This window comes from Kitasatospora sp. NPDC004289, assembly GCF_053602875.1.
On sequence record NZ_JBSGEL010000017.1, the window covers coordinates 57672 to 113338 of the forward strand.

Annotated in this window: 51 protein-coding genes and 2 pseudogenes (2 of these 53 cut by a window edge); 22 read left to right on the forward strand and 31 right to left on the reverse strand. The window is 73.8% G+C overall.

What is annotated here, in order from left to right; all coding sequences use genetic code 11:
• Together ACWEPF_RS13960 and ACWEPF_RS13965 are read right to left on the reverse strand one after the other, a co-directional pair.
• Nucleotides 1-421: the 5' portion of a hypothetical protein gene (locus ACWEPF_RS13960; RefSeq protein ID WP_452172708.1), read on the reverse strand. The gene continues 284 nt to the left of window position 1, outside the view; 421 of the gene's 705 nt are visible here — the first part of the coding sequence; its start codon is at nt 419-421; its stop codon lies beyond the left edge, outside the window.
• Nucleotides 406-1038, reverse strand: a complete 633-nt coding sequence (locus ACWEPF_RS13965) for a hypothetical protein (RefSeq protein ID WP_452172709.1) — start codon at nt 1036-1038, stop codon at nt 406-408. The genes ACWEPF_RS13960 and ACWEPF_RS13965 overlap by 16 nt, the downstream gene beginning before the upstream one ends.
• Before the next feature lie 224 nt (nt 1039-1262).
• Here ACWEPF_RS13965 and ACWEPF_RS13970 point away from each other — a divergent pair, with 224 nt between their 5' ends.
• Genes ACWEPF_RS13970 through ACWEPF_RS13985 form a run of 4 tightly spaced genes read left to right on the forward strand, consistent with a single transcriptional unit; the run spans nt 1263 to nt 5386 of the window.
• On the forward strand, nt 1263-2363 hold the full coding sequence (locus tag ACWEPF_RS13970; protein WP_380149717.1) for a type III polyketide synthase: 1101 nt from the start codon (nt 1263-1265) through the stop codon (nt 2361-2363).
• Nucleotides 2360-3583, forward strand: coding sequence for a cytochrome P450 (locus ACWEPF_RS13975; RefSeq protein ID WP_452172710.1), 1224 nt, complete (start codon nt 2360-2362; stop codon nt 3581-3583). The genes ACWEPF_RS13970 and ACWEPF_RS13975 overlap by 4 nt, the downstream gene beginning before the upstream one ends.
• A gap of 7 nt (nt 3584-3590) precedes the next feature.
• Nucleotides 3591-4178: a cupin domain-containing protein gene (locus ACWEPF_RS13980; protein WP_452172711.1), complete on the forward strand. Its 588-nt coding sequence runs from the start codon at nt 3591-3593 to the stop codon at nt 4176-4178.
• Nucleotides 4175-5386: a cytochrome P450 gene (locus tag ACWEPF_RS13985; protein ID WP_452172712.1), complete on the forward strand. Its 1212-nt coding sequence runs from the start codon at nt 4175-4177 to the stop codon at nt 5384-5386. Before ACWEPF_RS13980 ends, ACWEPF_RS13985 begins: the two co-directional genes overlap by 4 nt.
• Before the next feature lie 84 nt (nt 5387-5470).
• Here the strand turns inward: ACWEPF_RS13985 and ACWEPF_RS13990 are convergent, their stop codons facing one another.
• Together ACWEPF_RS13990 and ACWEPF_RS13995 are read right to left on the reverse strand one after the other, a co-directional pair.
• A complete protein-coding gene (locus ACWEPF_RS13990; protein WP_449797823.1) occupies nt 5471-6058 on the reverse strand; it encodes a lytic polysaccharide monooxygenase auxiliary activity family 9 protein in 588 nt (195 codons plus the stop codon).
• Nucleotides 6059-6295: 237 nt separating this feature from the next.
• The gene (locus ACWEPF_RS13995) at nt 6296-7333 is read right to left on the reverse strand and encodes an NlpC/P60 family protein (RefSeq protein WP_452172713.1); all 1038 of its coding nucleotides are present in this window, start codon (nt 7331-7333) and stop codon (nt 6296-6298) included.
• Nucleotides 7334-7481: 148 nt separating this feature from the next.
• Here ACWEPF_RS13995 and ACWEPF_RS14000 point away from each other — a divergent pair, with 148 nt between their 5' ends.
• Entirely contained in the window at nt 7482-8012 is a 531-nt protein-coding gene (locus ACWEPF_RS14000; protein WP_345282999.1) for a GNAT family N-acetyltransferase, read from the forward strand.
• Nucleotides 8013-8073: 61 nt separating this feature from the next.
• On the opposite strand, the gene ACWEPF_RS14005 is transcribed toward ACWEPF_RS14000, so the two are convergent.
• Nucleotides 8074-9015 (reverse strand): lipase family alpha/beta hydrolase, encoded by a 942-nt coding sequence (locus tag ACWEPF_RS14005; RefSeq protein ID WP_452172714.1) that lies wholly within the window; start codon nt 9013-9015, stop codon nt 8074-8076.
• A gap of 221 nt (nt 9016-9236) precedes the next feature.
• Here ACWEPF_RS14005 and ACWEPF_RS14010 point away from each other — a divergent pair, with 221 nt between their 5' ends.
• Entirely contained in the window at nt 9237-10415 is a 1179-nt protein-coding gene (locus ACWEPF_RS14010) for a PucR family transcriptional regulator (protein ID WP_452172715.1), read from the forward strand.
• Here the strand turns inward: ACWEPF_RS14010 and ACWEPF_RS14015 are convergent.
• The 3 genes from ACWEPF_RS14015 to ACWEPF_RS14025 form a co-directional block, all read right to left on the reverse strand.
• On the reverse strand, nt 10396-10773 hold the full coding sequence (locus ACWEPF_RS14015; protein WP_449797827.1) for a hypothetical protein: 378 nt from the start codon (nt 10771-10773) through the stop codon (nt 10396-10398). The two genes, ACWEPF_RS14010 and ACWEPF_RS14015, sit on opposite strands and share 20 nt — an antisense overlap.
• Before the next feature lie 157 nt (nt 10774-10930).
• Nucleotides 10931-12568: an amidohydrolase gene (locus ACWEPF_RS14020; protein WP_452172716.1), complete on the reverse strand. Its 1638-nt coding sequence runs from the start codon at nt 12566-12568 to the stop codon at nt 10931-10933.
• A 98-nt stretch (nt 12569-12666) separates the two neighbouring features.
• A complete protein-coding gene (locus ACWEPF_RS14025) occupies nt 12667-14121 on the reverse strand; it encodes an APC family permease (RefSeq protein WP_345283006.1) in 1455 nt (484 codons plus the stop codon).
• A 170-nt stretch (nt 14122-14291) separates the two neighbouring features.
• On the opposite strand from ACWEPF_RS14025, the gene ACWEPF_RS14030 reads away from it, so the two are divergent.
• Both ACWEPF_RS14030 and ACWEPF_RS14035 read left to right on the forward strand, forming a co-directional pair.
• Nucleotides 14292-14999, forward strand: coding sequence for a TetR/AcrR family transcriptional regulator (locus tag ACWEPF_RS14030; protein ID WP_345283008.1), 708 nt, complete (start codon nt 14292-14294; stop codon nt 14997-14999).
• 117 nt (nt 15000-15116) lie between these two features.
• Nucleotides 15117-15911: a VOC family protein gene (locus ACWEPF_RS14035; protein ID WP_345283010.1), complete on the forward strand. Its 795-nt coding sequence runs from the start codon at nt 15117-15119 to the stop codon at nt 15909-15911.
• A gap of 56 nt (nt 15912-15967) precedes the next feature.
• On the opposite strand, the gene ACWEPF_RS14040 is transcribed toward ACWEPF_RS14035, so the two are convergent.
• The 4 genes from ACWEPF_RS14040 to ACWEPF_RS14055 all read right to left on the reverse strand — a co-directional run bounded on the left by ACWEPF_RS14040 (nt 15968) and on the right by ACWEPF_RS14055 (nt 20150).
• The gene (locus ACWEPF_RS14040; RefSeq protein WP_452172717.1) at nt 15968-17536 is read right to left on the reverse strand and encodes an APC family permease; all 1569 of its coding nucleotides are present in this window, start codon (nt 17534-17536) and stop codon (nt 15968-15970) included.
• Between the two features lie 216 nt (nt 17537-17752).
• Nucleotides 17753-18247 (reverse strand): hypothetical protein, encoded by a 495-nt coding sequence (locus ACWEPF_RS14045; RefSeq protein ID WP_452172718.1) that lies wholly within the window; start codon nt 18245-18247, stop codon nt 17753-17755.
• Entirely contained in the window at nt 18244-19851 is a 1608-nt protein-coding gene (locus ACWEPF_RS14050) for an alpha/beta hydrolase (RefSeq protein WP_449797830.1), read from the reverse strand. Before ACWEPF_RS14050 ends, ACWEPF_RS14045 begins: the two co-directional genes overlap by 4 nt.
• Nucleotides 19851-20150 carry a WXG100 family type VII secretion target gene (locus ACWEPF_RS14055; protein ID WP_345283018.1) on the reverse strand — a complete coding sequence of 100 codons (300 nt, stop codon included), beginning with the start codon at nt 20148-20150 and terminating at the stop codon, nt 19851-19853. The genes ACWEPF_RS14050 and ACWEPF_RS14055 overlap by 1 nt, the downstream gene beginning before the upstream one ends.
• A 165-nt stretch (nt 20151-20315) precedes the next feature.
• Here ACWEPF_RS14055 and ACWEPF_RS14060 point away from each other — a divergent pair, with 165 nt between their 5' ends.
• Both ACWEPF_RS14060 and ACWEPF_RS14065 read left to right on the forward strand, forming a co-directional pair.
• Nucleotides 20316-21719 carry an SWIM zinc finger family protein gene (locus tag ACWEPF_RS14060; protein WP_452172719.1) on the forward strand — a complete coding sequence of 468 codons (1404 nt, stop codon included), beginning with the start codon at nt 20316-20318 and terminating at the stop codon, nt 21717-21719.
• A 236-nt stretch (nt 21720-21955) separates the two neighbouring features.
• A complete protein-coding gene (locus ACWEPF_RS14065) occupies nt 21956-24577 on the forward strand; it encodes a DUF6493 family protein (RefSeq protein ID WP_452172720.1) in 2622 nt (873 codons plus the stop codon).
• Between the two features lie 19 nt (nt 24578-24596).
• Here ACWEPF_RS14065 and ACWEPF_RS14070 read toward each other — a convergent pair whose 3' ends face one another.
• The 3 genes from ACWEPF_RS14070 to ACWEPF_RS14080 all read right to left on the reverse strand — a co-directional run bounded on the left by ACWEPF_RS14070 (nt 24597) and on the right by ACWEPF_RS14080 (nt 26611).
• Nucleotides 24597-25262, reverse strand: coding sequence for an alpha-ketoglutarate-dependent dioxygenase AlkB family protein (locus ACWEPF_RS14070; RefSeq protein ID WP_452172721.1), 666 nt, complete (start codon nt 25260-25262; stop codon nt 24597-24599).
• Between the two features lie 72 nt (nt 25263-25334).
• Nucleotides 25335-25670, reverse strand: coding sequence for a transglycosylase family protein (locus ACWEPF_RS14075; protein WP_345283025.1), 336 nt, complete (start codon nt 25668-25670; stop codon nt 25335-25337).
• A 191-nt stretch (nt 25671-25861) separates the two neighbouring features.
• Nucleotides 25862-26611: a transglycosylase family protein gene (locus ACWEPF_RS14080; RefSeq protein WP_345283027.1), complete on the reverse strand. Its 750-nt coding sequence runs from the start codon at nt 26609-26611 to the stop codon at nt 25862-25864.
• A 589-nt stretch (nt 26612-27200) separates the two neighbouring features.
• Between ACWEPF_RS14080 and ACWEPF_RS14085 the strand changes: the two genes are divergently transcribed.
• Together ACWEPF_RS14085 and ACWEPF_RS14090 are read left to right on the forward strand one after the other, a co-directional pair.
• Nucleotides 27201-28049 carry a hypothetical protein gene (locus ACWEPF_RS14085; RefSeq protein WP_345283029.1) on the forward strand — a complete coding sequence of 283 codons (849 nt, stop codon included), beginning with the start codon at nt 27201-27203 and terminating at the stop codon, nt 28047-28049.
• Between the two features lie 215 nt (nt 28050-28264).
• A complete protein-coding gene (locus ACWEPF_RS14090; protein ID WP_380149713.1) occupies nt 28265-28693 on the forward strand; it encodes a hypothetical protein in 429 nt (142 codons plus the stop codon).
• A gap of 43 nt (nt 28694-28736) precedes the next feature.
• On the opposite strand, the gene der is transcribed toward ACWEPF_RS14090, so the two are convergent.
• Both der and cmk read right to left on the reverse strand, forming a co-directional pair.
• Nucleotides 28737-30176 (reverse strand): ribosome biogenesis GTPase Der, encoded by a 1440-nt coding sequence (gene der, locus ACWEPF_RS14095; RefSeq protein ID WP_452172722.1) that lies wholly within the window; start codon nt 30174-30176, stop codon nt 28737-28739.
• Nucleotides 30177-30298: 122 nt separating this feature from the next.
• Nucleotides 30299-31009 (reverse strand): (d)CMP kinase, encoded by a 711-nt coding sequence (gene cmk / locus ACWEPF_RS14100; protein WP_380149712.1) that lies wholly within the window; start codon nt 31007-31009, stop codon nt 30299-30301.
• Between the two features lie 169 nt (nt 31010-31178).
• Here cmk and ACWEPF_RS14105 point away from each other — a divergent pair, with 169 nt between their 5' ends.
• Complete coding sequence (locus tag ACWEPF_RS14105) at nt 31179-31976, forward strand: alpha/beta fold hydrolase (RefSeq protein WP_452172723.1); 798 nt, start codon at nt 31179-31181, stop codon at nt 31974-31976.
• Between the two features lie 7 nt (nt 31977-31983).
• On the opposite strand, the gene ACWEPF_RS14110 is transcribed toward ACWEPF_RS14105, so the two are convergent.
• Nucleotides 31984-32424 carry a DUF3995 domain-containing protein gene (locus ACWEPF_RS14110; RefSeq protein WP_452172724.1) on the reverse strand — a complete coding sequence of 147 codons (441 nt, stop codon included), beginning with the start codon at nt 32422-32424 and terminating at the stop codon, nt 31984-31986.
• A gap of 66 nt (nt 32425-32490) precedes the next feature.
• Between ACWEPF_RS14110 and ACWEPF_RS14115 the strand changes: the two genes are divergently transcribed.
• Both ACWEPF_RS14115 and purN read left to right on the forward strand, forming a co-directional pair.
• Nucleotides 32491-33075: a TetR/AcrR family transcriptional regulator gene (locus ACWEPF_RS14115; RefSeq protein WP_452172725.1), complete on the forward strand. Its 585-nt coding sequence runs from the start codon at nt 32491-32493 to the stop codon at nt 33073-33075.
• Between the two features lie 42 nt (nt 33076-33117).
• The gene (gene purN, locus ACWEPF_RS14120; protein WP_452172726.1) at nt 33118-33711 is read left to right on the forward strand and encodes a phosphoribosylglycinamide formyltransferase; all 594 of its coding nucleotides are present in this window, start codon (nt 33118-33120) and stop codon (nt 33709-33711) included.
• Between the two features lie 134 nt (nt 33712-33845).
• On the opposite strand, the gene ACWEPF_RS14125 is transcribed toward purN, so the two are convergent.
• Together ACWEPF_RS14125 and ACWEPF_RS14130 are read right to left on the reverse strand one after the other, a co-directional pair.
• Nucleotides 33846-34349, reverse strand: a complete 504-nt coding sequence (locus ACWEPF_RS14125) for an HPP family protein (RefSeq protein WP_345285193.1) — start codon at nt 34347-34349, stop codon at nt 33846-33848.
• A 116-nt stretch (nt 34350-34465) separates the two neighbouring features.
• On the reverse strand, nt 34466-35335 hold the full coding sequence (locus ACWEPF_RS14130; protein WP_345285191.1) for an alpha/beta fold hydrolase: 870 nt from the start codon (nt 35333-35335) through the stop codon (nt 34466-34468).
• Between the two features lie 132 nt (nt 35336-35467).
• Between ACWEPF_RS14130 and ACWEPF_RS14135 the strand changes: the two genes are divergently transcribed.
• Nucleotides 35468-36031 carry a TetR/AcrR family transcriptional regulator gene (locus tag ACWEPF_RS14135; RefSeq protein WP_452172727.1) on the forward strand — a complete coding sequence of 188 codons (564 nt, stop codon included), beginning with the start codon at nt 35468-35470 and terminating at the stop codon, nt 36029-36031.
• Between the two features lie 94 nt (nt 36032-36125).
• Here ACWEPF_RS14135 and ACWEPF_RS14140 read toward each other — a convergent pair whose 3' ends face one another.
• Nucleotides 36126-36878 carry a histidine kinase dimerization/phosphoacceptor domain-containing protein gene (locus ACWEPF_RS14140; protein WP_452172728.1) on the reverse strand — a complete coding sequence of 251 codons (753 nt, stop codon included), beginning with the start codon at nt 36876-36878 and terminating at the stop codon, nt 36126-36128.
• 365 nt (nt 36879-37243) lie between these two features.
• Here ACWEPF_RS14140 and ACWEPF_RS14145 point away from each other — a divergent pair.
• The 3 genes and pseudogenes from ACWEPF_RS14145 to ACWEPF_RS14155 form a co-directional block, all read left to right on the forward strand.
• Nucleotides 37244-37483: pseudogene (locus tag ACWEPF_RS14145) on the forward strand (peptidoglycan-binding protein); the annotation flags it as partial.
• 111 nt (nt 37484-37594) lie between these two features.
• Nucleotides 37595-37885: pseudogene (locus tag ACWEPF_RS14150) on the forward strand (M23 family metallopeptidase); the annotation flags it as partial.
• Between the two features lie 9 nt (nt 37886-37894).
• Entirely contained in the window at nt 37895-39160 is a 1266-nt protein-coding gene (locus ACWEPF_RS14155; RefSeq protein WP_452172729.1) for a hypothetical protein, read from the forward strand.
• A gap of 198 nt (nt 39161-39358) precedes the next feature.
• On the opposite strand, the gene ACWEPF_RS14160 is transcribed toward ACWEPF_RS14155, so the two are convergent.
• Nucleotides 39359-40444: a prephenate dehydrogenase gene (locus ACWEPF_RS14160; RefSeq protein WP_345285183.1), complete on the reverse strand. Its 1086-nt coding sequence runs from the start codon at nt 40442-40444 to the stop codon at nt 39359-39361.
• A gap of 401 nt (nt 40445-40845) precedes the next feature.
• On the opposite strand from ACWEPF_RS14160, the gene ACWEPF_RS14165 reads away from it, so the two are divergent.
• From ACWEPF_RS14165 to ACWEPF_RS14175, 3 genes are all read left to right on the forward strand, one after another.
• Nucleotides 40846-42870: a DUF4139 domain-containing protein gene (locus ACWEPF_RS14165; protein ID WP_452172730.1), complete on the forward strand. Its 2025-nt coding sequence runs from the start codon at nt 40846-40848 to the stop codon at nt 42868-42870.
• Nucleotides 42871-42874: 4 nt separating this feature from the next.
• The gene (locus tag ACWEPF_RS14170; protein WP_452172731.1) at nt 42875-44419 is read left to right on the forward strand and encodes a DUF4139 domain-containing protein; all 1545 of its coding nucleotides are present in this window, start codon (nt 42875-42877) and stop codon (nt 44417-44419) included.
• Between the two features lie 83 nt (nt 44420-44502).
• On the forward strand, nt 44503-44865 hold the full coding sequence (locus ACWEPF_RS14175; protein ID WP_345285179.1) for a DUF952 domain-containing protein: 363 nt from the start codon (nt 44503-44505) through the stop codon (nt 44863-44865).
• Between the two features lie 164 nt (nt 44866-45029).
• Here the strand turns inward: ACWEPF_RS14175 and ACWEPF_RS14180 are convergent, their stop codons facing one another.
• The 9 genes from ACWEPF_RS14180 to ACWEPF_RS14220 form a co-directional block, all read right to left on the reverse strand.
• Nucleotides 45030-46010 carry a helix-turn-helix domain-containing protein gene (locus tag ACWEPF_RS14180; protein ID WP_345285178.1) on the reverse strand — a complete coding sequence of 327 codons (981 nt, stop codon included), beginning with the start codon at nt 46008-46010 and terminating at the stop codon, nt 45030-45032.
• Between the two features lie 220 nt (nt 46011-46230).
• Nucleotides 46231-47508, reverse strand: coding sequence for a pseudouridine synthase (locus tag ACWEPF_RS14185; protein ID WP_452172732.1), 1278 nt, complete (start codon nt 47506-47508; stop codon nt 46231-46233).
• A 54-nt stretch (nt 47509-47562) separates the two neighbouring features.
• Nucleotides 47563-48198, reverse strand: a complete 636-nt coding sequence (gene scpB / locus ACWEPF_RS14190) for an SMC-Scp complex subunit ScpB (RefSeq protein WP_452172746.1) — start codon at nt 48196-48198, stop codon at nt 47563-47565.
• A 221-nt stretch (nt 48199-48419) separates the two neighbouring features.
• Nucleotides 48420-49262, reverse strand: a complete 843-nt coding sequence (locus tag ACWEPF_RS14195) for a segregation and condensation protein A (RefSeq protein ID WP_452172733.1) — start codon at nt 49260-49262, stop codon at nt 48420-48422.
• A 54-nt stretch (nt 49263-49316) separates the two neighbouring features.
• Nucleotides 49317-49751 carry a hypothetical protein gene (locus tag ACWEPF_RS14200; RefSeq protein WP_345285172.1) on the reverse strand — a complete coding sequence of 145 codons (435 nt, stop codon included), beginning with the start codon at nt 49749-49751 and terminating at the stop codon, nt 49317-49319.
• Between the two features lie 41 nt (nt 49752-49792).
• A complete protein-coding gene (locus ACWEPF_RS14205) occupies nt 49793-50887 on the reverse strand; it encodes a ParA family protein (protein ID WP_345285170.1) in 1095 nt (364 codons plus the stop codon).
• Nucleotides 50888-51241: 354 nt separating this feature from the next.
• Entirely contained in the window at nt 51242-52357 is a 1116-nt protein-coding gene (ald, locus tag ACWEPF_RS14210) for an alanine dehydrogenase (protein ID WP_345285169.1), read from the reverse strand.
• Nucleotides 52358-52598: 241 nt separating this feature from the next.
• Nucleotides 52599-54635, reverse strand: coding sequence for an AAA family ATPase (locus tag ACWEPF_RS14215; RefSeq protein WP_452172734.1), 2037 nt, complete (start codon nt 54633-54635; stop codon nt 52599-52601).
• Nucleotides 54636-55034: 399 nt separating this feature from the next.
• Nucleotides 55035-55667: the 3' portion of an NUDIX domain-containing protein gene (locus tag ACWEPF_RS14220; RefSeq protein WP_452172735.1), read on the reverse strand. Its footprint extends 9 nt past the window's final position; 633 of the gene's 642 nt are visible here — the last part of the coding sequence; the start codon falls outside the window, past its right edge; the stop codon is at nt 55035-55037.

Sequence of the window (55667 nt, forward strand, 5' to 3'; positions counted from 1 at the left end):
CGGGCAGCCCGGCGCCGCCCAGCGCCGACAGGCGCCGCCGGACGTGGTCGGGCAGCGCGGCGGAGGGGTGGCAGAACGGATCGTCCGGCACCACCCAGCCGGAGTCCCACACCCACGGCTGCGGCCGCTCCGCCGTGCGCGGGCCCGCCCGCTTGCGCGCCTTGCGCCGTGCCGCGTACTCCCCCGCCGCCGCCAGCCAGAGCTCCCGCGCCTCGTGCAGCTCCCCGACCGCCCGCACCAGCCACCCCGGATCGGCCGCCAGGTCACGCGGACGCCGCTGACGGACGGTCAGGTGGTGGTAGGTCCCCTTGAACCCGTGCACCGGGAACTGCGCCACGCAGTACCGCAGCGCCAGGTGCCGCCGCTCCAGCGGCAGCGCCTCGTCCAGCACCCGCGCCCGCTGCGTCAGGAAGCTGCCCACGGCTCCGCCTCCTCCGGTATCCGCACCGAGCGGCCGAAGGCGCGCACCAGCTCCTCGGCCCGCTCCGGCACCGTGCGCCGCGCCCAGTCCCCCAGCAGCACCAGGAAGGCCACGAGGTCCCGCTCCACCCCGGCCAGCAGCGACGGCAGCTCCGCCAGCGGCACCTCGGTCACGGCACGGCCCACCGCGCGCTCCAGCGGCACGAACCGGACCGACGGCCCGTCGAGGCGGAGCACGGCGTCGGTGCCGTGCACGGTCCACGGGATCTCGACGCTCCGTCCGACGTCGTACCAGCTCCGCCAGTCGTCCAGGTCGGAGCAGCAGCTGGGCCCCATCACCAGTCCGGTCCGGGAGTCCTCCGTCAACAGTCCGCCGGAGGCCCGGAACGGCTCCTCGCCCAGCAGGGCGTCGAGCGGTCCGGCGTCCTCCTCCACCCGCAGGTGGTTGTACCCGGCGAGCAGGGCGACCACCGCCCCGACCTGAGCCGGTGTCAGCGTGCCGTCCAGGACCACCAGGTCCTCGTCGAGCGGCGACAGCGGGCCGGCCTCGACCGGCCAGGCGGTGAAGTCCTCCAAGAGGTGCGGACGGTGCTCGATCACGGGGCGAATGCGAAGCATCCGCCGAGTATCACGGACCTCGCCCGCCCCGGCACCCCGGTTTTCCCCACCCGGCCGGGGGTCGGCCGGCCGATGGTTCCTTCGTGTGCAATTGAAGGCGACACGCGCGGCGGGTCTCGACGGGGCGGGAAGGGCTCCGGACGGAGCCCGCCCGGTTCCCGGCCCCGGCGGCGGTGTCCCCCGACGTGCGCGGGCCGCCGTCCAGTGAGGGGAACGTCCCGCCCGTGGCCACCCTGTGCCGTCCCGCCGTCGCCGTGCCCGAGTACGTGATCACCCAGGAGGAGACCCTCGACCTCGCCCGGAAGCTGCATCCCGAGCACCCCCAACTCCCCCTGGCCCTACGCCTGATCGAGAACACGGGGGTGCGCACCCGCCGCCTGGTGCAGCCGATCGAGGAGACCCTGAAGCACCCGGGCTTCGAGGAGCGCAACCGCCGCTACGAGGCCGAGGCCAAGCGCCGCGTCCCGCCGGTGGTCCGGGAGGCGCTGGAGCACGCCCGGCTGACGCCCCGTGAGGTCGACCTGATCGTCTACGTCTCCTGCACCGGCTTCATGATGCCCTCGCTCACCGCCTGGCTGATCAACTCCATGGGCTTCCGCCCCGACACCCGCCAGCTCCCGATCGCCCAGCTCGGCTGCGCGGCGGGCGGGGCGGCGATCAACCGCGCGCACGACTTCTGCACCGCCTACCCGAACGCCAACGCCCTGATCGTGGCCTGCGAGTTCTGCTCGCTCTGCTACCAGCCCACCGACCTGGGCGTGGGGAACCTGCTCTCCAACGGCCTGTTCGGCGACGCCGTCGCCGCCACCGCCGTGCGCGGCAGCGGCAGCGGCGCCACCGGCATCCGGCTGGAGCGCAACGCCTCGCACCTGGTGCCCGGCACCGAGGACTGGATCGCCTACAGCGTCCGGGAGACCGGCTTCCACTTCCTGCTGGACAAGCGGGTCCCCGGGACCATGGAGCCGCTCGCCCCGGTGCTCGCCGCACTGGCCGAGCGGCACGGTTGGGACGTCGCGGACCTGGACTTCTACCTGGTGCACGCCGGCGGCCCGCGCATCCTGGACGATCTGTGCACCCATCTCGGCGTGGCACCCGAGGTGTTCCGGTTCAGCCGGGCCACCCTGACCGAGTACGGGAACATCGCCAGCGCCGTGGTGCTCGACGCGCTGGCCCGGCTGTTCGACGAAGGGAGCGCGACCGACCGGGCCAGGGGGCTGATCGCCGGGTTCGGCCCGGGGATCACCGCCGAGGTCGCGCTCGGCCGCTGGACCGTCCCGGTCGCGCCGCACTCCTTCGCCAACACGCTGATCAGGAGCGTCAATTGACCACCACCACCGCGGAGACCGCCGAGGTCCACTTCTGGAACCCGCCCGACCTGGCGGGCCTGGCCTTCGACCCGATGCTGCACCGGCTGCTGCACGAGGACCCGGTGGCGAGGGTCCGGCTGCCCAACGGCACCGGCCACGCCTGGCTGGTCACCCGGTACGAGGAGGTCAAGTTCGTCTCCGCCGATCCGCGGTTCAGCCGCCAGGCGGTCTGGGGCCGGGACGTCACCCGGGTCGCGCCGCACTTCATCCCGATGGAGGGGGCGCTCGGCTTCGCCGACCCGCCGGACCACACCCGGATGCGCCGGGTGGTGGCCAAGGCCTTCACCGCCCGTGCGATGCGCCGGCTGCGGGAGCGCGCCCAGGAGGTGATGGACGGCCTGCTCGACGCGATGGCCGCCGAACGGGCCCGCCACGGCGGCCCGGTGGACCTGATGGCCCGCCTCAACCGGCCGTTCCCGCTGGCCATGATGGGCGAGCTGATGGGCGTGCCGCCCGCCGACCACCAGCTGATCGCCGACTGGACCGACACCGTGATCTCCGCCGGTTCCGGCCGGGAGGCCGGCGAGCGGGCCAAGGAGGAGTTCGCCGAGTACTTCACCGAACTGCTCGGCTGCCGCCGTCTGGAGCCGAGGGACGACCTGGCCGGGGTGCTGGCCGAGGCGGTGGAGGAGTCCGTCCTGACCCTGCGCGAGGCGGTCGGCCTGGCGGTGCTGATCCAGCTCGGCGGCGGCCACGCCGTCCGCAACAACAGCGCCAACATGGTCTTCGCCCTGCTCACCCACCCCGAGCAGCTGGCCCGGCTGCGGGCCGAACCCGACCTGCTGCCACGGGCGGTGGAGGAACTGCTGCGCTACATCCCGCACCGCAACGCGGTCGGCCTGTCCCGGATCGCGCTGGAGGACGTCGAGGTGGGCGGCGTCCCGATCCCGGCCGGGGATCCGGTGTACGTCTCCTACCTGACCGCCAACCGCGACCCCTCGGTCTTCGCCGACCCGGACGTCCTCGACCTCGGCCGCACCGAGAACCCGCACGTCTCCTTCGGCCACGGCGCGCACTACTGCCCCGGCGCCTCGATGGCCCGGCTGGAGTCCGAGCTGATCCTCACCTCCCTCTGGGACCGCTTCCCGACGCTGCGGCTGGCCGTGCCGGTCGATCAACTGGAGTGGCAGCGCGGCGCGTTGATCCGCGGCCCGGAGACCCTCCCGGTGGAGTGGTGAGCCGGCCATGACCTACCTCAACCCCCGGGACGGCCTGATCGTCCCGCCCGGCGGCGGCCGCACCGTGCACGCCGCCGCCCAGCAGGTCACCTTCAAGGTGACCGGCGCGCACTCGCTGGCCGCCTCCAGCTTCGAGGTGGTGGTGCCGCCCGGCTTCGACGTCGGCGCCCACGCGCACGGCCGCAGCGAGGAGCTCTTCCTGCTGCTGGACGGCGAGTTGGACGTGCTCGCCTTCGAACCCGAGGACCGCACCCCGCAGGACTGGCACGACTGGCGCTCCCCCGAGGGCGCCCGCTACCAGCGGGCGAAGGCCGGCACCGTGATCCTGGTCCCGCCCGGCTGCCCGCACGCCTTCGCCAACCCGACCGGCCGCCCGGCCCGGATGTTCTTCCAGGCCTCCCCGCCCCCGCACCACGAGCGCTACTTCGAGGAGCTGCTCGACCTGCTGAACGCGGACGGCGGCATCGACCACCAGGCGGTCGAGGAACTGCGCCTGCGCTACGACATCCAGCAGCTCACCCCGCTGCGCCACACCCTTCCCGCCGCCCTTCCCACCGCCCTTCCCGCCGCTCTCCCCGCCGAGGCCCCCGCATGACCGAACTCCGCTGCCCCGTCGGCCAGGTGCACCCCTGGCCGGTCGACCACCTGCCCGAGCTGGCCTTCGACCCGCTGCTGCACCGCCTGCTGCGCGAGGAGCCGTTCGCCCGGGTCAAGCTGGCCTTCGGCGAGGGCGACGCCTGGCTCGCCACCCGCTACGAGGACGTCAAGGCGGTCTCCTCCGACCCGAGGTTCAGCCGGGCGCTCACCGTGGACCGGCCGATCACCAGCATGACCCCGCACACCGTGGCCCCGCCCGGCGGCGTCGGCCGGGCCGACCCGCCGGACCACACCCGGCTGCGCCGCCTCACCGCGCAGACCTTCCACCGCAAGCGGGTGGAGCACCTGCGGGTCGGCACCCAGCGGACCGCCGACGAGCTGCTGGCCGCCATGCTCGACCAGGGCCCGCCGGCCGACCTCACCGAGGCGCTCACCGGCCCGCTCCCGGCCGCCGTCACGGCCGAGCTCATGGGCGTGCCGCCGGCCGACCTGCCACTGCTGCAGGCCTGGCGGGCCGTCATCCTGTCCAGCGACCACACCGCCGCCGAGGCCGGTGCGGTCAAGGCCGAGATCGCGGGCTACTTCAAGGCGCTGGCCGCCCACCGCGCCGAGCACCCGGGTGAGGACCTGTTCAGCGAGCTGGTCGCCGCCCACGGCGCGGGGCAGCTCAGCCGCCCGGAGCTGATCTCGCTCTCGGTGATGATCGTCCTCAACGCGCTCGACCAGATCCGCAACCAGACCTCCACCATGGTCTACACCCTGCTCACCCACCCGGACCAGCTCGCCGCACTGCGCGCCGACCTCACCCGGCTCCCGTGCGCCGTCGAGGAGTTGCTGCGCTTCATCCCGCAGCGCAACGGCGTCGGCATGCCCCGGGTCGCCACCGAGGACGTGGAGGTCGGCGGGGTCCTGGTCCGGGCCGGGGAGGCGGTCTACGTCTCCTACCTGGCCGCCAACCGCGACCCCGGGGTCTACACCGACCCCGACGCGCTCGACCTGGCCCGCGAGGAGTCGCCCAACCTGGCCTTCGGCCACGGCCCGCACTACTGCGTCGGCGCCGCACTGACCCGGATGCACGCCGAGGTGGTCCTCTCCACCCTGCTCACCCGCCTCCCGGGCCTGCGCCTCGCCGTCCCGGCCACCGAGGTCCGGTGGCTGCGCGGCACCGTCAACCGCGGCCCGGCCGCCCTGCCGGTCGCCTGGTAGGCCCGCCGCGGCCCCCGCGCACGGACGCGGACGTGCCCGCCCGCCCCCACCGGGGCGAGCGGGCACGTGCCGTCTGCCGTCGCGTCAGAACTGCACGTCGGTGCAGGAGTAGAACGCGTTGTTGGTGTCGTACACGTCCCAGACCGCCACCACCACGTGGTGGCCGGTCCGGCCGGTCGGCAGGGTGCCGGTGTGGGTGGTGACGGCGGCGGGCTGCTTGCCGTTGTAGGGGACGGTGAGGAAGGGGTTCAGGTCGAGGCTGGCCCGGGTGATCTTCTGGGTCGGGTCGTAGCCCTGCTTGGTGAGGTAGTACCGGAAGTTGGTGGTGGCGTGCCGGGCCTCGATGTTCCAGGTGAAGGTCTGCTGGGCGCCGCCCGTCACCTTGGTGGTCGGCCAGGCCCCGTTGCGGGGGTTGTCCAGCGGGGCCCAACGGGCGTCCGCCCCGGCGCAGATGGTGCCGTCGGCCGGCCCGCGCGACGGGAAGCCCTTCGGGCCCTCGACGCTCTGCGGCTCCCACTGGATGTCGCCGCAGTTCTTGACCACGCCCGAGCCGCAGAGTGCGGCGCGGCTCGGCGGGAGGTTGACGAAGCCGTGCGACTGGGCCGGGACGGCCATCCCGATCGGGACGGCGAGCGCGGCGACGGCCGCGCCGACGATGGTACGCGTGCGCATGGTGCTCCTCCGTGGGGGTGGATGGAGAGGTGCGCCGAACGCAGGCGGCGGCACGGTGCACGTGGGGGTGCACCGCCGCGGGCCACAGCGGCCACAGCCGCTCGTTGGCATGCCTGCGCCAGGTGTGAGCACACCGTAGGCACCGGGCCGCCCGGGCGTCAATGGTCCAGACCAGTATCCCAGAGCAGTGCAACTGACCTGTGGAAAAGTCCAGTTGTCACACCGTCAGATCCGGGCTCACGGCCGCCGGATGGTGTTGATCTCGATGGCGTCCACCTTTATGACCTTCACCACGTCCCCCGCCCGCGGCGCGTGCACCACCTTGCCGTCGCCGATGTACATCCCCACGTGCGAGCGGTTCGCCTTGTAGATCACCAGGTCGCCCGGCTGCGCGTTGTGCCAGTCCCGGCCCACCGCGGTCCCCACCGTGGCCTGCTCCTGCGAGGTCCGCGGCAGCGCCACCCCGGCCTTGGCGTAGGCGTAGACCATCAGCCCCGAGCAGTCGAAGGTGGCCGTACCGGACGCGCCCCAGGAGTAGGGCTTCCCCTGCTGGTCCAGGGCCGTGCGCACGGCGGCGGCCGCGTTCCCGCTCGCCTGCGGCAGGGTGGACGGGTCGATCCGGCTCGCGCTCCGGGACGCCGCGGCGCCGTCCTCCCCGCGCACGATGGCGGCCCGGTCGGCGGCGCTCAGGGTGGAGAGCAGCCGCTGCGCCTCCTGGAGCTTCTGCTGCACCTCGCCCTTGGCGCCGTTCAACAGCTGGGTGGAGCGGTCCAGTTCACCGAGCACCACCGCGGCCTCCTGCTTCTGCTGGTCCAGCCGGAGCTGCTCCGCGCGCAGGGCCCGCAGCACGCCCGCCTGGGTGCTCGCCACCTGGTCCGCCGAGGAGGCCCGCGACAGGTAGGCGTCCGGGTCGGAGGAGAACATCAACTGCACCGTCGGATCCACCCCGCCGTGCCGGTACTCCTCCCCCGCCACCGCCGCCAGCCCCGAGGCCAGCTCCGCCGCCCGCTCCTGGCCCCGGGCGATCTGGTCCTGCAACTGGCCGCCCTGCTTACGCAGTTGGTAGGCCCGCTCCTTCGCACCGTTGTACTTCTCGGCCGCCTCCTCCTGCTCCGACAGCAGCCGGTCGACCTGCGCCTTCACCTGGTCCTTGCCCGCCGGCGCCGCATGGGCCGCCCCGGCCTGGGCCGACAGCGCCACCGCGGTGGCGGCAGCGGCGGTCAGCACCGAGGTGTGCGCACGGCTGGGGCGCCGGGGGCGTCGGTGGGAGGCCATGGTGAAGCTCCTTCGTCGGGGCGAAGATCGAACAAAGATCGAACGTACCCATCCCGACAGCACCGTGTCCACGCCGTGACCTGTGAACTGCCCTTTAGGGCACACCTGCTGAGCACTCCGCGACCTCGTCCGTGCTTGGCTGTCCCGCGTGACCCCCGACCTCCGCCACCACACCGCCCTCACGCCCGCGGCCCGCCAGGCCCTGCTGGAGGCGTACGCCGACGTCCGCGCCCCGCTGCTGCACCTGCCGAACTACGCGCTCCCCGCCTTCACCGAGCGCCTGGAGCGCCATGCCGCCTCCCCGGGCTTCGAGCTCGTCCTCGCCCACGCCGCCGGAGTGACGGCCGGCTACGCCTACGGCACCTCCGTCGACGCCGCCGACCCGTACTGGCGGCGGATGGCCGACCCGCTCCCGCCGGGCTTCACCGACACCCCCGTGCTGGCCCTGCGCGAGATCGGCGTCCGCACGCCCTGGCGCGGCACCGGCACCGCCCGCCGCCTTCACGACTCCCTGCTGGCCGCCCGCCCCGAGGCCCGCGTCACCCTGATGGTGAACCCGCTGGCCGGCGAGGGCCGGGTCCTGCGCCTCTACGAGTCTTGGGGCTACCGCGAGTTCAACGCACAGCCGGCCACCGCGGACTCGCCGCGGCTGGCCGTCATGGTGCGCCCGACCCGCTGAGCGGGCCGGTGGACCGGGCGGGGGCGGCCCGGGGTCTGAGCCGCCCCCGCCCGACGGCCCGTCAGACGATCGGGCCGGTCAGGGGGAGGACCACCTTGCACGGGACGGGGCGCGGGTGGGCCGGATCGAGGGCGTTGAGGACGTGGGTGAGGGTGATGGGGTCGTAGGCGATCTCGGTGTGGTCGGCGGCGTCCAGCGGGCAGGCGTCCTGGAGGGTGATGTTGGTGACGCCGGGGCCGTCGAGGAAGCCCGAGGTGTAGGGGGTGACCACCTCGTCGAACTTGGTGGCGATCACGGTGTAGCGGACCCCGGGGACGGTGTCGCCGCCGGAGTTGAGGTCCGTGATGAACGGGGAGCCCACCTCCTGGTCCACGCAGGCGGGGCAGGCCGGGCCGAGCAGGAAGGCGTTGGCGGGCTCCAGCAGGCCGAGGGTGGAGGCCAGCGTGGCGATGCCGTCCAGGGTGGTGCCGTGGTTGCTCGGGGCGATGCCGACCAGGGCGTTGACCTTGGCCGCGCCGCCCAGGTACTTGAGGTAGTAGCGCGGCATCATGCCGCCCTGCGAGTGGCCGACCAGGTCGACCTTGGCCGCGCCCGTCGCGGCCCGCACCCGGTCCACGAAGGCGGCCAGCTGGCCGGCGCTCTGTGCGACCGGGCCGGTCCCCTGGATCGGACTGCCCTCTGCGGCACCGTAGTTGAAGGAGAAGACGCAGTAGCCGTTGTTCGCCAGCAGCGGCGCCGCGCCTCCCCAGTTGTCGTTCTGGTTCTCGAAGGTGCCGTGCACCAGCACCACCGGCGCCGGGTGCGCCGCACCCGGGCGGCAGCCCCAGTCGTTCGCGCCGTCCGCCGCCTTGCCGGGCTGGAGGAAACCCTTCAGGAAGCCGACCGTGAAGTTGGTCTCCACCGGCCGCTGTCCGGCCGCCGTGGCGGTGCCGCCGCCCGCAGCCAGGGCGAACGCGGCGGCCAACGCGGCCGCGAGCACACGGGGCCTCAGAACTCTGATCACAGGACGTCCCTCTCCGGGGGTGGGGGAATACCGGAACACGCCGCTCCCGACGGAGCGTCAGAGGTGGTAACTCCACGGGGAGCTGGACGGTGACGCTACGAGCGGGTAACAAGCGGGTCAACGGAAGCGACACGGCACCGGGGAAGTTCGCGCGCGGATGCCAGGAAACACGGCGGCGCCCCCGCGGAAACTGTCACCGGAACACAGGAGGAGCGGCCCGCATGAGCGAGAGCGACAGCACCGCCAGACCCGTCTTCCCCGCCGCCCTGGTGGCCGAGGTGCGGCGCGAGATCGGGTCGGTCACCACCGAGGCGATCCGCGAGATCCGCCGCCAGGTGACGGAGTACGACCGGCCGCTGGCGGGCAACTTCGGCACCGGCATCCACCAGGGCGTGGCCACCGCACTCGCCGACTTCGCCGACCTGCTGGCCGGCGGCAGCCCCTCGCCGCAGGAACGGGCCGACCGGGCCCGGGTCTACCGGGCGCTCGGGCGCGGCGAGTTGGCCGAGGGCCGGTCACTGGACGCGCTCCAGGCGGCGTACCGGATCGGCGCCCGGGTGGTCTGGCAGCGGGTGGCCCGGATCGCCCAACGGACCGGCGCGGGCCCCGCCCAGATGGCGGTGCTGGCGGAGACCGCCTTCACCCACATCGAAAGGATCGCGGCCACCTCGGTGGAGGGGTACGCCGAGGCCCGGCACGACGAGACCGGCTCCCTCGGGCACCGACGCCACCGCCTGCTGTCCGCCCTGACCGGTGGGGCACCCTGGCCGGAGGTGGAGCGGGCCGCGACGGTGGCCGAGTGGCCGCTGCCCGCCGAGGTGGCCGCCGTCGCACTGGCCCCGGGCCGGGGCACCGACCGCCGCTGGCTGCCGGACGAGGTCCTGGCGGACCTCAACTCCCCCGCCCCGTACCTTATCTGGCCCGACCCGGCCTCCGGCGCCCCGCCCGAACGGCTGATGGACGGGCGGGACGCGGTGGTCGGGCCGTCGGTGCCGACGGAGCTGGCCGCCGAATCGCTGCGCTGGGCCCGGCTGGTGCGGCAGCGCCGCGGCGCCGGACGGCCCGTCAGCTGCGAGCGGATGCTGCCCGAGCTGCTCCTGCTGGCCGACGAACCGCTGGTGCGGTTGATGGCCCACCGCCGACTGGCCCCACTGGCCGGGCTGACGCCCCGCCAGGCGGAGCGGCTCGGCTCCACCCTGCTGGCCTGGCTCCAGGGCGGCCACGGCAGCGCCGCCGACCTGGCCGCCAGGCTCGGCGTCCACCCGCAGACGGCACGTCAACGCCTGCACCGGCTGCAGGAGTTGTTCGGCCCGCAGCTGGACGACCCGGACGCCCGGTTCGAGCTGGAGGCGGCGCTGCGGCTGCGCGCCCTGCGGGCGGTCAGCGGTACAGGAACTTGACCGAGCGCAGCTTCAGCCGGTCCGCGGTGGCGATCCCGTGCGGGCGCAGGCTGCGGGAGTCCCCCGCGCAGACCGCGTCCTCGAAGACCAGGGTCCACCAGTCGGTGTCGTTGCGCGGCCCGAAGGCGGGCTGGGAGCTGGCCGGGTCGGCGGCCTCCTCGATGGTGATGCAGACGTCGGCGGTGGGGTTCTGCATGCTGCGGGTCATCACCTGGCCGTCCGGGCCGCCGTACCGGTAGGTGAAACTGCCGGTGGCGACCTGGACGGCCCGGGCCTCGGTGGCGAAGGGAGCGGTGGTGAGCACGGCGGTGACGGCGAGGGCGCCGCACGCGGCGCCGAGGGTGTGCCAAGGGCGCACGGGGATCTCGTCTCCTCGGGAAGGAACGGTTCACCGCACTTCTACCGCCGCGCGCCCCGGACGGCGTACGCCCCGCGCCCGAGCGGCGTACGCGTCACCCGTCGGGACCACGGCCACCCGGCGCAACGCCGCGCCCGAGGTCACGCCGCCCCCGGCGTCACTCCGCCGCGAAGACCAGCTTCCCGCCGACGTAGGTCCGCTCCACCCGGGCCTCGGCGATCTCGGCCGCCGGGCGGGCGAACAGGTCGCGGTCCAGCACCACCAGGTCGGCCAGCAGGCCCTCCTGGAGCGAGCCGGCCTCGTCGCAGCCGTTCACGTGCGCCGAGCCCGCCGTGTACGCGGCCAGCGCGGTGTTCAGGTCCAGGCGCTGCTCGGGCAGGAAGACCCGCTCGTCCTCGGTGCCCGGCTCCATCCGGTTGACCGCCACGTGGATGCCCGCCAGCGGGTCAGGGCTGGAGACCGGCCAGTCGCTGCCGGCCACCAGGGTGGCCCCGGCCCGCAGCAGGTCGCCGAACGGGTACTGCCAGGCGGCGCGCTCCGGGCCGAGGAACGGGATGGTGAGCTCGTCCATCTGCGGCTCGTGCGCGGCCCAGAGCGGCTGCAGGTTGGCGAGCGCGCCGAGCGGGGCGAAGCGGCCGAGGTCCTGCGGGTGCACCACCTGGAGGTGGGCCAGGTGGTGGCGGTTGCCGCGCTGGCCGTTGGCGGCCAGCGCGGCCTCCACCGCGTCCAGCGCCTCGCGGACGGCACGGTCGCCGAGAGCGTGGAAGTGCACCTGGAAGTCGAGCGCGTCGAGCGCGGTGACGTACTCGCGCAGCGCCTCCGGGTCGACGAAGCTGAGGCCGGAGTTGGCGGTGGCGCAGCCGCAGCCGTCCAGGTAGGGGGTGGTCATCGCGGCGGTGAAGTTCTCCGCGATGCCGTCCTGCATGATCTTGACCGACCAGGGCCGGAACCGGCCGTGGGTCAACTCCTCCCGCCGCTGCACCAGTTCGGCGATCTGCTCGGCGCCGCGCTCGCGGTCCCACCAGAGCGCGCCGCGCACCCGGGCGGTCAGCGCGCCGGAGCGGGCGGCGGCCAGGTAGGCGTCGGAGGGGTCGGGCTGGCCGTTGAAGACGCCGAGCAGGGCGTCCTGCCAACCCGTGATGCCGAGCGAGTGCAGCAGCTCCTGGGCGCGGAGCAGCCCGGCCAGCCGGTCGGCGGCGGTGGTCGGCGGGACGAGCTTGGCGACCAGGGCGGTGGCGCCCTCCTGGAGCACCCCGTTCGGGGTGCCGTCGGCGTCCCGCTCGATCCGGCCGTCCGCCGGGTCGGGGGTGTCCGCCGTGACCCCGGCCAGCTCCAGCGCGCGGGTGTTGGCCCAGGCGCCGTGGTGGTCGCGGTTGACCAGGTAGACCGGGCGGTCCGGGACCACCGAGTCGAGCAGCTGACGGCTCGGCAGCCCGCCCTCGAAGCTCTCCATCGACCAGCCGCTGCCGGTGATCCACTCCCGCTCGGGGTGGGCCTCGGCGAAGGCGCGGATCCGCTCCAGGTAGTCCGCCACGCCGACCGTGCCGCTCAGGTCGCACTCGCCGAGCTCGGTGCCGCCGAACACCGCGTGGATGTGCGAGTCCTGGAAGCCGGGGATCAGCAACTTGCCCTTCAGGTCCACCACTTCGGTGCGCGGGCCGATCAGCTCGCGGATCTCGTGGTGGCCGACGGCGGTGATCCGCTCGCCGGTGACGGCGAGGCTGGTGGCCCGGGTGCGGGCGGCGTCGGCGGTGAACACCGGGCCGCCGGTGAAGACCAGGTCGGCATGGGTCATGAGGAGTGCTCCTGACACGTCGTTCGATGTGTTTCGTGCGAGATGCGGTTGGTACGGTACGGGCCGGCCGGGCCGCGACGGCCCCGGCCGGTCCGTGGTCAGCCCTGGGGCAGCAGGTCGGCGCTGTCCGCGTCGGTGCCCCGGCCGGTGGTGAAGTAGGGGGACTTGCGCACCCACTTGGCCCAGGCCGCGGCCACCAGCCCGCTGAGGATCATCAGCGTCGGGGTGAGCAGCTGGAACCAGCCGTTGGCCGCGTTGACCTCGAAGTGGTCCGCCGAGTCCCAGAAGCTCCAGGCCAGGTACCCGCCGACGGCGAGCAGCGCGGCCGCGCCGAGCAGCGGCGCGACCACCACCCGCAGACCGGTCAGCGGCTCGGTGCGCAGCAGCCCGCGGAAGCGGACGGCGGCGGCCAGGGCGGTGAGCGCGTAGTAGAGCACCACCACGATGCCGATCGCGTTCACGGCCGCGCCGATCAGGTCGGTGACGGTCGGGATCACCAGCGAGAGCAGCGCGATCGCCGAGGCGATCACCACCAGGAGCACGGTGCCCAGAGCCGGGGTGCCGTACTTGGGGTGGATGCGGGTCCAGACCGGGCCCAGGGTGCGGTCGCGGCCCATCGCGAAGGTGCCGCGGGCGGTCGGGATGACGGAGGCCTGCAGGGAGGCCACCGCCGACAGGGTGAGCGCGATCAGCGGCAGCGCGGCCAGCGGCTGGCTCGCCAGCTTCTCGCCGAAGTAGGTCAGGCCCTGGGCGCCGTTGTCGGCCAGCTCGTCCAGCGGGAGCACCCGCTGGAAGGCGGTGCCGGCCAGCAGGAAGAGCAGCAGCATCATCACCAGCGCGATGATCCCGCCGCGCGAGGCGTCCTTGGGGTCGTGGGTCTCCTCGGCCACGGTGAAGACCGACTCGAAGCCCCAGTAGCAGAAGACCGCCAGCACCATGCCCTGGGCCAGCGCGCCCATGGTCGGGATGGCGAAGGGGTTGAACCACTCCAGCGAGAACGGCTGGTCACCGGCGAACAGCCCGTACCCGCAGAAGCCCAGCAGCACCAGGTACTCGAAGGCCAGCAGGTACTTCTGCAGCCGGGCCGCCAGGCCCAGGCCGCGGACCGCGATCACGGTGGCGCCGGCCAGCACGACCAGGCCGATCAGGGTGGTCTGCAGGGTGGAGTCCGGGTCCAGGTGCAGCCCGCCCACGCTCTCCACCCCGGCCTTGCCGGCCAGCTGGATCAGCGCGGAGCCGGTGACGGCCACCGTGTACGACATGAAGACGACCGTGCCGACGGTGTTCACCCAGCCGGTCAGGAAGCCCAGCCACGGGTTGAGGGTGCGGCCGACCCAGGTGTAGGCGTTGCCCGCGTTGGGCTCGACCCGGTTCAGCCGGCCGTACGCCACCGCGATGCCGAGCACCGGCAGGAAGGCGAGCAGCATGATCGCCGGTAGGTGCAGGCCGACCACACCGGCGGTCAGGCCGAGCCCGATGCCGATGCTGGAGGTGGCCGCCGTACTGGAGGCGGCGATGGCCACCCCGTCGACCATCCCGATGGACTTCTTCATCACAGGAGCCGGAGCGGGGGTTCTTACCCCGTCCTTCGCAGTCGCGCCCAACAGACCACCGCCTTGACCAGGGGGCCTTTCGTCGGCCCCGGGTGCGCACATGAAACTCCGGCCCCATTCTCACGTCAATGCCGTTGTCATAAGAACGGGCCGCGCCTAGGCTCCGAAGCATGAGTGAACGCGTGGTGCGCGAACCCGACCGGCGCCGCCGCCGGCCCACCAAGACCGGCACGGTCCTCTCCGAGCAGGTCATCGTGGAGACGGCCCTGCGCCTCCTCGGCCAGCACGGCGCCGAGGCCCTGACGGTCCGTCGGCTGGGCGCCGCCCTCGGCGCCGACCCGAGCGCCCTCTACCGCTACTTCCACTCCACCGACGACCTGGTGGTGGCGATCACCGACGAGCTGATCGCCCGGGCCCAGGCCGGCGCCGAACCGACCGGCGACTGGCAGGCGGACCTGCGCGAGATCGGCCTGCGGATCCAGCGCGCCTACCGCACCCACCCGCAGGCCGCCGCCCTCTCCGCCGCCCGCACCACCGGCCGCCAGCACGAGATCCGGGCCGTGGAGTCGATCCTCGGCATCCTGCGCGGGGCCGGCTTCCCCGATCCCGAGGCCGTCCGGCTCTACCACGTCTTCGTCGACCAGAGCCTGGCCTTCGCCGCCCTGGACGCCGCCGTGGAGGCCCTCCCGGCCCCCGCACGGGCCGCCGACTCCGCCGTCTGGACCACCCGCTACGCCACCCTGGACGCCGACACCCACCCCAACATCGCGGCCACCACCCCGCTGCTGATCGCCGAGATGAACCGCTCCGCCTACCCGCTCGCCCTCGACCTCCTCCTCGACTCCTTCGCCGCCCGCCTGCGCGGGCACTCCGGCTGACCCCGCCTGCCCCGGCCGCCCCGCCTGACGGACCGTCGGCGCGCGGTTGTCGGTGGCCCTGGCTAGCGTGACGTGGGACACAGCACCACCCCTCCCCACGAGAGACGAGTCAGTGCCATGACCGCATTCACCGAAGGTTCGCCGTGCTGGACCGACGCGATGTTCGCCGACGTGGAGGGCGCCAAGGCCTTCTACGGCGAGGTGCTCGGCTGGACCTTCGCCGAGGCCTCCTCGGAGTACGGCGGCTACACGCAGGCGTACTCGGGCGGCAAGGCGGTGGCCGCCGTGGTGCCGCCGATGCCGGGCCAGGAGGGCCACTCCGCCTGGTGCCTGTACCTCTCCTCGCCGGACGCCTCGGCCACCGCGGCGAAGATCAAGGAGGCCGGCGGCCAGGTGCTGATGGAGCCGATGCAGGTCGGCGACTTCGGCACGATGGCCATCGCCTCCGACCCGGGCGGCGCCGTCTTCGGCGTCTGGCAGGGCGGCGTCCACCAGGGCTTCGAGAAGGTCAACGAGCCCGGCGCGTTCTGTTGGGCCGAGGTCTTCACCCGCGAGCCGGAGAAGGCCGACGCGTTCTTCCCGGCGGTCTTCCCGTACAACGTGAAGACCATGGCGGACGAGCACGTCGACTTCCGCACCTACAACCTCTCCGGCGGCCCGGCGCTCGGCCGGATGAGGATGGGCGAGGAGTTCCCGCCCCAGGTCCCGGCGTACGTCAACGTCTACTTCGCCGTGCCGGACTGCGACGAGGCCGTGGAGAAGGCCAAGAAGCTCGGCGCCACCCTCCAGTTCGGCCCGATGACCAGCCCGTTCGGCCGCTTCGCCTCCCTGACGGACCCGCAGGGGGCGAACTTCTCGGTGATCGACCTGGCCACCGTCGAGGGCGAGATGCCCGACCTGACCGACGTCTGACGGTACGACAGGAGGGCGGGGCGGCCACTCGGCCGCCCCGCCCTCCCGCACGTGCGTCACTCCGGCAGGACCAGCGCCGGGGTCTCCTTGGTGAGCACCTCACCGCGGAAGAAGGCGGGGCTGCGCTTCATCATCACCAGCATCACCAGCACGCCCACGCCCAGCACGCCCACGCCGATCACGAAGACCGAACCGATCCCGAAGACCGAGCTGCCGCTGCCGTAGTCCGTGCCGTACATGTCCCAGAGGCTCTGCAGGAAGATCCCGGTCAGGATCAGCCCGCCGGTGACCGGGAAGACCACCTTGAGCACCGCGTCGCGCACCGAGCGGGTGAAGTCCCTGCGGAAGTACCAGGCGCAGGCGAAGGCGGTCAGCGAGTAGTAGAAGCAGATCATCAGGGTCAGCGCCGCGATGGTGTCGGTCAGCACGTTCTCGCTGATCAGCGTCATCACCGTGTAGAAGACACCGGTGCCCACGCCCGCCGTGACGATCGCCCGGCCCGGCGTGCCGTACCTGCGGTTGACCTCGGTGAAGGACGGCGGCAGCGCCTCGTAGACGCTCATCGCCAGCACCGTGCGGCTGACCGGGATGAAGGTGGTCTGCAGGCTGGCGGCCGCCGAGGCGAGCACCGCGACGAAGAGCAGCACGCCCAGCGTCGGCCCCATCACCGGACCGGCCAGCGCACGGAACACGTTGGACGAGGTGTCCGGGTTGCCGAGCCCGGTGCCGGTCTCGCCGACGCCCGCGTACATCTGCACCGCGACGGCGGTGAACAGGTACGACCCGACCAGCACCACCATGGCCAGCATGGCCGCCCGCCCCGGGGTCTTCTCGCTCCCGCCGGTCTCCTCGTTGGCGCTCAGGCAGGCGTCCCAGCCCCAGTACATGAAGAGCGAGAGCGACAGCCCGGCGATGAACGCCGACCAGGAGGAGGCCTGGAAGGGGTCGAGCCAGCTCCAGGAGAAGTCCAGCGAGCCCGGCACGTCACCGGAGACGGCCTTGGAGATCGCCATCACCGCGAACACCGCCAGCACCGTGAGCTGCAGCCCGACCAGCGCGTACTGCACGCCCTTGGTCGCCGTCATGCCCCGGTAGCTGATCGCGGTGGCGACCGCGATCAGCGCCAGGCAGGTCAGCACGTGGGCCGCCTTGTTGTCGTTCAGTCCGGCCAGCCAGTCACTCCCGGTGACCTCGCCCAGCAGGATGTAGAAGTACTCCGTGGCGACGCCGGCCAGGTTGGAGAGCACGATGATGGTCGCCACCACCAGCCCCCAGCCGCACATCCAGCCCACCTTCGGGCCGAAGGCCTTCACCGTCCAGGTGAAGGAGGTGCCGCTGTCCGGGACGGCCTTGTTGAGCTCCCGGTACGCGAAGGCGACCAGCATCATCGGCAGGAACCCGGCCAGGAAGAGCGCGGGCATCTGCAGGCCGACCGCCGCCACCGTGGTCCCGAGGGTGGTGGTGAGGCAGTAGACCGGAGCCACCGTCGAGACCCCGATGACGGAGTTCCCGAGCAGGCCGACCGAGTTGCTGTTGAGCCCCTTGGAACGGACGCCCTTTGCGGCGTCAGCTCCGCCGGCCGCCGCGCTGCGGCCGGTCGCGGGCTTGGAGTCGAGCTGAACCATGCCCCGACCGTACGTTGAACTGTTTCCGCAGCTCAGGGGCGCGAGGGTGACGAACCGTGACATGGATCGTGCGCCCCTGATTCAACTTTCACCAATGATTACCAGACACCATAACCAAAGGATCATCGAATCAGAGGCACACGGCTGGTTCGCCAGGGCAACGAAACCCGCACCGTTACCAAATCCGGGGTGTGCGCACCACCTCTGTGATCTGCCTCACGCGGCCGGCAGTCGGAAGCAGGACGAGCTCACCCGGAAGATCACCCGCTTGCGCTCGCTCAACGCCTGCGCCCAGACCGCCACCGTCTTCTCCGGGTTCTTCACCCAGACCTCCAGATCGGTGTGCGTGGTGTCCCACTGCTCCCCGGCCCCGATCCAGCCGGCCGCCTTGAGCTGGTCGCGCACCCGCTCGACCGCCTGGTTCAGCCCCGCCGGGTCGAGGCCGTCCACCTGCCAGAAGTGGATGGCGCTGCGAACCTGCCTGTCGCTCTGCCCCTCGCACTGGGAGAAGTTCACCTCGTTCCCCTGCTCGCGCGAACCGGTCACCCCGAGCAACTGGTACACCTGCTCGGAGACCCGCTCCAACTCGGCCTTGATCTGGATCTCGGGGGCGATGCGCAACGACGTGTCCTTCTCGGAGCCCGCGGTGAGTCCGCAGGAGGTCAGCAGGGTCAGGGCGAGGACGGCGACGACCGTCCGGAGGGGCTTCACGGTGCGCTCCCCCACTCCAGCTGCACGTCACGGTAGTTACCGGCGACGATCGAGGCCTGGTTGTCCAGCGAGCTGTGCGGCTTCCCGTTGTCGTCCCAGTAGCTGCTGTGCCCGCTGTTGCCCTCGGTGGTGATCCGGTTGGCCCCGAACTCCTCCGAGGTCGGCGTGTTCGGCAGGTCGAACCAGCCGTCGCTCCGTCCGTGCCCGAGCCCGCCGACCGAGGGCACCGGGTCCCAGTCCGCTTCGGCGGCCCAGACGTGCCGGGGGTCGATGTTCAGGTCCCGGGCGTAGGGGACGTGCATGCCGGGGCTGCCCGCCACCACGATGTCGTCCACCGCCAGACCGTTGCCGTTCTTCGCCGCCTCGCCGACCACCACCGAACCGTAGCTGTGGCCGATCACCGTGGTGTGCCGCGACGTGCCGGGGTCGTGGGTGGTGCCGAGGCTGTCGATGTAGCTGTCGAGCTTCGGTGCGCCGTCCTCGGCGTAGTTGTTGAACGGCGCGTCCTTGACGATGTCGTCGGGGGCGTCGTAGCCGAGCCACATGATGGTGGCGGTGTCACCGGTGTTGCTCTTCTGGTCGGCGGCGCGCTGGAGGTCGCGCATCTTGTCCATGTAGCCGTTCATGTCGCCCAGGTCGACGGTGGTCCCGGGCACGAAGACGGCGGTGTTCTTCGCGGTGTCCGGGTTGCCGAAGGAGACGATCGCCTTGCCGTCGTCCTTGGGGTCGAAGCCGAGCAGGAACACGTCCTTGCCCTTGGCCTCCTCCTGGTCCATCCGGTTCCGCAGGTCCAGCATCTGCTGGTAGTTGTGGCCGCCCGGGCCTGCCAGGTCGAGCTGGCGCTCCAGGTTCTCCCGGTTGCCCAGGTCGCGCACCTCGCTGCTGATGCCGTTGAGGTTGCCGATCTCGCCCGGGTAGAGCGCCAGGTACTCGCGCTGCTGCTGGGGCGAGAGCCCCGCCCACCACTTGGCGTTGGCGGTCGGGTCGTCCGAGGTCGGGACCACCGGGCCGAGGCCCAGCTGCGAGCGCATGGCGTTGATGTCGTTGGCCACCTCGCCCTGTGCCTTGGCCGGGTCCGCCGTGACGACGTCCCCGTTCAGGCTGCCGAGGGCCACCGCGCCGTCGGCGCTGGCCCGCTCGGCCTTCTGCACGGCCGCGTCGATCCGCTGCCGGAACTCACCGAGCCGGGCGTTCTGCTGACGGTTGATCTCCTGGTAGTCCGGGTCGTTCCGGTAGGCCGGGTCCAGCTGCGGCCCGGTGACCGAACCGTCGTCCCCGACCCGGTAGTTGTTGCTCTCCGCCTCCGAGACGGCGGCCCGCAGCTCCTGCTGGGCCTCGGACATCCGCCGGTGCACGGTGTCGAGCACCACCGCGATGGCGGTGGCCTCGGCGTTCACGATGCCCAACTGCTGCTCGGCCTTGTCCAGTTCGCCCCTGGCGGCACCGGCGGCCGGGCTCTGCCAGTTCAGCAGCGGGCCCGCCGCCTGCGAACGGTGGCGCTGCTGCGCCTCCCCCGCGGACTCGCCCAGCTTGCGCCAGGAGGAGGCGGCCTCCTCCAGGTCCCCGAAGTTCTGCCGCAGCAGCAGCGCGAAGCTCTCCGCCATCAGGACACCCGCCCGAAGCGGCTGGCCTCGCGGCGCTCGGTGCCCTCGTAGTCGTCGGCGTTGGTCCGCAGACCGTCCGCGTTCTTCTCCAGCAGCGCGTGCAGGCCGGTCAGCGCGGTGCGCCAACTCTCCGAGACCTGGCTCAGCCCTCCCGAGACCGACCACCCGGCCGTGGAGGCCGCCGCGTCGCCCGCGTCCCGGACCGCCCGGTCCGAGGCCGGGCGCAGTTCGCCGCTGACATCGGAGATCACCTGCGCGGATGCGCGCAGGTCCTCCGGCTTCACTTCGATCGATGACAAGGTCCGCCCCCGCGGTACGTACGTCTGCACTCGGTCAACAGTGGGCGACACCTTATTGAACGGACCGCCCGTCCGCGATCCACTCCGACGAACCGTCACCCAGCTGGGACGGACCGCACACGACGCACCGCCGACACTGTCAGTCCGAGCCCCTAACGTGCAGTCATGACGCAAGCCGTACTGGCGTACGCCTACCGCCACCCCTCCGCCGTGCTGGCCGCCCCCGACGGGCCGCGGCTCGCCCTGGCCACCTCCGGCGGCACCGGTCCGCTCGGCGCCACGGCCCACCCGCACTTCTTCACCGGCTCCCTCGCCTCCCCCGCCGCCGCGGCCGCCGGCCTGCTCGCGGTGGCCGACGTGGCCGCCACCCGCTACCACCAGCCCCAGCGCCCGGTGGTGCTCGACCCGGTGGTCACGGCCAACGGCGACCGGCTGCGCTTCGAGTCGTTCTCCGCCTGCTGCGGGGTGTACGCCCGCCTGGACGTGACGGCCGAGGGCCTGGACGGGGCCGAGCCCGGCCACGGCACCACCAACGTGGACGTGAACCACCCGCTGCGCGAGGCGCTGAGCCGGATCGGCTCCGCCGAGGCGCTCCGACTCTCGGTCGGCTCCGAGGAGTTGACGGTCACCGGCCCCGAGGGCCCGCTGCTGGAGAAGAAGGTGCCGCTGCCCGAGCGCTGGGTCCGCGGTTTCGCCGAGACCCAGGTGGTGGCCGCCGGTTTCGACCTGCGGGCCGAGCTGCCGGCCGCCGAGGCGGTGCGGTTCCTCCGCTCGCTGCCGCGCGGTGGTGAGAGCACAGGAGGCCGTTCCGGCAGCCGGACTCCGGTCGGCTGGGTCGTCCCCGGCCCGGGCGGCCGGACACTGCGCCCCGCCACCCGCCCCGCGCCGGGAGCCGTCTGCCTCCCCGGCCCCGAGCGCCTGAGCACCCTCCACCGGGTGCTCCGGCACGCCCTCGCCCTCCGGGTGTACGGGCCGCCGGTCACCGTGGGGGCCGCGCCCACCGCCTCCGCCTGGGAGGTGGTGCTGCCCGCCGGCATGCGGCTCACCCTCACCCTCTCGCCCGACGTCGCGCGCGGCTTCTCCGGTGAGGGCGGGGTGCTCACCGCCCTCACCGCCGGGCAGTCGGCGGCCGACGCGGACCTGGTCTCGGTGCTGCTCGCCTGGGAGCCCCGGATCGATCCCGCCGAGCTGGCCCGGGAGTCCGGGCTGCCGGTGGAGCGGGTGCGGGCCGCGCTGGTCCGGCTCGGCACGGCCGGCCAGGTCGGCTACGACACCGCCGAAGCCTCCCACTTCCACCGCCAACTCCCTTACCACGCAGGGCGGGCGGAGGCCGACAACCCACGCCTTCGGGCCGCCCGGGCGCTGGTCGCCGCCGGCGCCGTCCACCGCTCCGGGTCGATCGCCACCGTCACCGTGGACGACCACGAGCAACGCGTCCGGATCGCCGAGGACGGCCGCCTCACCTGCACCTGCCTCTGGTGGGCCAGGTACCGCGGCGACCGCGGCCCCTGCAAGCACGCCCTCGCCGTCACCCTCACCACCACCCCCGAGACGCAGCCGGCCCGCTGAGGGCCCACCAGGGCCCTCAGGGGCGCGAGGAACTGCGCGAATCGGAAGACACAGACCCGCCTGCCGGGTACGGACAGCCACCTGCAAGTGAGTCTCCGCCCCCGGCACACGGCAAGCCTCCTTCCGCAGCGCGCAGTTCCCCGCGCCCCCGGTGTGACCACCACCCCGCCGCCTCTCCGTCCCTCGCCTCCCCGAAGCCCCGCAGCCTCGATCCCGCCCCGAGAAGGACCACCCCGATGAGCCTCGCCGACGACCTCCGGGCCGGCCGCACCCCCGCCGTCAGCGCCGCCGTGCTCCCCCTCACCACATCTCAACGCCGCGCTCTGCTCCCCGAGTTGAAGGCCCTACGCCAGGAGCTCCGGGACGACTGGCGGCTGCGCTCGACGGCCGCCCCGGCCCTGATGGTCGCGGGCGCGGTCTGCCACTCGGCCCCCTCCCAGGCCGCCGCCTGGCTCCGCGCCGCCGAGTTCGAGGGCGCCACCGACTGGCACCGCCCGGCGCTGCGCCGCCTGATCGACGCCCAGCCCGACACCTGGCGGGCCGAGGTGGCAGCCCGGCTGGCCGAGCACCGCCGCCGCAGCGTCGGCTGGGGCTTCTCCGTCACGTTCCAGGTCACCGAGTACCTGGTGCGCACCACCGGCTGCCCGCTACCGCTCACCGATGCCCTGGTCCTCAACTGGGCCGAGGACCGCTCCCTCCCCCTGCCCCGCCCGGACCTGCCCGGCCGCCTCCCGGTCGGCACCGGCCTTCACGCCCGGCTGCGGGCCGACTCCTTCACCCCGCTGCTCGCCCCGCTGATGTTCGAAGTCGCAGGCACCGCAAGGGTCCTGGAGAACAGCTGGAGCGGCCAGCCCGAGTCCGACCGCTGGCCCGCCGCCCTGGCCCGGCTCGCCTCCGAGGGCGTCCTGGACCGCGCCGCCCTGGTCTCCCGGGTGCTGGCCCGCCTGCTGCGCGGCGGCCGCACCATCGAACTCCGGCCCGTCCTGGCCACCTTGACCGCCCTCGCCCCGACTCCGGCCGAGCTGGCCGCCGAGGCCCGCACCCTGCTGGGCCTGCTGGACGGCCCCTCCACGGTGGCCGGCTGGGCCCAGCAGGCCCTGATCGAGCTGGACGCCACCGGCGCCCTCGACCCGGAGGCGGCCACCGAGGCCTCCCGCACCGTGCTGTTCCGCGCCGAGAAGAAGCTGGTCAAGGCCCAACTCTCCTGGCTGGACCGGACGGCGAAGCAGGATCCGGCCCGAGCCGGTGCCGTCCTGCTCGCCGCCTCGGACGCCTACGGGCACCCCGACCGCACCCTCCAGGAGCAGGCCCTCAAGCTGACCGCCCGCCACCTCAAGGCCGCCGACGACCGGACCATCACCGAACTCCGCTCCACCGCCGCCCAGTTGGACCAGGCCCACCACGCGGCCGCCGCCGACCTGCTCGGCCTGGCCACCCCTCCCCCCAACAGCACCGACTACCGTGAGCAGCTTCCGCCCGCCCCGACACCCCGTGCGCTCCCCGCTCCGGTCGGCGGCCCCGCCGAGGCCGCCGAGGAGCTCTCGGCGGCCCTGTCCGGGCAGCCCGGCGTCGCCGCGTTCGAACGCGCCCTGGACGGCCTGGTCCGCTGGGCCTGGCTGGACGCCCCCGGGCTCGCCGAGGCCCTCGCCCCGGTCCTGGCCGCCGCCCCCTACCGTGACCTGCGCTTCGTCGCCGAAGCCGCCGCCGGGCAGCGCACCGCCGCCGAGGTCGAGTCCTGGCGGCAGGCCGAGCACTCCCCGCTCCGGCACGAGCGCACCCACCCCTTCCCGGCTCAGCGGGCCCTGCGGCTGGAGGAGGCGGCCCGCCAACTCCTCGGCGAGCGCGTCCCGTTCCTGCTCGCCACCCCGACCCTGGAGACCGGAGCGCTCGACCCGGCCGTCCTGGCCGAGCGCCTCGCCCGCTACGAGGAGCTGGGGCTCACCCCCGGCCCCGCCGACTACGGCCAGGCCCTGCTCCGGGCGGCACCCGCCACCGCGCAGGCGCTCGCCGCCGCCGGGAAGCTCCGCTCCCCGCACGGGCTGCGGTACGCCGGCTGGCTGCGCGGCGGCGGCCTGCCGCACCAGCCGGTCACCGTGCGGCCGAGCAGCACCGGCAGCGCCTCCTGGCGCCACGCCACCTACCGCCTCGCCGTCCAGCCTGGGATCGACCCGGACGCGCTGCTCCCCGACATCGCCCCGGGCACACCGACCCTGCCCTCCCACATCGTCCGACTGCTGGGCCCGTCCGAGGAGTTGGAGCGCTACGGCTGGGCCCCCGCGCCGAGCGCGCACACGATCGCCGTGCTGCCCGGCCACCGCGAGGAGTTGGCCTCCCGCCTGCTGCGCCACTTCACCGACCTCGACGGCCACCACGTCACCGGCGACGGGGTCCGGGTGCTGCCCTACCTGGCCGAGGCCGACGGCCCGGCGGGCCCGGCCGTCCACCTGGCCCTGGCCCACGGCCTCGGCACCCCGCGCCCCGAGGACCGCACCGCCGCCGTCGACGCCCTGCTGGTGCTGGCCGCCCGGGGGGACCTCGCCCCGGACCTGCTCGGCCGGGAGTCCGCCGAGCTGATCCGCGAGGGCTCGGTCAAGCCCACGCGCCTGGCCCGGGCCCTGAGCGCCGCCGCCGAGACCGGCGCGTACCGCACCGTCTGGACGGTCCTGGCCGCCGCCCTCCCCGCCCTGCTCGAAGCCGAACCCCCGCGCGGCACGGCCGACTTGATCGCCCTGGCCGCCGACTGCGTCCGCCGCTGCGGCTCCTCCGGCCTCGACCTGCCCGACCTGGCCGGCCTCGCCGCCCGCCCCGGCACCACCAAGCTGCTCCAGGAGGCCCGCGCCCTGCACGCCCTCCTCTGAACGGAGAACCGCCGCTCCGTCAGTCCTCCAGCCCTGACTGACGGAGCGTCACGTTCAGCCGTCCGGTCAGCCCGAGTGCCGGATCCGCCGTCCCCGGAAGGGTGCGCGGCACCCCGTGGTAGGCGAACCGCATCGGCCCGCCGAAGACCAGCAGGTCACCGCTGCGCAGCTCGACGTCGGTCCAAGGCCTGGTCCTGGTCTCGGTGTTGCCCATCCGGAAGACGCAGCTGTCACCGAGCGAGAGCGAGACCACGGGCGCGTCCGCCCGTTCCTCCTTGTCCTGGTGCAGGCCCATGTGGCTGCCGTGCGCGTAGTGGTTGACCACCGCGATGTCCGGCCGGTACCCGACCGCCCCGGCGATCTCCGCCACCCCGCCCCCGTACGCGTCGGCCACCGCCCGCAGCCCCAACTCCCCCAGCAGCGGCGGGAACGGCTTCACCGGCGCCCCGTCCCCGTCCACGACCGTGCGGACGTAGCGGTACGGGTACCAGTGCCAGCCCATCGAGAACGAACGCACCGACATCTCGCCGCCGCCCGGCATCCGCACCGTACGCATCCCGGCCGGCGGGCGGGCCCACTCCCGGCAGGCCTCGACCAGCGCACGCTGCTCCTCGGGGCCGAGCCAGTCCGGCAGGTGCACCACACCGGGGGCGACGACGGACCGCTCGCGCGGGAAGAGCTCCATGCCCCCATCCTCGCAGCCCGCGCCGCGCCACGGCACGCCGCACCGCACCGCGCCCTCCGGCCACCCGGCGGTTCAGCGGATCAGCCCCAACTCCCGTGCGCACTGCGGCCAGGCGCTCCACCCCTGCCGCCGCTGGATCTCCTGGGCCACGGCTATCTGGTGGCGGCGCGGTGCGAGGTCGGGCCGCTCGGCGTAGCGCAGGCCGCCCGTCTCCTGCCAGGTGGGCTGCCAGATCTGGAGGCCGCCGTAGAAGCCGTTGCCGGTGTTGGCGTGCCAGTCGCCGTCGCTCTCGCAGTCGGCCAGCCGCTGCCAGGTGGCGTCCGGGACGGCGGCGGCCCCGGCCGGGGTGGCGGTGGCCAGCGGGAGCAGCGCGGTGCTCAGGGCGAGCAGGACCATCGGTCGCATCATGGGCCCATGAAGGCACGGCCCGCGCCGCCCGGCACCACAACCGGTCCGTCCAGGCGACGGGCCCCGGCGTGTCGTGCCCGGACGTGCCCAGACGTACATGCCCAGACGTGCGGGAACGCCGACGGCCGCCCCTCCGTCAGGAAGGGGCGGCCGTTCTGGCACTTCGTCAGCTCACCGGAGCGTCAGAGGTCTCAGAGGTTGATGACCTGGCCCGGGAAGATCAGGTCGGGGTTGGAGCCCAGGACACCGGCGTTGTTGTTGTAGACAACCTTCCAGTCCAGGCCCTTCTCGGCGGCGATCTTGCTCAGCGTGTCGCCGGCCTTGATGGTGTAGTTGCCACCGTTGGACTTGGCCGGGGCCTGGGTCTTCGGAGCGCTCTTCGGGGCCTCGGCGGCCTTCGGGGTGCTCTTCGGCGCGGCAGCGGCCTTGGGGGCGGCGGCGGCCTTCTGCTCGGTCTTCGGAGCGGCCTGCTGCTTCGGGGCGGCAGTGCGGGTCTCGGAGCGCGAGGCCTTGCTCTCGGAGGTGGTGGAGGTGTCGACCTTGGCGGCCGCGCCGCCCTTGGTCAGGCCCGCCTTGACGGAGCACACCGGCCAGGCGCCGGGGCCCTGGCCCGCGAGCACCTTCTCGGCGACGGCGATCTGCTGCGCCTTGGTGGCCTGGTTGGCCGACGGGGCGTAGGCGGTGCCGCCGTAGGCGGCCCAGGTGCTGGAGGTGAACTGGAGGCCACCGTAGAAGCCGTTGCCGTTGGCGATGCTCCAGTTACCGGTCGACTCGCACTGCGCGACCTTGTCCCAGGTGGAGACGTCGGCGGCGGAGGCGGAGGTCGCCGTGACGAGGCCGGCCACGGGCAGGACGGCGACGGCGCCGCCCATGACAGCCAGACGAACGCGGTTGCGCTTGACGGCGGTGGTGGCAGCGGCGGTCTCGTTACGGAAGGTCATGAGTATCCTCTCGACAATCCCGGGCGGGCAGCCGGAACCAAGCCCCGTGGAGCCTGGTTTCGTCCGCCGCGTCCGCAAGACGGCCGTGCCCGTCGCTGTTCCGACGTGCCGCGCCGTCCCGGCAACCTTCCCCGCACACCTGCGCCGCTCTCAGGAGCGTTCACGCTGGTGGGCACCTGCCGCGCCGGAGTGAACCGGTGGGCCGTGCGCCGGGGGGTGAACCCGGGTCGTGCTCGTTGCACTGGTTACGAAGCTACGAGCCGGATAAGCAGATCCCAAACGTTTTCGGGTTTTCCCAGCTCAGCCAGGTGTTACCCGCAGTAAAGATCAAGTAAATGTGGACCCTATGTCCGATTTGACCCCTATTTCCATGATCAAACATCTGCTCGACGTGACCTGGGCCACTTTCGGACCCCTGTGAGCTCGCGCACAGGATCGACAGATTGCGACCGCCCGCCCACACGGCGCAGTCGAAATCGCGGCAAATCCCGTCGCGGCGGCGTTCACCCGTGACCCCAGCCACAACGGCCCGTTGGTAATGGCGGTCGGGGCTGCCCGCACCACCCCCAGACGAACCGAGGAGTCCCCCGTGCCGCGCTTGCTCGAAGTCAGCGACGAGGTCCGAGCCGAGATCGGTGACGACGAGGCAGACAACCTGCTCGCCGGAGCCCACGCCCCCGACAGCTACGACTGCGCCTCCTGCCGGACCCCGGGCAACTCCGCCCGGGAGGCCACCAGCACGGTGCTCTTCGTCGCCGACGAGACCGCCGTGCTCGCCTTCGCCCACGCCCGCTGCATCCCCTCCCAGGTGGTCCCGGTCTCCGAGGACCAACTGCTCGGCGCCGTCCGCAGCATCAACGAGTCCCAGTCCGCCCCGACCCCGGCCGCCGTCCCCGCCCCGGCGCCCGCCCCCGTCCCGGCCGCCCCCGCACCGGTGGCCGGCCAGCCCTCGGTCTCCAGCACCGGCCAGCCCGCCGTCCTCGGCATCACCTGCGGCCTCGTCCTGTGCGAGAACACCGGCCACGCCGCCCTGGTGATCGAGCCGACCGGCCCGGTCGGCCGCCCCGGCAACACCTCGGGCCAGGACGAGTTCCTCGACCTGCTCCTGGAGCAGGGCTTCCACCAGGTCGCCGACGTCGACAAGGCCCCGGGCCAGCTCCCCGGCTGGTCGGTCCTGATGGCGATGGGCCAGCTGCACGCGATCCTCCACCCCACCCCGGCGGGCAGCAACGCCGCCTGGTGGCAGGCCCACCAGCCGCTCCAGGTCACCGAGTCCTGGCGCTCGGCCGCCCGCCAGCTCTCCTCGGTCACCATGTACGCCGCCCCGGCCGGCACCATCGGCCGCCAGCCCCGCGAGGACCTGCTCCGCGCCGCCCTCGACCGGGCCGCCACCCGCGGCCTGCTGGTCGCCGCCGCCCTCCCGCTGGCCGGCACCTGAGCCGTCCGACGCACCGTCAGGGGCCCGGACGCCACCCCGCGTCCGGGCCCCGGCCCGTCCCCACCACCCGGACACCCCGCATCCCGCCCGTCCCCCCTCGTGCGCGCCCGCACGAGCACCCCGCGCACCCCCGTCCGCCGGCATCCCCGCAGGTCGGCACATGCCAGCACCCGCGCAGCCCGCATCCCCCGCCGGACTGGCTCGTTGGTTCCTGCGTGTACAGCTACGAGGTCGCCGCCGCCCACCGTCAGCCCACGACCCGTCCCATCCCGGGCATGCGCCCGTCGTACGACGCCGAGCACCCGAGCTCCCCGACGCCGATCTACGACGCGCTGTACTCCGAGTACCGTCGCCTCTTCCGCGCCCTGCCCGGTGACCGCTCCGGCGAGGAGTCCATGCGCTTCGAGGGCTTCGCGACCCGCTCCCCGTACGAGGGCCCGCAGCGCCCCGAGGCGTACCCGCCGCAGCAGCAGACCTTCCACACCTACCCGGGCCACGCCCAGGGCACCCCGCAGTTCATGCCCGCCCAGCAGAGCCACCCGAGCACCGGCCAGGGCTGGGTCGCCACCGGCTACCTCTCCCCCGCCGTCGGCGGCCGCCACCGCAGCAGCCCGATGCTCTCGCTCCCCCCGGGCCAGTACTGACCCATGCGAAAGGGCCCCCCGGAGGGGGCCCTTTCCGTACCGCTTACTTGCGCTTGCGCTTCTCGCGCACCCGCACCGAGATCGAGATCGGCGTCCCGACGAAGCCGAACTCCTCGCGCAGCCGGCGCTCGACGAAGCGGCGGTAGCCCGCCTCCAGGAAGCCGGAGGCGAAGAGCACGAACCGCGGCGGCCGGATGCCGGCCTGGGTGCCGAACAGGATGCGCGGCTGCTTGCCGCCCCGGATCGGGTGCGGGTGGGCGGCCACCAGCTCGCCGAGGAAGGCGTTCAGCCGGGCGGTCGGGACGCGGGTCTCCCAGCCCTCCAGCGCGGTCTCGATCGCCGGGACGAGCTTCTCCATGTGACGGCCCGTCTTGGCCGACACGTTCACCCGGGGCGCCCACTGGACCTGCACCAGGTCCCGCTCGATCTCGCGCTCCAGGTAGTAGCGGCGCTCCTCGTCGAGCTGGTCCCACTTGTTGTAGGCGACGACCACGGCGCGCCCGGCCTCGACGGCCATCGAGATGATCCGGGTGTCCTGCTCGGCCAGGGTCTCGCTGGCGTCGATCAGGACCACCGCGACCTCGGCCTTCTCCAGCGCGGAGGAGGTGCGCAGCGAGGCGTAGTAGTCGGCGCCGGCGGTCAGGTGCACCCGGCGGCGGATGCCGGCCGTGTCGACGAACTTCCAGGTCTTGCCGCCGAGTTCGATCATCTCGTCGACCGGGTCACGGGTGGTGCCGGCCAGCTCGTTGACGACCACGCGGTCCTCGCCGGCCACCTTGTTGAGCAGGCTGGACTTGCCGACGTTCGGACGGCCGATCAGCGCGACCCGGCGCGGGCCGCCCAGCGGGGTGCCGTCGAAGGTCTGCGGCGGGGCCTCGGGCAGGGCGGCCAGCACCGCGTCCAGCAGGTCGCCGGAGCCGCGGCCGTGCAGGGCCGAGACGGGGTACGGCTCGCCCAGGCCCAGCGACCACAGGTACGCGGCCTCGGCCTCGGTGGCCGGGCCGTCCACCTTGTTGGCGCAGAGCACGGTCGGCTTGCCGGCCCGGCGGATCAGCTTGATCAGCGCCTCGTCGGTGTCGGTGGCGCCGACGGTGGCGTCCACCACGAAGAGCACCGCGTCGGCCTGCTCGATGCCGAGCTCGGCCTGCGCGGCGACCATCGCGTCGATGCCCAGGACGTCGATCTCCCAGCCACCGGTGTCGACGAGCTTGAAGCGGCGGCCGTTCCAGGTCGCCTCGTAGGTGACCCGGTCACGGGTGACGCCCGGCTTGTCCTCGACGACCGCCTCGCGGCGGCCGATGATGCGGTTGACCAGGGTCGACTTGCCGACGTTCGGGCGGCCGACCACGGCCAGCACCGGGAGCGGGCCCTCGATCTCGCCGTCGCCGAACTCGCCGTCGAAGCCCTCCTCGGCGGCCATCGCCATGAACTCGGCGTAGTCGGCGGCGTCGAGCTCGCCGTAGGAGTCGTTGTCGTTGCTCATGTTCCGTACTTCCGTTTCCCGGCCCGTCCCTTCCCAGGGATGCGCCGTGCGTACCTGCCCCACGGGGGCAGCGCGGTGCGTCCGGCCGGAAGCTCCGGCAGACGCGAGGGGGTGAGCGGTCGTCAGACCGCGAGACCGGCCCGCTGTTCGACCAGGGTGGCGATGGTGTCGATCACCTGGTCCAGCGTCAGGTCACTGGTGTCCACCAGGACGGCGTCGGCCGCCTGGGTGAGGGGAGCGGTCTCCCGGGAGGAGTCCGCCCTGTCCCGGCGGGCCAGGTCGGCGGCCATCGCGGTGATGGTCGCCTCGTCCAGGCCCTTGGCCCGCAGCTCGGCCGCCCGGCGCTCGGCGCGGGCGGCCTCGGAGGCGGTGAGGAAGACCTTGACGGTGGCGCCCGGGAACACCACCGAGCCCATGTCCCGGCCCTCGGCGACGATGCCGCGCTCGGCCACCCGGGCGCAGCCGCGCTGCAGCTCGACCAGCCGGGCCCGCACCTGCGGGACGGCGGCCACGGCGCTGACCTGGGAGGTGACCTCCTGGCCGCGGATCGGGCCGGAGACGTCCTGGCCGTCCACCGTGATGGTGGGGCCGGCCGCGTCGGTGCCGGAGACGATCACCGGCTTGGAGCAGGCGATGGCCACGGCCTCGGGGTCGTTGACGTCCACCTCGTTGGCAAGCATCCACCAGGTCATCGCGCGGTACATCGCGCCGGTGTCCAGGAAGCTCAGCCCGAGCCGGGCGGCGACCGCGCGGGAGACGGTCGACTTGCCGGAGCCGGAGGGTCCGTCGATGGCGACGACGACCGGGGCGTTCGCTCGGTCGGCAGTGTCCACGGCGTGAACCTCTCTTCGTACTGCAGGCAGGGGACCACCTCTAGGTTAGTCGACCCGCCGGGCTTCCCCGGCCAGGGCCGCCGCCCAGGTAAGACAAACGTCTTGCACGCTTGTACAAATCCTCGCTAGAGTTCAGGCCATCAGCCCGGACCGACCCGAGGAGCCCGCCGTGACCGCCACCACCGCCACCCCCGTCCGCTCGACCCTGGTCCTCGCCGACGGCCGCCGCCTGTCCTGGCTGGACTTCGGCGGCCCCGGCCGGCCACTGCTGGCCCTGCACGGCCACCTCGCCGAGGGCGCCGACTTCACCGGCACCGCCGCCCTGCTGGCCCCCGAGTGGCGGGTGATCGCCCCCGACCAGCGGGGCCACGGCGACTCCGACCGGGCCGCCGACTACTCCCGCGAGGGCTACCTCGACGACGCGGTCGCCCTGCTGCACCACCTCGACCTCGGCCCGCTCCCCGTGCTCGGCCACTCCGGCGGCGCGGTCACCGCCTACCAACTGGCGGCCCGTCACCCTGAGCTGGTCTCCGCGCTGATCGACGAGGAGGGGGCGGCCGAACTGCCGGAGGGCCCCAGCCCCCTCTCCTTCGTCCTCTCCTTCCCCTACATCGCCCCCACCCGCGAGGAGCTGCTCGCCGCCCTCGGCCCGGTCGCCCCGATGGTCGGCGACCGCCTGCGCCCGCTCCCGGACGGCTCCTGGCGGCTGCCCTTCCACCCCGAGGACACCGTCCGCTCCGAGGGCCTGGTGCACGGCGACCACTGGGACGACTGGCTGGGCAGCAGCTGCCCGGCCCTCCTGGTCAGCGGCAACCGGATGCCCTGCCTCCCCACCGCCCTCGCCACCGCGATGACCGAGCGCCGCCCGCTCACCGAGCTGGTCACCCTGGACGCCGACCACTTCGTCCACGCCGCCGCCCCGGCCGCCTTCGCCGACGCGGTCCGGGCCTTCCTGGCCCGGATCTGACGCCCGGTCAGTCCCTCCCCCGGGCGCGCAGCGCGACGTAGCCGGCCAGCCCGCCGAGGGCCGCGCAGAGTGGCGAGTACAGCGCCAGGTCCCAGCGCCGGAACGCCTCCGGCGCCTCGCCGAGGCCGGCCCCGGAGACCACGAACCCGCCGAGCCCGCGCGCCAGCAGCACGCCGGAGACGGTCCACGTCCCGGCCCGCACCACCAGAGCACCGCTCCTCGGCCGGGCCAGCACCAAACCGCCCGCCGCGCCGAGCAGCCCGGCCACCCCGAGGGTCAGCCCCGTCGAGGGCAGCCGGTCCTCCGGCACCCCGACCACCACCTCGGCGAACTCCGCCGCCGAGCCCAGCGGCCACGGCGAGGCCGCCCACACCACGTGCAGCGCCCCGGCCGCGAACAGACCCGTCGCCGCCGCCGCGGCAGCGGCCCTCGTCCCGTAGGTCCCCATGGCACACCCCTCTCCCCGGTTCCGTACAGTCCTGTATGGAACTGTTCCGTACAGTACTGTACGGACATGGCGAAGGGGAGAGTCACCCGGGACGACTGGACGATGGCCGCGCTCCGCGCACTGGCCCGGGGCGGCGTCCCGGCCGTCGCGGTGGACGTGCTCGCCAAGGAGCTCGAAGTCAGCCGGGGCAGCTTCTACTGGCACTTCAAGAACCGCGACGCCCTCCTGGTCGCAGCCCTGGAGGCCTGGGAGCGGCACGCCACCACCGACGTGGTGGCCGCGATCCGCGCGCTCGACGCCACCCCGCCGGAACGCGCCCGGGCCCTGCTCACCACCGCGCTCGGCACCGAGGAGATCTCCGGCCTCGAACCGGCCCTGGCCACCCAGGCCGCCCACCCGGCCGTCGCCGAGGTGATCGACCGCGTCACCCGGGCCCGGCTCGCCTACCTCACCGAACTGGCCGAAGGGATCGGCCTCCCCCCGCAGGCCGCCCGCCACCGGGCCCTCGCCTGCTACGCCGCCTACCTCGGCTGGCTGGAGCTGCGCCGCACCTCACCCGCCCCGGCCCCCGAGCTCGCCCCCGGCCACCCGGAGGCCGAGGCGGCCCTGGACCACCTGGTCACCCTGCTCCTCACCCCCGCCGACCGGTAACCGGCCCGCACCGGCCGCCGGCCGGCTGCCATGATCGCCCCCATGACGTTCAAGGTCGCCGTCCTCGCCTCCCACGCCGGCTCCAACCTCCGGGCCCTCACCGCCGACGCCCCGCTCCCGGGCTCCGGGTACGCCGTCGCCCTGGTGATCAGCAACAACAGCAGCTCTGGCGCCCTCGCCCACGCCCGCGAACTCGGCATCCCGGCCCTCCACCTCTCCGGCCGCACCCACCCGGACCCCGAGCAGCTCGACCGGACCCTGCTGGACGCCCTCCGCCTCCACGGCGCCGACCTGGTCGTGACGGCCGGCTACCTCCGCAAGATCGGCCCGGCGGTGCTCACCGCGTACGAGGGCCGGATCGTCAACGTCCACCCCTCCCTGCTCCCCCGCCACGGCGGCCCCGGCATGCACGGCGCCCACGTCCACACGGCCGTCCTCGCCGCGGGGGACACCGTCTCCGGCGCCTCGGTCCACCACGTGACGGCCGAGTACGACGAGGGCCCGGTGATCGCCCGTCAGGAAGTCCCGGTCCTCCCCGACGACACCCCGGACACCCTGGCCGCCCGCGTCCTGACCGCCGAACACACCCTCCTCCCGGCCACCGTCCGCCACCTGGCCGCCGCCACCACGGCCTGACCCCCCGTCAGCCCCTCACTGCCGCACCCTCCCCCGCCGCTTCCCTTCTCCACGCTCCCCTCCCCCTCTCATCGGAGATGCCAGAAGGCCCCGCCGGGGAACCGGCGGGGCCTTCCTCCACGTCACGCCCGCGCTCAGCCGGCCGGGTACTTGTAGCCGATCTTCAGCAGGCTCACCAGCAGCGGCACCGCCAGCACCAGCAGCACACCCGGCACCATCGGGTCGATCAGGTACCAGGCACCCGGCGACTGCAGCCCGACGAACGCCGCCGCCGCCACCGCCGGCACGTGCGGAGCCTTGAGCAGCGCCAGCGCCAGGACGGTGAGCGCCACCGCCACTCCGGTCGAGTAGTGCGAGTGCCCGAACAGCTCGGTCACGGCCAGCGCGACCAGCACCGACACCGGGTACGAGATCAGCACCGCCCGCGGCGTCGCCAGCGGAGCACCGGGCGCCAGCGCCAGGACGGCGGCGGTTGCGATGTAGGGGATGGCGAACACGTGCAGGTCGGTCAGCTGCTGGAAGACCGCCAGCAGGAGCACGGAGCCGAGCGCCACGCCTCCGGCGGTGAACGCGGCCCGCCGGCCGGCGAGGACGCGGAGCAGGGACACGGGTGGCCTGGTGGCCGTGGACTCGGACATCGGAACTCCTCCTCGGGAGCGGCAAGGCATACGGGACGGACGGTACGCCGGTCGGTGGCCCGCCTGCTGGCGGTACGTCAGGTCGGGCGCCGCCTCAGGTCGGACAGGGCGTCGGGTCAGGCGGTGCGGCCGAGGAAGTCCCGGATCAGTGCGGCGATCTCGGGCCCGTGGCTCTCCAAGGCGAAGTGCCCCGCGTCGAGCAGGTGGAGTTCGGCGTCCGGCAGGTCGTCGGTGTAGGCGACGGCACCGGCCTCGCCGAAGATCTCGTCGTTCTTGCCCCAGGTGATCAGCATCGGGGGCCGGTGCGTGCGGAAGTACTCCTGGAACGCGGGGTACTCGCCGACGTTGAACTGGTAGTCCCAGAACAGCTGGAGCTGCACCTCCTTGTTGCCCGGCCGGTCCATCCCCGCCTGGTCGAGCAGCCACGCCTCGGGGGCGATCCGCTCCAGGCGGTCGGCCGGCACGCCGTGGGTGTACTGCCACTCGGTGGACTCGAGGGTGAGCAGCTTGCGCACCTCGGGCTCGTAGGTCGGCCGGTCGGCCGCGTGGTCGAAGAGCACCTTCCAGAAGGGGGTGAAGCCGGCCATGTAGGCGTTGCCGCTCTGCACGATCAGGCCGGCCACCCGCTCGGGGTTGCGGCTGGCGATCCGCAGGCCGATCGGGGCGCCGTAGTCGTGGATGTAGAGGAAGAACTTCTCCAGGCCGAGCTGGTCGAGCAGCCCCAGGGTCAGCTGGGCGAGCCGCTCGAAGCTGTACTCGAAGTCCTCGACGGCGGGGGTGGCCGAACGGCCGAACCCGACATGGTCGGGGGCGATCAGGTGGTACTCGTCGGCAAGGTCTGCGATCAAGTTGCGGAACATGTGCGAACTGGACGGGAAGCCGTGCAGCAGAACCAGGGTGGGCTTGGTCGGGTCACCGGCCTCTCGGTAAGCGATCTCCAGCCCCTCGACCGAGGCGGTTCGGTACCGGGTGGCGAAGACGGTCATGACGGGCTCCTTGATAAAAAGTGAACAAGAGTTGAGAACCAACGTTCTCCCGCTGGTGCAGGAGAACCAACGTTCTCCCTTCCGAGGTATACAGTAGAGAACCTTCGTTCTCGATGCAAGGGGAGATCACTCATGGACGCCGAGACAGCCGAACTCCGAGTGCTCGACAGCGCCGAGGCACTGTTCAACGAACGAGGTGTGCAGTCCGTCGGGATGGACGCCATCCGGACCGCCTCCGGCGTGTCGCTGAAGCGCCTCTACCAGCTCTTCCCGTCCAAGGACGAGCTGGTCGGAGCCGTGCTGCGCCGCCGGAGCGCGGCCTCCGACGAGGCGATCCTGACCCACGCGAGGCCCGGCGCCGGCCCCCGCGAGCGGATCCTCGACGTCTTCGACCACCTCGCCGAGTGGTTCGCCCAGCCCACCTTCCGCGGCTGCAACTTCATCAACTCGTTCGGGGAGCTCGGCGGGGTCTCCAGCGAGGTCACCGAGCTCGCCCGGGCCCACAAGCAGAGCCTCAACAACCACTTCCGGGTCCTGGTCTCGGCCGCCGGCGGCCCGCCGCTCCTCGCCGACCAGCTGGCCATCCTGGCCAACGGCGCCATGGCCACCGCCGGCATCATGGGCACCCCCGAGACCGCCGGCCAGGCCCGCGCCGCCGCCGAGACCCTCCTGGACGCCGCACTGCCCCGACCCTGACGGACCGTCACCCCCGGAGCGCCCGAACCCTCACACCCTCACGCCCTCACACCCTCGCAAGCCCTCGAAGGACCTTCGCAGGCCCCTCGAACCCTCAGGCCCGCAGCACCCGCTCCAGGCGGTCCAGTTCCGCGAGCACCCTGCGCCCCAGCTCCCCCACGCCCCGGGCCGCCTCACCGGCGAGCCCCGGGTGCGCGGGCAGGACGTGGCCCGCCGCCCCGGCCTGCACGGTCATCGCCGTCAGGTCGTGCGCGATCACGTCGTGCAGCTCCGCCGCCATCCGGGCCCGCGCCGCCGTCCTGGCCAGGTCCTCCCGGGCCCGCCGCGCCCGGTCGGTCAGCTCCACCGCCACCGCCCGTCGCGCCCGTGCCCACACCCCCGCACCCCAGGCCAGCACGAACGGCAGCGAGCAGATCCCCGCCACCACCGACAGCTCCCCGAAGGTGACGTACACCGGCCCGTCCACGGCCACCGCCCGCAGCACCAGCGCCGGCCCCGCCAGCACGGCCGCCACCAGGGCGATCCGCGCCGCCCGCACCGACCCCCGGAACGCCGCCCACCGGAGCAGCACCAGGAAGCCCAGGTCCGGCCACCGCAGCGGCGCCCCGGCCGCCACCGTGCCGGCCCCGAGGAGCACCACCGCCGAGGTCACCGCGTCCGGGTACCGGCGGCGCAGCAGCACCAGCCCGGCGAACACCGTCCCCAGCGCCAGGCCGCCGCACTGCGGCAGGCCGTCCGGCCCCGGCGCGGCGACGGTCTCCCGCAGGCCCAGCAGCAGCAGGACCAGCGCCCAGAGCGCGTCACCGACCACGGGGCGCCGGAGGAACCACAGGTGGAGTCGGTACACGCCCCCACGCTACGCAGCCGCCCCCTGACCCCGCGTCAGCCGCCGGACCGAGCCCCCCTCCTCCTCCGGAGGTACCCGGCCCCCCGTCACGCTCCGCCACCACTGAACTGCCGTCAGATCACCATCGGGCCCCCAATTCCTGTCACCTGTACGCCATTTCGCCGAACGGGTCGTGCAGGTCTTCCTTCCCTGGTGCCCCGGTGGTTGACTGATCGTGTGCGGCCCAGCCCGTAGCAGCGGCGCGGGACTGGCTCTGCCGCGCAGGACGGGCCTGACCGCTTCGCGTCGGGTGCCCAGGGAGAGGGCTGCGTCCTGCGGAGCGCGCGCCCGTTCGAGACCTTTTCCGAGGAGGCGCCATGCCTACTCAGCCATTCCCCGGTGCGGGGTTCTTCCACGACGGACAGCACAGCCCGGTCATCACCGCGATGGGCCACCGGCTGGTGGCGGAGGGATGCGGGCGGTACCAGGTGGGGCCGGGGCCCGAGTGGACCGACGTCGACCGCCGGTCCTACGCCGCCTGGCAGCAGAAGCTCGGCTTCGCGGGCCCCGACGCGGACGGCATCCCCGGCCGGCGGTCCTGGGACGACCTCCAGGTCCCGGCGGTCGACGGCGTGCCCGACGGCGGCACCGGGGTCGGCTCCCCGGTGCCCGGCCACGGCGTGACCACCGCCTACAACAAGACCGGGCCGATGTGGAGCCTCGGCCGGCACACCGGAGCGGACTACGCCGCCGCCGAGGGCACCACCTGCGTCGCGGTGCGCGGCGGTTCGATCGACCGGGTCGGCGACGACGACAGCTTCGGGCACTTCCTGGTGCTGCGGACCGGCGGCTCCGACTACTGGTACTGCCACCTCTCCTCCCGGGAGGTCGGCGGCGGGGAGGACGTGGGCGCCGGACAGGCGGTCGGCCGGGTCGGATCCACCGGCAACGCCACCGGGCCCCACCTCCACTTCGAGAAGCGCCCCGCCGGGGGCGGCTTCGGCTCCGACGTATCCCCCACGTGGTGAAAGGGCACGGTGAGTACGGTGCTGACCTTCTCCCAACTCTGTGAACTGGCCCGGGGAGCGGGCTTCGGCGGCGAGGACGTCGAGATCGCGGCGGCCGTCGCGCTGGCCGAGTCCAGCGGCAATCCGGACGCCGTGGGCGACGTCGACCTGCAGGACGCCAAGTGGGGGCCGAGCATCGGCCTCTTCCAGATCAGATCGCTCCGCAGGCCCCAGGACTTCGGCTTCCCGGACAACCTCCGGGTGGAGTCCGCGCTCAGCTCCCCCACCTACAACGCCAAGACCGCCAAGGCGATCCACGCAGAGGCCGGCGGCTTCGGCCCCTGGTCGACGTTCACCGGCGGGGCCTACAAGGCGCACCTGCCCGACCACCACGACCCGGACCCCGTGACGGGCTCCGCCGTGCGGCGCTGCCTGGACCTGCTGATGGCCGAGGAGGGCTACCGCGAGGGCTCCGACAACCACACCAAGTACGCCCAGGAGATGATCGACGCCGGCAAGGCACCGGCCTGGTGGCAGAACAGCGAGTGGTGCTACATCTTCCAGTCCTGGGGCACCTGGAAGGCCGGACTGGAGAGCTACTGCCTGCTCTCCGCCTTCTGCCCGGACGGGGTGAACTACTACAAGCACCCGGACCGGAAGTGGTGGTCCGAGTACCCGATGGTCGGCGCCGAGGTCTTCTACGGCACGGCGGGCGAACGCTGGGGAGCCGGCGGCTCGCACATCGAGCGGGTGTACAAGTTCAACTCCGACAACATCTGGACGGTCGGCGGCAACACCAACACCACCGGCTCCAGCCAGGGCAACGGCGTCTACCTGCGGGGCCCGATCCCGCGCCGGGACGTCCGGGTGTACGGCTACGGCTGCCCGCCCTTCCCCGAGGGCCGGATCTCCGCCGACCCCCGGTGGGGCGGCCGCGCCACCGGGACGTACCTCGACCTGCCCGCCCCCACCGGCGGCACCACCCCCGGCACCCCGGACCCCCGCCCCTGGGTGTACGCCGGCCAGCTGGAGCACGCCATCGCCGCCGACGTACCGGCCCCGACCGGCCACCGCTCGTACAGCTGGCCGCAGGTCCTGCTGGTCGAGCAGGCCCTGGTAGGCGAGGGCCTGCTGACCCCCGCCTTCGCGGACGGCTCCTGGGGCACCCTGACCCTAGAGGCCTACGCGAAGTGGCAGCAGCGCTGCGGCGTCACCGGCCCCGGCGCCACCGGCCACCCCGACCTGACCACCCTCGGCAAACTCGCCGACCTGCACGGCTTCCGAGCCGGCGCCTGACCCGGAGACCCCCGCCCCCGGCCCGGCGGCCCGCGCCGGACCGGGGCCCAGGGGCTGTCTCCTTGGTGGGGTCGGCTGTGACACCGTGCGGCTCCGCCGCGTGGGGCCGCGTCGTCGGAGGGCCCCTCCTGCCCCTCGGCGGGCAAGGAGGGCGCGTGCCCCGGCGGCGCGGACCCGGCCCCACCAAGGAGACAGCCCCTAGTCCCGTACGCTCCAGCCCTGCTGACGGAGCGCCACGGTGAGGCGCTTGGCCTCCGCCGGGGCGACCGAGAGCTGGACGAAGCCGACCTGCTGACCGGAGGAGTGCTCGATCGCCACGTCCTCGATGTTCACCCCGAGCGCGCCGACCTCGCCGAACAGCCGGCCGAGCTCGCCCGGCTGGTCGCCGAGGACCACCGCGACGGTCTCGTAGCGGGTGGGCGGCGCACCGTGCTTGCCGGGGATGCGGGCCTGGCCGGAGTTGCCGCGCCGCATCACGGCCTCGATCCCGGCCGCCCCGGCCTGCCGCTCGCCCTCGTCCGCGGCCTGCATGGCCCGCAGCGCGGTCACCGTGTCGCCGAGGTCCACCGCCAGCTCCTCCAGGATGTCGGCGACCACCCCCGCGTTGGCCGACAGGATGTCCACCCACATCGCCGGGTTGGAGGCGGCGATCCGGGTGACGTCCCGGACGCCCTGCCCGGAGAGCCTTATGGCCGTCTCGTCCGCGTGCTCCAGCCGGGCGGCGACCAGCGAGGAGAACAGCTGCGGCGCGTGCGAGACCAGCGCCACCGCCCGGTCGTGCGCGGCGGCGTCCATCACGATCGGCATCGCCCCGCAGAGCGCGACCAGCTCCAACGCGGCGTTCAACGTCTCGGTGTCGGTGTCGGCGGTGGGCGTCAGCACCCACGGCCGCCCCTCGAACAGGTCCGCCCGCGCCGCCAGCGGCCCCGACCGCTCCCGCCCGGCCATCGGGTGACCACCGATGTAGTGCTTGGTGTCACAACCGAGCGCGGTCACCTCCGCCCGCGGCCCGCTCTTCACGCTCGCCACGTCCGTGTACCACCGCGCCAGCCCGCGCTGCTGACACTCCGCCAGCGCCTTCCCCACCAACGCGGGCGGCACCGCGATCACCGCCAGGTCCACCGGCCCGTCCGGCACCTCGGTGGTGCCCGCGCCCAGCGAGGCGGCCGTCCGCGCCGCATCCGGGTCGGCGTCCTCCAGATAGACGTGCAGCCCACGGCCGGTGAGGGCCAGGGCGGCGGAGGTGCCGATCAGTCCGGTGCCGACAACGGCGACAGTGCGCATGGCTCGTACGTCTCCCAACAGCGCGTTCCAGTTCCGCCCATCCTCTCGCACTCCCCGCCCCCACCGCCGCACCGGGGCCGAACGCCCCAGGGGCGCGGAGCACTGCGCCGGGGCCAAAGGCCCCAGGGGCGCGAGGAACTGCGCGAGTACGGAAGGCGGACCAGCGTGAGATCGGGGCAGGCGAGCCAGTTGCACGTACTGCCGTTCCCCCGCGCGCCCCGCGGCGGAGCCGCCGATCAGCAGGGCCCCGCGCCCCCGGGATCACCATCTGCGGTGCCCGCGCCCCCAGAACCGTCCGCCCCTCCCTCCACGTCCCACGACACGGCCGTAAACCCGCTGACACCCCGTCAAGGGCGCGGCAGACTGGGCCAGCCCATGGCCACAGGACGAGAGGGGCAGGCGTGGAGTCGGTACTGGACGAGGTGGTGGTGTACGCCGCCGGGGCGCTCTGCCGCCGCCGGGCGAGCGGCGAGGTTCCGCCGGACGGGACGGTGCGGCTGACCGGCCTGCCGGTGGGGCTGGACGCCTCCTCCCTCCGGGCCCGGGTGACCGCCGGAGGCTGGCGCGTCACGGAGGCCCGGGTGGAGTACGCCGCCGAACTGCGCGCCCCCGAGCAGACCTCCGAGCTGCTCCGCGCCCTCCTCCGGGCCCGCGAGGAGTCCGACGCCGTGCGCTCCCGGATCGACCACCACGAGGCCCGGATCGCCGAGCTGACCGCCCTGCGCCCCGTCGCCCCGCCCCGCCGCCGCGACGAGCCGCACCGCCGCACCCCCGCCGAATCCTGGCTGGCCCTGGCCGACTTCACCGAGGAGCGCCTCGCCGCGCTGCACGAGGCCGTCGCCCGCCTGCGCGAGGAGCACGCCCTCGCCGAACACGCCGTCACCGCGGCCGACCAGCGCCTGCGCCGGGCCGACAGCGCCGCCTCCGCCGGCCCGGTCACCCCCACCGCGACCGCCCTCCTCACCCTCGCCCACACCCACCCCGACGCCCCCCGCACCGTCGACCTCACCCTCGAGTACGGCATCCCGGGCGCCCGCTGGGTGCCCTCCTACCGGCTGAGCCACCGTCAGGGCGACTCCGCCGGACGCCTGGTGCTGCGGGCCTCGGTGGCACAGCGCACCGGCGAGGACTGGACCGGCGTCCGCCTCGGCCTCTCCACCGCCGACCTGCAGCGCCGCACCGACCTGCCCCGGCTTCGCTCCCTGCGGATCGGCCGCCGCCAGAGCGCCCCGCCGCCGTCCGGCTGGCGCGACGTGCCGCCCGGCCTGTCCGACCTCTTCACGGCGTACGAGAGCGCGGGCCCGCGCCCGGCCGCTCCCCGCACCGGCACCGAACCGGTGGCCGTCGCGGCGAGCGCCCGGCGCAGGCCCCGCGTCGGTGGCAGTGCCCAGGCCTCCGCCCCGCGCAGCGAGAGCACCGACTTCCTGACCGTCGGCGGCGCCGCCCCACCGGCGCCCCTGCCCTCCGCTCCCGCCGCCCCGTCCGGCCCGGTCCGGCCCGTCACCCGCTCCGCCTACGGCGGCTCACCACCGCCCGCCCCCGCCGCCCCTGCCGCCTTCGCGGCCCCGCCGCCCCCCGGCGCCCCGGCCCCGCAGGCCGCGCCCCCGCCGGAGCCGGAGGGCGCGCCGCACCCGGACGCCCGCTGGCTCGACTACCGCGCCCTCACCCTCCAGGGCCCCTCCGGACACCGCCGCGGCCAACTGGTCCCCGCCGCCTCCACCGCGCCCACGCCCGCCCCGGCCGCCTCCCTCGCGCTGCCCCGCTACGGCGTGCCGCCCCGGATCTCGGCCGGCTCCTTCGACCAGCGGTACGACTGCGCCGCGCCCGTCGACGTCCCCTCGGACGGCACCTGGCACACCGTCACCGTCGGCGAGGCCGCGGTCGGCCTGACCACCGAGTACGTCTGCGTGCCCTCGGTGGAGCAGACCGTCTACGCGACCCTGCTGCTGGCCAACGCCACCGACCACGCCCTGCTGGCCGGCCCGGTGGAGGTCAGCGTGGACGGCGACTTCCTGCTCACCGCCGCCCTGCCCACCCTCGCCCCGGGCGCCACCCGGCGCCTGGGCCTCGGCGTGGCCGAGGGCGTCCGGGTGGCCCGCCGCACCGAGCTGCGGGAGTCCACCACCGGCGCCCTGTCCAAGACCACGGTGCTGGACCACCGGGTCCACGTCGAGCTGGTCAACCGGCTGGCCCACCCGGTCACCGTCGAGGTCCGCGAGCGGGTCCCGGTCCCCGGCGAGCCCGACGTCAAGGTGCAGGAGCGGCCCGGCTGGACGGCCCCTGACGGACCGTCGGAGGAGTACCCGCCGAGCACCCGGCTGCGCCGGGTCGACCTGCCCGCGCACGGCCGCGCGGAGCTGGACGGCGGCTACGAGATCCGCATCCCGGCCGGAAAGACCCTGCTCGGCGGAGACCGGAGGAACTGACCCGATGACGACCACCACCATCCCCCTGCCCGTCACCGCCGTCACCTGCCTGGAGGACCGCGCCCAGGTCGAGCGCACCACCGCCCTCGACCTGCCGCCGGGCGTGCAGCGCCTGCGCCTCGGACCGGTCAGCGCCCTCGCGGTCGACCGCACCCTGAACGCCGCCCTCAGCTCCGGCACCGTGCTCGACGCCCGGATCACCCGGGCCTGGACCAAGCCCGCCCCGCTCCCGCCCGGCGAGCGGGACTCCGCGCTCCGCCACCGCGAGGACGAGCTCCAGCGCCGGGAGAGCACCCTGGAGGCCGAACTCGCACGCCTCGCCACCCGCACCGCCCTGCTCGACTCGCTCGCCGCCGACCTGCTCCGGGAGATCGCCGAGGGCGCCGGCCAGGGCGAGAGCGAGCCGGTCCGCTGGGCCCGCGAGCTGGACCGGGTGGACGCCGAACGGGACCGCTGCGCCGAGCGCACGGTGAACGCCCGGATCCGCCTGGACGCCACCCGTCTGGAGCTGAGCGAGGCCCAGCAGGCCCTGGACCTCACCGAGCAGCCCGAACCCGAGCTGCTCGCCCACCTCGAACTGACCGTGGAGACCCCGGGCGGCCCGACCGAACTGACGGTCGGCCACCTGACGCCCTGTGCGCTCTGGCGCCCCGCCTACCGGGCCGCGCTCGGCGAGGACGGCGGCCTCACCCTGGAGACCGAGGCGGTGGTCTGGCAGCGGACCGGCGAGGACTGGCCCGAGGTCCGGCTCACCCTCTCCACCGCCCGCTCCGCCCTCGCGGGCGACCCGCCGTGGCTCACCGAGGACCACCTGACCCTGCGGGACCGCACCACCGAGGAGCGCCGCACCGTCGAGGTGGAGCTGCGCGAGGAGGAGATCGGCTCCACCGGCCCGGCCGCCGACGGCCTGCCCGGCGTGGACGACGGCGGCGAGGTCCGGGTGCTCCGCGCCCCGGCCCCGGCCCGGATCCCCTCCGACGGCCGCCCCCACCGGGTGCCGCTCACCACCTTCACCGCCCCCGCCCGCACCGAGTACGCCTGCGCCCCCGAACTCTCCCCGCTGGTCACCCGGGTGGCCCGGTTCACCAACTCCGCCGGCCACGCCCTGCTGGCCGGCCCGGTCGACCTGGTGGTCGGCGGCGGCTTCACCGGACGGGGCGAGCTGGAGTTCACCGCCCCCGGCGCCCCCGCCGAGCTCTCCTTCGGCAGCTCCGACGACTACCGCGTCCTGCGCGAGACCGAGGAGCACCGCGCCACCACCGGCCTGACCGGCCGCACGGTCCTCACCCGCACCGTCCGGCTCCACCTCACCCGCTTCTCCGCCCCCGGCGACCACGGCACCCGCACCGTCACCCTCCGCGAACGCATCCCGGTCGCCGAGGTCTCCGCCGTCGAGGTCAGGCTCCGCAAGGAGCGCTGCGTCCCCGACCCCGACGAGGTCGACGCCGACGGCATCGTCCGCTGGGACCTCCCGCTGGAGCCCGGCGCCCGACGCACCGTCACCCTGGTCTACGAGCTCACCGCCTCCGCCAAGGTCGCCGGCCTCTGACCCCGGCTGTGCCCCGCCCGCTCCGGCGGGGCACAGCCACTCAACTCCGGTGAAATGCCGTCAACTCCGGTAGAACTGGAGGCATGATCTACCATCTCGCACCCCTGGACGACTGGCTGCGCGAACCCGGGCGGCCCTACACCGCCGCCTCCCTGCTCACCGACGGCTTCATCCACTGCTCGGCGGACGAGCCCACCGCCCTCGCCGTGGCCAACGCCTTCTTCCAGGACGCGCGGGACCCCCTGATGGCCCTCCTCATCGAGGAACGCCTGGTCGAACCCATGGTCAAGTGGGAGGCCCCCAACGGCGCCCCTCCCCCGGGCGCCACCCCCGGCACCCTCTTCCCCCACATCTACGGCCGCCTCAACCGCACCGCCGTCATCGGCCTCGAAAAGCTCGAACGCAACGAGAACGGCGTCTGGGCAGCCCTGACCCCGTGGAGCTGAGGAAACTGGCTACACCGGGGGCGCGAGGAACTGCGTGGGTCGGAAGGCGGCCCGCCTGCAACTGAATCACCGTCAGCCAGTTGCACGTGCTGCCGTCCCGCGCGCCCACGCGGCGGAGCCGCGAATCAACAGAGCCCCGCGCCCCCAACGCGTAGCCACTTCCGTCAGAGCCACCCTCGTTCGCGGGCGGCCATGCCTGCCTGGAAGCGGGTGGTCGCGCCGAGCTGCCGCATCAGCGTCTGCAACCGCCGCTGCGTCGTCCGCGCGCTCCACCCCAGCGACCGCGCGATCGACTCGTCCGTGAGCCCCGCCGCCAGCAGCCCCAGCAGCTTGCGCTGGTCCTCCTCCGGCCCCAGCCCGTCGTCACCCTCGCCGATCGCCGCCTGCAGTGGCACCGCCCGCTCCCACTCCGCCTCGAACAGCGCGTCCAGCGCCTGCAGCAGCGCCGACGGGTGGATCACGTACGCCGCGTCGAGCACGGCGTCCCCGACGCTGATCGGGATGATCGCCATCCGGTCGTCGGCCATCATCAGCTTCATCGGGAGCACCGGCCGGACCCGGGCCTCCTCGCCGTCCGCGACCCCGACCAGGATCTCCTTCTCCAGCCGCCCGGGCCAGGCCACCGCCTCCTTGTCGAAGACCGTGCGGAACCGCACCCCGGCCTTGAGCCGCTGCCGCTGCCGCGGCAGGTTGGCCATCGGGTCCTGGATGTACGGCGGGCAGTCGAAGCCGCGGACCTGGTACTGGGCCGTCTCGACCAGGTGCTCCAGCCGCTGGGCGATCGCCTCACCACCCGTCAGGACCTCGACCGAGTGCGCCGGGTCGGTGAACCGGGAGGCCTCCCGGAAGGCGTCCATCAGGCGGTGCATCTCGGCCCGGGCGCTGCGCAGCTGGGCCTCGCGGTGGCCGATCAGGGTGCCGATGGCGACGTCGGGGGCCACCGCGAGGTAGCGCTCCCGGTCGACCGGGGCGCGGGTGACCATGCCCTGGTCGGCCAGCCGGTCGAGGGCCGCGTGGCACTGGTCGAGGGGCAGGCCGCACTGGGCGGCGACCTCCTCGGCCGTCGACTGCGGCGCGATCACCAGGGCCGCGTAGACCTGCCCGTCCGGTCTGCCCAGTCCCAGCACCCCGAATGCGTCCAGCACCTTGCTCCCTCTTTCCCCCACCGGCACCCGTCCGCCACCCCCACCGGTGGCGCGAGTCCGCCATTCGGCGCGCCGCTGTCCGCTGGCCATCCTCCGCCAGGAGCGCTGGGCCTGACAAGCCGTATGCGGTCATACTCACACCGTGCCCGCCGAACGACGGAGGGCCTCCCCGCCGTTCGGCGGGGAGGCCCTCTGAGCTGCCGGTCCTAGCGGACGACCGTCACAGGCCGACCTCGGCCATCAGCTGGCCGACCTCGGGGTTGGTCAGGCGGCGCAGCCAGCCGGACTTCTGGTCGCCGAGCGAGATCGGCCCGAAGTGGGTGCGCACCAGCTTGTCCACCGGGAAGCCGACCTCGGCCATCAGGCGGCGCACGATGTGCTTGCGGCCCTCGTGCAGGGTCACCTCGACCATGTAGTTCTTGCCGAGGTTGGAGATCACCTTGAAGTCGTCGACCCGGGCCCAGCCGTCCTCGAGCTCGACGCCGCGCTTGAGCTGCTGGCCCAGGTCACGCGGGATCGGGCCCTGGATGGCGGCCAGGTAGGTCTTGGTGACGCCGTACTTGGGGTGGGTGAGGCGGTGGGCCAGCTCGCCGTGGTTGGTGAGCAGGATGATGCCCTCGGTCTCGGTGTCCAGGCGGCCGACGTGGAACAGCCGGGTCTCCCGGTTGTTCACGTAGTCGCCCAGGCACTGACGGCCCTCGGGGTCCTCCATGGTCGAGACCACGCCGACCGGCTTGTTCAGCGCGAAGAACAGGTAGGACTGGGTGGCGACGGTCAGGCCGTCCACCTTGATCTCGTCCGTCATAGGGTCGACGCGCTTGCCCTGCTCGGTGACCCGCTGGCCGTTCACCTCGACCCGGCCCTGCTCGATCAGCTCCTCGCAGGCCCGGCGGCTGCCCATGCCGGCCCGCGCCAGCACCTTCTGCAGGCGCTCGCCCTCGGCGCCGACGGTCACGCCCTGCTCGTGCCGGGCCAGCACCGCGTCCTCGATCTTGGCCTGCAGCTCCCGGGAGCGCTGCGGCTGGCGCCGCGGGTCGCCCGGGGCCGGCTGGCCCTCGCGGCGCGGCCGCGGGGCCGGGCTCGGCCGACGCGCCTCGAACTTGCCGCGCCCGGGGGTGGCGTTCGGGCCGCCGCCGTACTCGGGGCGGTCGTACCGGCGCTCCTCGGGACGCAGCGGGCGACGCTCGTCGCGCTGGCCGCTCCGCTCGTCCCGCCGGCCACCGCGGTCGTCGCGACGGTCGTCCCGCCGGTCGCCGCCGTAGCCGCCGCCCGACGAACCGCCGCGCGAGCCGCCGCCGTAGGAGCCGCCACCGCCCGACGAACCGCCGCGCGAGCCGCCGCCGTACGAGGAGCCGCCGCCGCTCCGGCCGCCCCCGTAGGAGCCGCCGCCCGACCCGCCGCGCGGGGCGCCGCCGCTCCGGCCCCCGCCCTGTCCGCCCCGGCCGCCCTGGCTCCCGCCACCGCCGCCACTGTTCCTGCCGTTGCCACTGCTACGCATCAAAATGTCCGTACGTCGTATCCGTCTGGAAGTGCTCGTCGTGCCCGGCCGACCTCACTGCACTTCCCCGCCGTCCGCGCGTGCGGCGGCGACCGCCTCCGCGATCATCGTGCCTTCGAGGGACTCCGCTTCCACGTCGTCGACCTCGGGCAGGAAGGGCGCGAGCTCCGGGAGTTCCTCCAGGCCGCGCAGCCCCATCCGTTCCAGGAAGTAGTTCGTCGTCCGATACAGGATCGCACCTGTTTCGGGCTCGGAGCCGGTCTCTTCCACCAGTCCTCGCTGTACCAGGGTACGCATCACGCCGTCACAGTTCACACCACGGACCGCCGAGACCCGGCTGCGCGACACCGGCTGACGGTAGGCGACCACCGCCAGGGTCTCCAGCGCGGCCTGGGTGAGCCGGGCCTGCTGGCCGTCCAGGACGTACCGGTCGACCGCCGGGGAGCACTCGGCGCGGGTGTAGAAGCGCCAGCCCCCGGCGACGAACCGCAGGTCGAAGCCCCGGCCCTGGGCGGTGTACTCGGCGGCCAGCTCCCGCAGGACGGCGGCCACCTCGGCCCGGGGGCGGCGCAGCACGGAGGCCAGGTGCTGCTCGGTGGCCGGTTCGTCGACCAGCAGCAGCACCGCCTCCAGCTCGGCCCGCAGCCCGGGGCCCCGCTCCTCCTCGGGCGCCGCCTCCTCCTCGGCCACGGCCGTCGCCACCGCTCCGGCCGCGGGCCCGGACGCCGCCTCGGGGACCGTCGCGGGCGCGGGCAGCGCCGCGGGAGCCTCCGCCACGGCCACGGGGGCCTCGTCAGGGGCCTCCGCACCCTCGTAGGCGGACGGCTGCCACTCCTCCGCCCGGATCTGCCCCGGCACGCCCAGCGAGCGCCTGGTGGGCCGTTCCGGCCCCTTGGTCCCGTCCTGCCCGCTCACGGCCGTTCCTTCCCGTCCGGCTCCGGCGGCCGGTCGAACTCGTCGGTGACCTCGATCGCCCGCCCGTCCCCCGCCGTCCAACGGACCGTCAGCTCGCCCAGCGCTTCGGGCTGGTCGAAGTCCACCGCCTTCTCGCGGTAGAGCTCCAGCAGGGCCAGGAAGCGGGCGACCACCACCAGGGTGTCGCCGCCGGCGTCGGCGACCAGCTGCCCGAACCGGGCCTCGCCGAGGGCGGAGAGCAGCTCGACCACCAGGGCCGCCTGCTCGCGGACGCTGACCTGCGGGGTGTGGATGTGGTCGACGTAGACCACGGGCTTGGGCTTGGGGGTCATGGCCCTGGCCGCCAACCGCGCGAAGCCCTCGGGGCCGATGGTGATGACCACCTCGGGCAGCAGGGCGGCGTGCCGGGGCTCCAGGCCGACCGTGCGGGGGCGCCGGTGCAGCTCGGCGGCCCAGCGGTCGGCCAGTACGCCGGCCGCCCGCTTGTAGGCCCGGTACTGCAGCAGCCGGGCGAAGAGCAGGTCCCTGGCCTCCAGCAGGGCCAGGTCCTCCTCGTCCTCCACCTCGGCGGCGGGCAGCAGCCGGGCCGCCTTGAGGTCCAGCAGGGTGGCGGCCACCACCAGGAACTCGGTGGCCGCGTCCAGGTCCCAGTCCGGGCCCATGGCCCGGATGTGCGCCACGAACTCGTCGGTGACCTTGGAGAGCGCCAGCTCGGTGATGTCGAGCTTGTGCTTGGCGATCAGGCCGAGGAGCAGGTCGAACGGGCCCTCGAAGTTGTCCAGCCGCACCTGGAAGCCCGCGCGCGGTCCGGCGGCGTCGGGTCCTGCGGGTGCTGGCATGGGCGGGGTCCGTACGTGTGGTGCGGGCTGAGCGGGGAGCGTGCGGCTCCGAACCTAACGGCCGCGCAGGCGCCGGACCAGGATGCTGGCCTCGCCGCGCTGCTCCAGGTCGGCCAGGACGACCGAGATGGCCTCCCGGACCACCCGGCCGCGGTCCACGGCCAGGCCGTGCTCGCCGCGGAGCACCAGGCGGGCGTGCTCCAGGTCCATCAGCTCCTCGGCGGAGACGTAGACGGTGATCTTCTCGTCGTGCCGCTCCCGCCCGGTCGGGCGGCGGGTGCCGCGGCCCCGGGCGCGGGACCGCCGGGCGGCGTCCGCGGCGGCCTCCCCCTCGGCGTGCTGACGCGGGGTCACCGTGCCCTCGGCCGGGGCCTGCTGGGGCTCCTGCCGGGCCGGCGGGACCTCCGCCGCGCCGCCCTCCTCGGCGGCGGGCCGGGCGGTCTCCGTGCGGGGTGCCTCGGGCCGGTTGAGGGAGGGCGACAGGGCCATCCCTCCGGTGGTCCGGAACAGCTCGTCGGCACCCGGGAGACTCACTCGGCGGGGCGGCACCGGTCGAGCACCTCCCTGGCGAGCTGGCGGTAGGCGGCGGCGCCGACCGAGTTGGTCGCGTAGGTGGTGATCGGCTCGCCGGCCACGGTGGTCTCGGGGAACCTGACGGTCCGTCCGATCACGGTGTGGAAGACGTGGTCGCCGAAGGCCTCGACCACCCGCGCCAGCACCTCACGGCTGTGCACGGTGCGGGAGTCGTACATGGTGGCCAGGATGCCGTCGAGACGCAGGTCGGGGTTGAGCCGCTCGCAGACCTTCTCGATGGTCTCGGTGAGCAGAGCCACACCGCGCAGCGCGAAGAACTCGCACTCCAGCGGGACGATCACGCTGTGCGCGGCGGTCAGCGCGTTCACCGTGAGCAGGCCCAGCGAGGGCTGGCAGTCGATGATGACGTAGTCGTAGTCGGGCAGCAGCGGCTTGAGCGCGCGGGCCAGTGCCGACTCGCGGGCGACCTCGCTGACCAGCTGCACCTCGGCGGCCGACAGGTCGATGTTGGAGGGCAGCAGGTCCATGCCGGGGACGGCGGTCTTCAGCAGCACCTCGTCGGCCGTCAGGCCCCGCTCCATGAGCAGGTTGTAGACGGTGACGTCCAGCTCCATCGGGTTGACGCCGAGGCCGACCGAGAGCGCGCCCTGCGGGTCGAAGTCCACCAGCAGCACCCGGCGGCCGTACTCGGCCAGCGCGGCGCCCAGGTTGATGGTCGACGTGGTCTTGCCGACGCCGCCCTTCTGGTTGCACATGGCGATGATCTGCGCGGGGCCGTGCTCGGCCAGCGGCGCGGGGATCGGGAAGTACGGCAGCGGCCGCCCCGTCGGTCCGACTCGTTCACGGCGCTGGCGGGCTGCGTCGGGGGCCAAGGTGGCGGCGTACTCCGGATCGGGTTCGTACTCGGCGTCCGGGTCCTCGTAGGAGCCGTACGCGAAGTCTCCGTAGGCCAGGCCGTGGGTCGGCAGCAGGTCGGCCTCGTCGGCGGTGACGGGTGCGGTGCTCTGGCGCGCCTCGAAGGTGCGGACGGCGACCGAGTGCTCCGCCAGTCCAGGCTGACCACCCCCGGGAGCAAATGTCGACTCATTCACAAGTCGTCTTACCTCCTTGGGCATCCAGGACTGTTGTCGATTCGTCAGCGTGGCAGCATGCCGACGGTTTGCGACTCTAGGCTGTCCGCGGCGTTCGCAGCAACACAATCCACGGTTGTGGGCCGGATGTGTCGGGCTCCCGACCGCTCACTGTCAAGGCTTGCGCGGCCGTCGGACCCCAACGTTTCTGCGTCGGGTGACGTCGTGCACACAAATTGACACGGTCGCCCGACGGAACGCAAATATCGACAAAGAGAGTTGACGGAGCGTCGGCGGGCTCCTCACGGCGCCGGCGCCGCGCGGGCATGCCGAAGCCCCCGGCCGGAACGGGTCCGACCGGGGGCTGACGGGACGTCAGGCGAGGACGCTCTCCAGCGACACCGACGGCAGGCCGAAGGCCTCGGCCACGGCGGCGTAGGTGATCTGGCCCTCGTGCACGTTCAGGCCCTTGGCCAGCGCCGCGTCACGCTGCAGCGCCTCCTTCCAGCCACGGTTCGCCAGCTCGACCACGTAGGGCAGGGTCGCGTTGGTGAGCGCGTAGGTGGAGGTGTTCGGGACGGCGCCCGGCATGTTGGCCACGCAGTAGAACACCGAGTTGTGGACCTCGAAGGTCGGGTTCGCGTGGGTGGTCGGACGCGAGTCCTCGAAGCAGCCGCCCTGGTCGATCGCGATGTCGACGAGCACGGAGCCCGGCTTCATCCGGGAGACCAGCTCGTTGGTGACCAGCTTCGGGGCCTTGGCGCCCGGGATCAGCACCGCGCCGATGACCAGGTCGGCCTCGAGGACGGCCTTCTCCAGCTCGTAGGCGTTGGAGGCGATGGCCTTGATCTTGTTGCCGAAGATCTTGTCGGCCTCGCGCAGCTTGTTGATGTCGCGGTCCAGCAGGGTCACGTCGTAGCCCATGCCGATCGCGATGGTGGCGGCGTGCCAGCCGGAGACGCCACCGCCGATGACCACGGCCTTGGCCGGGTGGGTGCCGGGGACGCCGCCCGGCAGGGTGCCGCGGCCGCCGGCCGGGCGCATCAGGTGGTACGAGCCGACCTGCGGGGCCAGCCGGCCCGCGACCTCGGACATCGGGGCGAGCAGCGGCAGCGCGCCGTTGGACAGCTGCACGGTCTCGTACGCGATCGCGGTGGTGCCGGAGGCGACCAGGGCGTCCGTGCCGGCCTTGTCGGCGGCCAGGTGCAGGTAGGTGAAGAGGGTCTGGCCCTTGCGGAGGCGGTGGTACTCCTCGGCGATCGGCTCCTTGACCTTCAGCAGCAGGTCGGCGGCGGCCCACACCTCGTCGGCGGTGGGGAGGATGGTGGCGCCGGCGGCCACGTACTCCTCGTTGGAGATCGAGGAGCCGAGACCGGCCTCGTTCTCGATGACGACCTCGTGTCCGTTGCGGACCAGCTCATGCACGCCGGCGGGCGTGATGGCCACGCGGTACTCGTGGTTCTTGACCTCGCGGGGGATGCCGACCTTCACGACTGAACACGTCCCTCTTGCCTGTGGAACCCGGCCGGGGAACACCGGCGGGAGACGCGCACGGCCAGGCCTCCGGAAGACACCGGGGCACGCTGCACTGCGCGACTAAGGTCGAGTGTAATGAAGCCCCAGGCATCCGTCAGCCTTACAAACTGAATAAATCAGCTCGGAGCATTGGCAGATTCGTAGGCTTGCCTGGGCCAGAGCCTCCCAAACAGGGGTAAATGTGATGCTTCGGACATTACTCCGAAGACGGATGGAGGCGCTCGGCTTCGACCAGCTCCCGCAGCCGCTCCAGCGCCGCACCCACCGCCCGCAGGCCCCGTTCGTCGGCCAACCGCCGCAGCACCGCCAGGGCCGCCCGGTACTCCCGCTCGGCCTCCTCGTACCGGCGCTGCGCCAGGTGCGCCTCCGCCATCCGGGCCAGCAGCCGGGCCTCGGCCGGCTGGTCGCCCAGCCCCTGCCGCAGCGCCAGCGCCCGCCCGTACCAGTCGGCGGCGCGCACCGCGTCCCCGAGCGCCCTGCGGCTCTCCGCCACGCCCTCCAGGGCCCGGGCGCAGGCCGGTTCGTCGCCCGCCGTCCGGGCCAGGCCCAGCGCCTGCTGGTACCGCTCGGCGGCGCCCTCCCAGTGGCCCGCGGCCGCCTGGAGGTTCCCCAGGTTGAGCAGCGCGGCCGCCGCCCGGCGCGGCGCCCCGCCGCGCTCGGCAACCCGCAGCACCAGGCCGTGCAGGCGGTACAGGTCGGCCGGGGCCGCCTGGCCGGTCAGCGGCAGCGTGCGCAGCAGCGCGGAGACCAGCCGCCCGGCCGAACCGTCCAGGTCCGCCTGCCCGATCGCGTCCGCCACCGCCGCCAGCAGCCGCCCGCGCTCCTCCGCCAGCCACTGCCGGGCGTGCGCGGCGCCGCGCAGCCGCAGCGGCCCCGGCAGCGGCTCCGGCCCGGGGCCCGCCGCCGGGTCCAGCAGGGCCCGGGCCGACTCCACCAGCCGCACCAGCCGCTCCAGCAGCCGGGCCCGCGCGAGCTGCACCTCCGAGGGCCGGTCCAGCTCCTCGCGCATCCGCGCCAACCGCGGCAGGAAGCGCCCCGGCACCCGGTAGCGCGGCGTGCCGTCGGCGGCCGGCGGCTCCTCCTCCAGCAGCTCACGGTCCGTCAACTTCTGCAGCACGGCGGCCGCCTCGGGCGCCGGGCAGCCCAGCAGCGCCGAAGCGGTGCGCGGGTCCGCCTGCTGCGCGGGGGCCAGCGTGAGCATCCGCAGCATCCGGGCCTGCGGGGCCGGCAGCGCGCGGTACGTCAGCAGGAAGGCGGCGTCCAGCGGATCGCTCTCCGGTACCGGCACCGGCTCCGCCGCGTCCGGATCCAGCACCGGCCGCTCCGCCGCGGGCGCCTTCTCCCCCTTCGGCCCCTCCCCCTTCGACGGGCCGACGCCCTGCGGGCTGCCGGTCGGCTTGGCCGGGGCCCGCTTCCCGCTCCGCTGCTCCTTCTCCCGGCGGCGGCCCTCGGCCGTCAGATCGGTCAGCCCGGCCGCCGCGGCGTCGGTCAGCGCCCGGGTGGCCTCCGTCACGGCCGCCTTGGGCAGGGCCCGCAGCCAGCCCCCCATCAGCCGCAGCGCGGTCGGCCGCGCCGCACAGGCCTCCGCCAGCCGGGCCGCCGCCACCGGGTCGGCCGCCACCCGGTTGCTCCCGGCCAGCGCGCTCAGCAACTCCACCGAGGCCCGTGCCCCGAGCCCGCCGAGGATCACCGGGTCGATCCCCTCGATCCCCGTCAACGGCCCCGCCGTGGTCGCCACCACCAGGGCCAGCGGCGCCTCCGCCAGCAGCGGCCACAGCTGCCCGGCGTCCCGGACGTCGTCCAGCACCAGCAGCGTCCGGCGCCCCGCCACCGCCTCCCGCAGCGCCCGGCAGGCCGGGCCGTCGCCGGCCTCCGCCTCGGCCCGCTCGGGCAGCTCGGCCGGCGGCTCCTTGCCCAGCTGCTCCAACAGCTCCCGCGCCGCCGCCTCGGACGCCACCCGGCGCCCGTCCGGCGCCGACATCCGCGCGAACGCCACCCCGTCCGGGTACTCCGCCGCCACCGAGGCGGCGAACCTGACGGCCAGTGAACTCCGCCCCGACCCCGGCCGCCCCGCCACCACCAGCACCGGGCAGAGCCCCGCCACCACCCCGCCGCGGCCCGCCTCCAACGCCGCCAGCTCGGCCCGCCGCCCCACGAACAGCTCCGGCCCCGACGGCAGCCGGCCCGTCCCCACCTCCGGCCGCACCTCCACCGTCGCCGTCTTCCTCGCCACCCGCGCCACTCCCGACCGTCAGCCGACAGACCCCGGCCGGGCCCTGCGGCGAGCGTAATTCGCCCGCAGGCCCGCACCTGCCCGGACACCAGTACTACGAACCACCGAATCACCCACCCGGCGCAGGCACGCATCGAGCGCCCCGCAGGGGCGCGAGGCAATGCTGATTTGCGGCTCCGCCGCGGGGCGCGCGGGGGAACGGCAGCACGTGCAACCGGCTGACGGCGGTTCAGTTGCCGTTGGGCTGCCTTCCGACTCGCGCAGTTCCTCGCGCCCCCAGGGTCACCACGTGCGTTCGACGCGCCTGGTCGGTCCGCCGTGATACCCCAGTGCGCGACCTGCCAGGGCTCGCCGTCGCGCGCTGGTGACCGCCGCCGACAGGGCCCGCGGGCGGAGACGTCAGACGAACGGCCGCGCCGGCCACGGCGAGTCCGCGGGCCGCAGTGCGTCGACCCCGCCCGTGGTCAGGGCGGCGTGCAGCGCCAGCGTGCCCGCCATCAGCGTCGGGTTGTGCAGCTCACCGGCCAGCACCAGCCGCAGCAGGTCCGCGAGGGGCACCCGCTGGACCTCGATCTCCAGCTCCTCGCCGTGCGCGGCGTAGCGGTCGCCGTCCGCCGCCGACAGGCCGGTCGCCAGGAAGAGCCGCAGCGCCTCGTCCGTGCCGCCCGGCGAGGTGTAGAAGTCGACCAGGACCTTCCACTCCGCCGCCTTGCAGTGGGCCTCCTCGAAGAGCTCCCGCTGGGCGGCGTGCAGCGGGTTCTCCCCCGGCACGTCGAGCAGGCCGGCCGGGAGCTCCCACAGGCGCTGCCGGACCGGGTGCCGGTACTGACGGAGGATCAGCACCCGCTGCTCCTCGTCCACCGCGAGCACCGCCACCGACCCGGGGTGGACCTGGTAGTCGCGCCGGGCGTAGCTGCCGTCCGGCATCAGGACCTCGTCCGTCCGCACCCCGGTGACCCGCCCCCGGAACGGCTCCGAGCTGGACCGCACGGTCCACTCCTCGGCCTCGTCCCGGATCTCCCACTGCTGAGT

Excerpts from the sequence above, each read along its gene's own strand:
- ACWEPF_RS14110 (WP_452172724.1), bottom strand. The coding sequence starts at position 32,424 with ATGGGGACCTACGGGACGAGGGCCGCTGCCGCGGCGGCGGCGACGGGT.
- ACWEPF_RS14080 (WP_345283027.1), bottom strand. The coding sequence starts at position 26,611 with ATGACCTTCCGTAACGAGACCGCCGCTGCCACCACCGCCGTCAAGCGC.
- ACWEPF_RS14130 (WP_345285191.1), bottom strand. The coding sequence starts at position 35,335 with ATGACCGTCTTCGCCACCCGGTACCGAACCGCCTCGGTCGAGGGGCTG.
- ACWEPF_RS14160 (WP_345285183.1), bottom strand. The coding sequence starts at position 40,444 with ATGCGCACTGTCGCCGTTGTCGGCACCGGACTGATCGGCACCTCCGCC.
- ACWEPF_RS14135 (WP_452172727.1), top strand. The coding sequence starts at position 35,468 with ATGGACGCCGAGACAGCCGAACTCCGAGTGCTCGACAGCGCCGAGGCA.
- ACWEPF_RS14020 (WP_452172716.1), bottom strand. The coding sequence starts at position 12,568 with ATGACCCATGCCGACCTGGTCTTCACCGGCGGCCCGGTGTTCACCGCC.
- ACWEPF_RS14115 (WP_452172725.1), top strand. The coding sequence starts at position 32,491 with ATGGCGAAGGGGAGAGTCACCCGGGACGACTGGACGATGGCCGCGCTC.
- ACWEPF_RS13965 (WP_452172709.1), bottom strand. The coding sequence starts at position 1,038 with ATGCTTCGCATTCGCCCCGTGATCGAGCACCGTCCGCACCTCTTGGAG.
- ACWEPF_RS14185 (WP_452172732.1), bottom strand. The coding sequence starts at position 47,508 with ATGCGTAGCAGTGGCAACGGCAGGAACAGTGGCGGCGGTGGCGGGAGC.
- ACWEPF_RS14040 (WP_452172717.1), bottom strand. The coding sequence starts at position 17,536 with ATGGTTCAGCTCGACTCCAAGCCCGCGACCGGCCGCAGCGCGGCGGCC.
- ACWEPF_RS14050 (WP_449797830.1), bottom strand. The coding sequence starts at position 19,851 with ATGGCGGAGAGCTTCGCGCTGCTGCTGCGGCAGAACTTCGGGGACCTG.
- ACWEPF_RS14070 (WP_452172721.1), bottom strand. The coding sequence starts at position 25,262 with ATGGAGCTCTTCCCGCGCGAGCGGTCCGTCGTCGCCCCCGGTGTGGTG.
- purN (WP_452172726.1), top strand. The coding sequence starts at position 33,118 with ATGACGTTCAAGGTCGCCGTCCTCGCCTCCCACGCCGGCTCCAACCTC.
- ACWEPF_RS14125 (WP_345285193.1), bottom strand. The coding sequence starts at position 34,349 with ATGTCCGAGTCCACGGCCACCAGGCCACCCGTGTCCCTGCTCCGCGTC.
- ACWEPF_RS14175 (WP_345285179.1), top strand. The coding sequence starts at position 44,503 with ATGATCTACCATCTCGCACCCCTGGACGACTGGCTGCGCGAACCCGGG.
- ACWEPF_RS13980 (WP_452172711.1), top strand. The coding sequence starts at position 3,591 with ATGACCTACCTCAACCCCCGGGACGGCCTGATCGTCCCGCCCGGCGGC.
- ACWEPF_RS13990 (WP_449797823.1), bottom strand. The coding sequence starts at position 6,058 with ATGCGCACGCGTACCATCGTCGGCGCGGCCGTCGCCGCGCTCGCCGTC.
- ACWEPF_RS14060 (WP_452172719.1), top strand. The coding sequence starts at position 20,316 with ATGACGCAAGCCGTACTGGCGTACGCCTACCGCCACCCCTCCGCCGTG.
- ACWEPF_RS14195 (WP_452172733.1), bottom strand. The coding sequence starts at position 49,262 with ATGCCAGCACCCGCAGGACCCGACGCCGCCGGACCGCGCGCGGGCTTC.
- der (WP_452172722.1), bottom strand. The coding sequence starts at position 30,176 with ATGAGCAACGACAACGACTCCTACGGCGAGCTCGACGCCGCCGACTAC.
- ACWEPF_RS14035 (WP_345283010.1), top strand. The coding sequence starts at position 15,117 with ATGACCGCATTCACCGAAGGTTCGCCGTGCTGGACCGACGCGATGTTC.
- ACWEPF_RS14170 (WP_452172731.1), top strand. The coding sequence starts at position 42,875 with ATGACGACCACCACCATCCCCCTGCCCGTCACCGCCGTCACCTGCCTG.
- ACWEPF_RS14065 (WP_452172720.1), top strand. The coding sequence starts at position 21,956 with ATGAGCCTCGCCGACGACCTCCGGGCCGGCCGCACCCCCGCCGTCAGC.
- ACWEPF_RS13985 (WP_452172712.1), top strand. The coding sequence starts at position 4,175 with ATGACCGAACTCCGCTGCCCCGTCGGCCAGGTGCACCCCTGGCCGGTC.
- ACWEPF_RS14025 (WP_345283006.1), bottom strand. The coding sequence starts at position 14,121 with ATGAAGAAGTCCATCGGGATGGTCGACGGGGTGGCCATCGCCGCCTCC.
- ACWEPF_RS14200 (WP_345285172.1), bottom strand. The coding sequence starts at position 49,751 with ATGGCCCTGTCGCCCTCCCTCAACCGGCCCGAGGCACCCCGCACGGAG.
- ACWEPF_RS14075 (WP_345283025.1), bottom strand. The coding sequence starts at position 25,670 with ATGATGCGACCGATGGTCCTGCTCGCCCTGAGCACCGCGCTGCTCCCG.
- ACWEPF_RS13995 (WP_452172713.1), bottom strand. The coding sequence starts at position 7,333 with ATGGCCTCCCACCGACGCCCCCGGCGCCCCAGCCGTGCGCACACCTCG.
- ACWEPF_RS14010 (WP_452172715.1), top strand. The coding sequence starts at position 9,237 with ATGAGCGAGAGCGACAGCACCGCCAGACCCGTCTTCCCCGCCGCCCTG.
- ACWEPF_RS14030 (WP_345283008.1), top strand. The coding sequence starts at position 14,292 with ATGAGTGAACGCGTGGTGCGCGAACCCGACCGGCGCCGCCGCCGGCCC.